This window comes from Streptomyces sp. NPDC005898, from assembly GCF_040629635.1.
Taxonomy (GTDB): Bacteria; Actinomycetota; Actinomycetes; order Streptomycetales; family Streptomycetaceae; genus Streptomyces.
In genome coordinates this window covers 57,069-112,722 of sequence record NZ_JBEXWC010000025.1, presented here as the reverse complement: position 1 = coordinate 112,722, position 55,654 = coordinate 57,069, and the positions used below count along the sequence as shown (strand labels likewise).

General features: G+C 73.2%; 51 protein-coding genes and 2 pseudogenes (2 of these 53 only partly in view). 32 read left to right on the top strand and 21 right to left on the bottom strand.

All coding sequences use genetic code 11. The features are described from left to right. Window positions 1-762: the 5' portion of a hypothetical protein gene (locus ABZ385_RS27475; RefSeq protein ID WP_358589114.1), read on the bottom strand. Its footprint begins 99 nt before the window's first position; only the first 762 of its 861 coding nucleotides appear in the window; it begins with the start codon at window positions 760-762; its stop codon lies beyond the left edge, outside the window. Between the two features lie 364 nt (window positions 763-1,126). Here ABZ385_RS27475 and ABZ385_RS27470 point away from each other — a divergent pair, with 364 nt between their 5' ends. Both ABZ385_RS27470 and ABZ385_RS27465 read left to right on the top strand, forming a co-directional pair. Continuing rightward, on the top strand, window positions 1,127-1,456 hold the full coding sequence (locus ABZ385_RS27470) for a hypothetical protein (RefSeq protein ID WP_358589116.1): 330 nt from the start codon (window positions 1,127-1,129) through the stop codon (window positions 1,454-1,456). Between the two features lie 27 nt (window positions 1,457-1,483). Continuing rightward, window positions 1,484-2,668: a glutathionylspermidine synthase family protein gene (locus ABZ385_RS27465; protein WP_358913635.1), complete on the top strand. Its 1,185-nt coding sequence runs from the start codon at window positions 1,484-1,486 to the stop codon at window positions 2,666-2,668. An 85-nt stretch (window positions 2,669-2,753) separates the two neighbouring features. On the opposite strand, the gene rocD is transcribed toward ABZ385_RS27465, so the two are convergent. After that, window positions 2,754-3,992, bottom strand: a complete 1,239-nt coding sequence (rocD, locus tag ABZ385_RS27460; protein WP_358913634.1) for an ornithine--oxo-acid transaminase — start codon at window positions 3,990-3,992, stop codon at window positions 2,754-2,756. A gap of 311 nt (window positions 3,993-4,303) precedes the next feature. Here rocD and trpS point away from each other — a divergent pair, with 311 nt between their 5' ends. Together trpS and ABZ385_RS27450 are read left to right on the top strand one after the other, a co-directional pair. Further along, on the top strand, window positions 4,304-5,317 hold the full coding sequence (gene trpS / locus ABZ385_RS27455) for a tryptophan--tRNA ligase (protein WP_358589105.1): 1,014 nt from the start codon (window positions 4,304-4,306) through the stop codon (window positions 5,315-5,317). 70 nt (window positions 5,318-5,387) lie between these two features. Beyond that, complete coding sequence (locus ABZ385_RS27450) at window positions 5,388-5,969, top strand: 2'-5' RNA ligase family protein (protein WP_358589108.1); 582 nt, start codon at window positions 5,388-5,390, stop codon at window positions 5,967-5,969. An 89-nt stretch (window positions 5,970-6,058) separates the two neighbouring features. Here the strand turns inward: ABZ385_RS27450 and ABZ385_RS27445 are convergent, their stop codons facing one another. After that, a complete protein-coding gene (locus tag ABZ385_RS27445) occupies window positions 6,059-6,814 on the bottom strand; it encodes a decaprenylphospho-beta-D-erythro-pentofuranosid-2-ulose 2-reductase (protein ID WP_358589110.1) in 756 nt (251 codons plus the stop codon). Window positions 6,815-6,827: 13 nt separating this feature from the next. Continuing rightward, a complete protein-coding gene (locus ABZ385_RS27440) occupies window positions 6,828-8,207 on the bottom strand; it encodes an FAD-binding oxidoreductase (protein ID WP_358589112.1) in 1,380 nt (459 codons plus the stop codon). Between the two features lie 207 nt (window positions 8,208-8,414). Here ABZ385_RS27440 and ABZ385_RS27435 point away from each other — a divergent pair, with 207 nt between their 5' ends. The 4 genes from ABZ385_RS27435 to ABZ385_RS27420 are packed head-to-tail and all read left to right on the top strand — an operon-like array spanning window position 8,415 to window position 11,308. After that, a complete protein-coding gene (locus tag ABZ385_RS27435; RefSeq protein WP_358913633.1) occupies window positions 8,415-8,936 on the top strand; it encodes a phosphatase PAP2 family protein in 522 nt (173 codons plus the stop codon). Then, window positions 8,929-9,888, top strand: coding sequence for a decaprenyl-phosphate phosphoribosyltransferase (locus ABZ385_RS27430; RefSeq protein ID WP_358588625.1), 960 nt, complete (start codon window positions 8,929-8,931; stop codon window positions 9,886-9,888). Before ABZ385_RS27435 ends, ABZ385_RS27430 begins: the two co-directional genes overlap by 8 nt. Beyond that, complete coding sequence (locus ABZ385_RS27425) at window positions 9,885-10,379, top strand: GtrA family protein (protein ID WP_358588623.1); 495 nt, start codon at window positions 9,885-9,887, stop codon at window positions 10,377-10,379. The genes ABZ385_RS27430 and ABZ385_RS27425 overlap by 4 nt, the downstream gene beginning before the upstream one ends. Beyond that, a complete protein-coding gene (locus ABZ385_RS27420; RefSeq protein ID WP_358698882.1) occupies window positions 10,367-11,308 on the top strand; it encodes a YihY/virulence factor BrkB family protein in 942 nt (313 codons plus the stop codon). The genes ABZ385_RS27425 and ABZ385_RS27420 overlap by 13 nt, the downstream gene beginning before the upstream one ends. Here ABZ385_RS27420 and ABZ385_RS27415 read toward each other — a convergent pair. Beyond that, the gene (locus tag ABZ385_RS27415; protein WP_358698890.1) at window positions 11,253-12,461 is read right to left on the bottom strand and encodes a D-alanyl-D-alanine carboxypeptidase; all 1,209 of its coding nucleotides are present in this window, start codon (window positions 12,459-12,461) and stop codon (window positions 11,253-11,255) included. The genes ABZ385_RS27420 and ABZ385_RS27415 overlap by 56 nt on opposite strands. A 222-nt stretch (window positions 12,462-12,683) precedes the next feature. Here ABZ385_RS27415 and ABZ385_RS27410 point away from each other — a divergent pair, with 222 nt between their 5' ends. Further along, entirely contained in the window at window positions 12,684-14,402 is a 1,719-nt protein-coding gene (locus ABZ385_RS27410; RefSeq protein WP_358913632.1) for a recombinase family protein, read from the top strand. On the opposite strand, the gene ABZ385_RS27405 is transcribed toward ABZ385_RS27410, so the two are convergent. Further along, entirely contained in the window at window positions 14,369-14,623 is a 255-nt protein-coding gene (locus ABZ385_RS27405) for a hypothetical protein (RefSeq protein ID WP_358698887.1), read from the bottom strand. The genes ABZ385_RS27410 and ABZ385_RS27405 overlap by 34 nt on opposite strands. Before the next feature lie 138 nt (window positions 14,624-14,761). Here ABZ385_RS27405 and ABZ385_RS27400 point away from each other — a divergent pair. Beyond that, window positions 14,762-16,010 (top strand): annotated as a pseudogene (locus ABZ385_RS27400) (metallophosphoesterase). On the opposite strand, the gene ABZ385_RS27395 reads toward ABZ385_RS27400, so the two are convergent. After that, window positions 15,976-17,244: an MFS transporter gene (locus ABZ385_RS27395; protein WP_358913631.1), complete on the bottom strand. Its 1,269-nt coding sequence runs from the start codon at window positions 17,242-17,244 to the stop codon at window positions 15,976-15,978. The pseudogene ABZ385_RS27400 and the gene ABZ385_RS27395 overlap by 35 nt on opposite strands. A gap of 80 nt (window positions 17,245-17,324) precedes the next feature. Here ABZ385_RS27395 and ABZ385_RS27390 point away from each other — a divergent pair, with 80 nt between their 5' ends. Continuing rightward, a complete protein-coding gene (locus ABZ385_RS27390) occupies window positions 17,325-17,873 on the top strand; it encodes a MarR family transcriptional regulator (RefSeq protein ID WP_358588614.1) in 549 nt (182 codons plus the stop codon). Between the two features lie 57 nt (window positions 17,874-17,930). Here ABZ385_RS27390 and ABZ385_RS27385 read toward each other — a convergent pair whose 3' ends face one another. The 6 genes from ABZ385_RS27385 to ABZ385_RS27360 form a co-directional block, all read right to left on the bottom strand. Further along, window positions 17,931-18,377: a VOC family protein gene (locus tag ABZ385_RS27385; protein WP_358588612.1), complete on the bottom strand. Its 447-nt coding sequence runs from the start codon at window positions 18,375-18,377 to the stop codon at window positions 17,931-17,933. 169 nt (window positions 18,378-18,546) lie between these two features. Then, the gene (locus ABZ385_RS27380; protein ID WP_358588610.1) at window positions 18,547-19,317 is read right to left on the bottom strand and encodes a succinate dehydrogenase iron-sulfur subunit; all 771 of its coding nucleotides are present in this window, start codon (window positions 19,315-19,317) and stop codon (window positions 18,547-18,549) included. After that, window positions 19,317-21,077, bottom strand: coding sequence for a succinate dehydrogenase flavoprotein subunit (gene sdhA / locus ABZ385_RS27375; protein ID WP_358588608.1), 1,761 nt, complete (start codon window positions 21,075-21,077; stop codon window positions 19,317-19,319). Before sdhA ends, ABZ385_RS27380 begins: the two co-directional genes overlap by 1 nt. Window positions 21,078-21,093: 16 nt before the next feature. Continuing rightward, complete coding sequence (locus tag ABZ385_RS27370; RefSeq protein ID WP_358913630.1) at window positions 21,094-21,588, bottom strand: succinate dehydrogenase hydrophobic membrane anchor subunit; 495 nt, start codon at window positions 21,586-21,588, stop codon at window positions 21,094-21,096. Window positions 21,589-21,596: 8 nt separating this feature from the next. Further along, window positions 21,597-21,977 (bottom strand): succinate dehydrogenase, cytochrome b556 subunit, encoded by a 381-nt coding sequence (sdhC, locus tag ABZ385_RS27365; protein WP_358588605.1) that lies wholly within the window; start codon window positions 21,975-21,977, stop codon window positions 21,597-21,599. A 146-nt stretch (window positions 21,978-22,123) separates the two neighbouring features. Further along, window positions 22,124-22,642, bottom strand: a complete 519-nt coding sequence (locus ABZ385_RS27360; RefSeq protein WP_358913641.1) for a 2-oxo-4-hydroxy-4-carboxy-5-ureidoimidazoline decarboxylase — start codon at window positions 22,640-22,642, stop codon at window positions 22,124-22,126. Window positions 22,643-23,118: 476 nt separating this feature from the next. Here ABZ385_RS27360 and ABZ385_RS27355 point away from each other — a divergent pair, with 476 nt between their 5' ends. The 6 genes from ABZ385_RS27355 (at window position 23,119) to ABZ385_RS27330 (ending at window position 31,013) form a co-directional block, all read left to right on the top strand. After that, complete coding sequence (locus ABZ385_RS27355) at window positions 23,119-24,777, top strand: glycoside hydrolase family 20 protein (RefSeq protein ID WP_358913629.1); 1,659 nt, start codon at window positions 23,119-23,121, stop codon at window positions 24,775-24,777. 74 nt (window positions 24,778-24,851) lie between these two features. Next, a complete protein-coding gene (locus tag ABZ385_RS27350; RefSeq protein ID WP_358913628.1) occupies window positions 24,852-25,709 on the top strand; it encodes a DUF4328 domain-containing protein in 858 nt (285 codons plus the stop codon). 67 nt (window positions 25,710-25,776) lie between these two features. Continuing rightward, complete coding sequence (locus ABZ385_RS27345; RefSeq protein ID WP_358590766.1) at window positions 25,777-26,289, top strand: hypothetical protein; 513 nt, start codon at window positions 25,777-25,779, stop codon at window positions 26,287-26,289. Window positions 26,290-26,362: 73 nt separating this feature from the next. Beyond that, window positions 26,363-26,929, top strand: coding sequence for a hypothetical protein (locus tag ABZ385_RS27340; protein ID WP_358913640.1), 567 nt, complete (start codon window positions 26,363-26,365; stop codon window positions 26,927-26,929). 244 nt (window positions 26,930-27,173) lie between these two features. Continuing rightward, a complete protein-coding gene (locus tag ABZ385_RS27335; protein ID WP_358913627.1) occupies window positions 27,174-29,384 on the top strand; it encodes a hypothetical protein in 2,211 nt (736 codons plus the stop codon). A 33-nt stretch (window positions 29,385-29,417) separates the two neighbouring features. Continuing rightward, window positions 29,418-31,013 carry an amino acid ABC transporter substrate-binding protein gene (locus ABZ385_RS27330; protein WP_358913626.1) on the top strand — a complete coding sequence of 532 codons (1,596 nt, stop codon included), beginning with the start codon at window positions 29,418-29,420 and terminating at the stop codon, window positions 31,011-31,013. Window positions 31,014-31,059: 46 nt separating this feature from the next. Here ABZ385_RS27330 and ABZ385_RS27325 read toward each other — a convergent pair whose 3' ends face one another. Then, the gene (locus ABZ385_RS27325; protein WP_358913625.1) at window positions 31,060-33,780 is read right to left on the bottom strand and encodes an FG-GAP-like repeat-containing protein; all 2,721 of its coding nucleotides are present in this window, start codon (window positions 33,778-33,780) and stop codon (window positions 31,060-31,062) included. Window positions 33,781-34,153: 373 nt separating this feature from the next. Here ABZ385_RS27325 and ABZ385_RS27320 point away from each other — a divergent pair, with 373 nt between their 5' ends. The 3 genes from ABZ385_RS27320 to ABZ385_RS27310 all read left to right on the top strand — a co-directional run bounded on the left by ABZ385_RS27320 (window position 34,154) and on the right by ABZ385_RS27310 (window position 36,715). Next, window positions 34,154-35,080, top strand: a complete 927-nt coding sequence (locus tag ABZ385_RS27320) for a hypothetical protein (RefSeq protein WP_358913624.1) — start codon at window positions 34,154-34,156, stop codon at window positions 35,078-35,080. Window positions 35,081-35,225: 145 nt separating this feature from the next. After that, window positions 35,226-35,852: an RNA polymerase sigma factor gene (locus ABZ385_RS27315; RefSeq protein ID WP_358586973.1), complete on the top strand. Its 627-nt coding sequence runs from the start codon at window positions 35,226-35,228 to the stop codon at window positions 35,850-35,852. Then, entirely contained in the window at window positions 35,849-36,715 is an 867-nt protein-coding gene (locus tag ABZ385_RS27310) for a hypothetical protein (RefSeq protein WP_358913623.1), read from the top strand. The genes ABZ385_RS27315 and ABZ385_RS27310 overlap by 4 nt, the downstream gene beginning before the upstream one ends. Window positions 36,716-36,879: 164 nt before the next feature. Here ABZ385_RS27310 and ABZ385_RS27305 read toward each other — a convergent pair whose 3' ends face one another. The 3 genes from ABZ385_RS27305 to ABZ385_RS27295 are packed head-to-tail and all read right to left on the bottom strand — an operon-like array spanning window position 36,880 to window position 39,640. Continuing rightward, window positions 36,880-37,644, bottom strand: coding sequence for a DUF4097 family beta strand repeat-containing protein (locus tag ABZ385_RS27305; protein WP_358913622.1), 765 nt, complete (start codon window positions 37,642-37,644; stop codon window positions 36,880-36,882). Beyond that, window positions 37,641-38,360: a response regulator transcription factor gene (locus tag ABZ385_RS27300; protein ID WP_358913621.1), complete on the bottom strand. Its 720-nt coding sequence runs from the start codon at window positions 38,358-38,360 to the stop codon at window positions 37,641-37,643. The genes ABZ385_RS27305 and ABZ385_RS27300 overlap by 4 nt, the downstream gene beginning before the upstream one ends. Continuing rightward, window positions 38,348-39,640, bottom strand: a complete 1,293-nt coding sequence (locus ABZ385_RS27295; RefSeq protein WP_358913620.1) for a sensor histidine kinase — start codon at window positions 39,638-39,640, stop codon at window positions 38,348-38,350. The genes ABZ385_RS27300 and ABZ385_RS27295 overlap by 13 nt, the downstream gene beginning before the upstream one ends. A gap of 193 nt (window positions 39,641-39,833) precedes the next feature. On the opposite strand from ABZ385_RS27295, the gene ABZ385_RS27290 reads away from it, so the two are divergent. From ABZ385_RS27290 to ABZ385_RS27270, 5 genes and pseudogenes are all read left to right on the top strand, one after another. Then, entirely contained in the window at window positions 39,834-40,283 is a 450-nt protein-coding gene (locus ABZ385_RS27290) for a hypothetical protein (RefSeq protein WP_358913619.1), read from the top strand. Between the two features lie 238 nt (window positions 40,284-40,521). Further along, window positions 40,522-41,187 carry an RNA polymerase sigma factor gene (locus ABZ385_RS27285; protein ID WP_358586960.1) on the top strand — a complete coding sequence of 222 codons (666 nt, stop codon included), beginning with the start codon at window positions 40,522-40,524 and terminating at the stop codon, window positions 41,185-41,187. Further along, window positions 41,187-42,326: a hypothetical protein gene (locus ABZ385_RS27280; protein ID WP_358913618.1), complete on the top strand. Its 1,140-nt coding sequence runs from the start codon at window positions 41,187-41,189 to the stop codon at window positions 42,324-42,326. Before ABZ385_RS27285 ends, ABZ385_RS27280 begins: the two co-directional genes overlap by 1 nt. A gap of 26 nt (window positions 42,327-42,352) precedes the next feature. Next, window positions 42,353-42,556, top strand: a pseudogene (locus ABZ385_RS27275) (MurR/RpiR family transcriptional regulator); the annotation flags it as partial. 105 nt (window positions 42,557-42,661) lie between these two features. Then, window positions 42,662-43,252: a hypothetical protein gene (locus ABZ385_RS27270; RefSeq protein WP_358913617.1), complete on the top strand. Its 591-nt coding sequence runs from the start codon at window positions 42,662-42,664 to the stop codon at window positions 43,250-43,252. Between the two features lie 3 nt (window positions 43,253-43,255). Here ABZ385_RS27270 and ABZ385_RS27265 read toward each other — a convergent pair whose 3' ends face one another. Both ABZ385_RS27265 and ABZ385_RS27260 read right to left on the bottom strand, forming a co-directional pair. Further along, entirely contained in the window at window positions 43,256-44,623 is a 1,368-nt protein-coding gene (locus ABZ385_RS27265) for an APC family permease (RefSeq protein WP_358701160.1), read from the bottom strand. A 287-nt stretch (window positions 44,624-44,910) separates the two neighbouring features. Beyond that, entirely contained in the window at window positions 44,911-46,419 is a 1,509-nt protein-coding gene (locus ABZ385_RS27260) for a diaminopimelate decarboxylase (RefSeq protein ID WP_358913616.1), read from the bottom strand. Between the two features lie 127 nt (window positions 46,420-46,546). Between ABZ385_RS27260 and hutU the strand changes: the two genes are divergently transcribed. The 4 genes from hutU (at window position 46,547) to hutI (ending at window position 52,131) form a co-directional block, all read left to right on the top strand. After that, entirely contained in the window at window positions 46,547-48,220 is a 1,674-nt protein-coding gene (hutU, locus tag ABZ385_RS27255) for a urocanate hydratase (protein WP_358588423.1), read from the top strand. Between the two features lie 20 nt (window positions 48,221-48,240). Next, window positions 48,241-49,488: an allantoate amidohydrolase gene (locus ABZ385_RS27250; RefSeq protein WP_358697243.1), complete on the top strand. Its 1,248-nt coding sequence runs from the start codon at window positions 48,241-48,243 to the stop codon at window positions 49,486-49,488. Next, entirely contained in the window at window positions 49,485-50,846 is a 1,362-nt protein-coding gene (locus ABZ385_RS27245) for a formimidoylglutamate deiminase (protein ID WP_358913615.1), read from the top strand. Before ABZ385_RS27250 ends, ABZ385_RS27245 begins: the two co-directional genes overlap by 4 nt. Before the next feature lie 94 nt (window positions 50,847-50,940). Further along, entirely contained in the window at window positions 50,941-52,131 is a 1,191-nt protein-coding gene (gene hutI, locus ABZ385_RS27240) for an imidazolonepropionase (RefSeq protein ID WP_358913614.1), read from the top strand. Here the strand turns inward: hutI and ABZ385_RS27235 are convergent. Then, window positions 52,128-52,799: a methyltransferase domain-containing protein gene (locus ABZ385_RS27235; protein ID WP_358913613.1), complete on the bottom strand. Its 672-nt coding sequence runs from the start codon at window positions 52,797-52,799 to the stop codon at window positions 52,128-52,130. The genes hutI and ABZ385_RS27235 overlap by 4 nt on opposite strands. Window positions 52,800-52,908: 109 nt before the next feature. Continuing rightward, window positions 52,909-53,850: an RNA polymerase sigma factor SigF gene (locus ABZ385_RS27230; protein ID WP_358588439.1), complete on the bottom strand. Its 942-nt coding sequence runs from the start codon at window positions 53,848-53,850 to the stop codon at window positions 52,909-52,911. A 239-nt stretch (window positions 53,851-54,089) separates the two neighbouring features. Between ABZ385_RS27230 and ABZ385_RS27225 the strand changes: the two genes are divergently transcribed. The 3 genes from ABZ385_RS27225 to ABZ385_RS27215 all read left to right on the top strand — a co-directional run. Further along, the gene (locus ABZ385_RS27225) at window positions 54,090-54,458 is read left to right on the top strand and encodes an STAS domain-containing protein (RefSeq protein WP_358588430.1); all 369 of its coding nucleotides are present in this window, start codon (window positions 54,090-54,092) and stop codon (window positions 54,456-54,458) included. Between the two features lie 249 nt (window positions 54,459-54,707). Beyond that, window positions 54,708-55,217: an ATP-binding protein gene (locus ABZ385_RS27220; RefSeq protein ID WP_358588432.1), complete on the top strand. Its 510-nt coding sequence runs from the start codon at window positions 54,708-54,710 to the stop codon at window positions 55,215-55,217. Between the two features lie 207 nt (window positions 55,218-55,424). Then, a protein-coding gene (locus ABZ385_RS27215; protein WP_358913612.1) for an LPXTG cell wall anchor domain-containing protein crosses the window boundary here: on the top strand, window positions 55,425-55,654 show its start. 505 nt of this gene lie beyond the right edge of the window; 230 of the gene's 735 nt are visible here — the first part of the coding sequence; the start codon lies at window positions 55,425-55,427; its stop codon lies off the right edge, out of view.

Sequence of the window (55,654 nt, the reverse complement as noted above, 5' to 3'; positions counted from 1 at the left end):
GAACCCCAGGACCGCCAGCCACCCCAGCCCTTCCCTGGTGCGGTCACCCAGCCACACCACGCCCACCAGCGCGGGCCCGATCGTCTCCCCGATCACCAGCCCGGCGGTGGCGGCCGTCACCGACCCCCGCTGCAACGCCGACGTCAGCAGCAGGAAGGCCGCCCCACCCCCCACCAGCAGGGCGTACGTCGCGGGGTTGGCCAGCAGCGCCCCGGGCCGGACGGAGTCCACGAGCCGTACGGTCACCTCGACCACCCCGAAACCGCACCCCGCGCCGAGCCCCAGCGCCAGGGCCCGCCCCCGGTCGGGCAGCCGCCCGGCCACCGCTCCGAGCGCGGGCACGGCCACCGCGACGCCGAGCATCACGTACCGCAGGGTGGTGGAACCGCCGTGCTCCCCCTCGTCCCCGGAGGCGAGCCCGAGCATCGCGAGCCCCGCGCAGACCACGGCGACGGCACCCCACTCGGCGCCGCTGAGCCGCACCCGCAGCAGCCGGGCGGCGACCACCGCGGTGACGGCGAGACTCGCGGCGAGCGCCGCGCCCACCGCGTAGATGGGGACGGACCGCAGGGCCACGATCTGCAGCAGAAAGCCGAGCCCGTCGAGCGCGAGGCCCACGAGGTAGCGCCACTGGCGCAGGGCGCGCATCAGCAGCGCCGGGTCGACGCCGGAGCCGGTGCCGGGCGCGGTGGCACGGGTGGCGACCGCCTGGAGAACCGAGGCCGTACCGAAGCAGACCGCTGAGCCGAGTGCGCAAAACATCCCAAGAGACACGAAGTGACTGTAGACGACGGCAAGTCGGGGAAGACCCGAGGGGCGACGGCCGGGCGGGCCACTAGGCTGACCGCCTATCACACGCACCGACGGGGGAGGCGCTGCACGGATGGCACGAATACAGCAGCCGACAAAAACGTCACCCGAAACAGAGACGCAGCCCCAAGCCCAGGCACCCACCAGAGCCCAGGCACCTACCGGAGCCCAAGCCCAGGCCCAGGCCCAACCCGGGACCGAGGCCCAACCCGGGACCGAGGCCCAACCCGGGACCGGGGCCCAAACCGGGACCGAGGCCCAGGCGGCCCGCAAAAAGCCCCGGCGCCTCCGCTCCAGCACCGTCGTGCTCGGCGGCATGGGCGTCCTCGCGGCGACCCTCACCTCCTGCGGCTCGGACCCGGACCGGCGCTGCGTGGACCGGGACAGCTACGACGGCTTCCGCGGTTACCGGATCGTCGCCGACAAGAACTGCAAGACCGGCTCCCAGGGCTCCTCCGCGGGCAAGGGCCGCAAGACGGGCACCGGCTCGCACGGCGGCAGGACGTCGGGCCGCACGGACGCCGCCTGGTACTACGACGCCGACGTCGACGGCCGTTACGCCGACGACGGCACGTTCAGCCGCAGCGAGGCCGTGGACCGGGACGGCTTCGGCTGCTCGGGCGACGGCGGCAGCGGCGGCGGCTGACCGCGGCCGGAACGAGACGCGTACGCCATGGAACGCCGCACGATCACCCCCCGCCCCGACTGGCAGCGGACCGTCGAGGACCAGGGACTGATCTACCCCCTGACCCGCTACCCCGACGACACCCTGCGCCCCTACTGGGACGAGAGCGCGTACTACGTCTTCTCGCTGCCCGAGGTCGAGGCGCTGGAGGAGGTGGTCGAGGAACTGCACGCGATGTGCCTGGCCGCCGCCGCGCACATCGTGGCGCACGACCGCCTCGCCGACCTCGGCATCACGGACCCGCGGGTGGCCGCCGCCGTCACCGAGGCCTGGCACCGCCGGGCCGAACTCCCGTCCCTCTACGGCCGTTTCGACCTGCGGTACGACGGCACGGGCCCGGCGAAGATGCTGGAGTACAACGCCGACACCCCCACTTCTCTGGTGGAGGCCGCGAGCCCGCAGTGGTTCTGGATGGAGGAGCGCTTCCCCGGCGCCGACCAGTGGAACTCCCTCCACGAGCGCCTCGTGGATGCCTGGCGGGGGCAGGCCGCGCTGCTGCCGCCCGGCGGCCCGCTCTACTTCGCGCACTCCGCCGCCGACGAGCTGGGCGAGGACCTGATGACGGTCGCCTATCTGCGGGAGACGGCCGAACAGGCGGGCCTCGCCACGGACTCCATCGCCATGGAGGACATCGGCTGGGACCGCCTCTCGCGCCGCTTCGTGGACAAGAGGCTCCGTTTCCTGCGGTCCTGCTTCAAGCTCTACCCCTGGGAGTGGCTGACCACGGACCGCTTCGCGCCGCACGTCCTGGAGACCCTGGACAACGGCGGCGGCACCGGCTCGACCCTGTGGATCGAACCGGCCTGGAAGATGCTCCTGTCCAACAAGGCGCTCCTGGCCGTCCTGTGGGAGCTGTACCCGGGCCACCCGAACCTGCTCCCCGCCTACCTGGACGGCCCGCGCGAACTGGCCCAGGGCCGCGGCTACGTCGCCAAGCCGCTGCTGGGCCGGGAGGGCGCCGGCGTCACGGTGCACGAGCCGGGCACGACCGCCGCCCCGCGCGAGGAGCCGTGCTGCTACCAGGAGTTGGCGCCACTGCCGGACTTCGACGGCAACCGCGTCGTGCTCGGCGCATGGGTCGTGGAGGACGAGGCGGCGGGACTCGGCATCAGGGAGTCCTCCGGCCTGATCACGGACGAGTACGCCCGATTCCTCCCCCACGTCATCCTCTGACCGCCTGCCTTCGCCCCCGGACCACCGCCCCGGCGACCACCACGCCCAGGCCACCCGCCCCCGGCCCGCCCCGCCCAGGAAACCGCTAGCTCAGCACGGCCCGCAGCTGGTCCAGCCCCCAGTCCAGGTCCTCCTTGCTGATCACCAGCGGGGGAGCGATGCGGATCGTCGCGCCGTGGGTGTCCTTCACCAGTACCCCGCGGTCCATCAGCTTCTCGGAGACCGCGCGGCCCGTGCCGTACGCCGGGGCGATGTCGACGCCCGCCCACAGCCCGCGCCCGCGCACCTCGCTCACCTTGCCGGTGCCGGTCAACAGGCCCAGCTCGGCGTGCAGATGCTCGCCCAGCTCCGTGGCCCGCGCCTGGTGCTCGCCCGTCTCCAGCATGGCGACCACCTCCAGGCCCACGGCGCAGGCGAGCGGGTTGCCGCCGAACGTCGACCCGTGTTCGCCGGGCCGGAACACCCCGAGCACGTCGGCGTCGGCGACCACCGCGGAGACCGGCACCACACCGCCCCCGAGCGCCTTGCCCAGCACGTACACGTCCGGGACCACGCCCTCGTGGTCGCACGCGAACGTACGTCCCGTCCGGCCGAGCCCCGACTGGATCTCGTCGGCCATGAAGAGCACCCCGCGCTCCCGGGTCAGCTCCCTGACCCCGGCCAGGTACCCGGCGGGCGGCACAAGCACCCCGGCCTCGCCCTGGATCGGTTCCAGCAGCACCGCCACGGTGTCCTCGGTCACTGCGGCCCGCAGCGCCGCCAGGTCCCCGTACGGCACGACGTCGAACCCCGGCGTGTACGGGCCGAAGTCCGCCCGCGCCTCGGCGTCCGTGGAGAAGCTGACGATGGTCGTGGTCCGGCCGTGGAAGTTGTCGGCGGCCACGACGATCCTCGCCCGGCCGTCCGGTACGCCCTTGACCTTGTACCCCCACTTCCGCGCGGTCTTGACGGCCGTCTCCACGGCCTCCGCGCCGGTGTTCATGGGCAGCACCATCTCCTTGCCGCACAGCGCGGCCAGGCGCGCGCAGAACTCGGCGAACCGGTCGTGGTGGAAGGCCCGCGAGGTCAGCGTCACGCGGTCCAGCTGCGCCTTGGCCGCGTCGATCAGCCGGCGGTTGCCGTGCCCGAAGTTGAGCGCGGAGTACCCGGCGAGCATGTCGAGGTAGCGGCGCCCCTCGACGTCGGTCATCCACGCGCCCTCGGCGGAGGCGACCACGATGGGCAGCGGATGGTAGTTGTGCGCGCTGTGCGCCTCGGCCGAGGCGATGAACCGCTCGCTGGTCGTGCGGGGAGAGGGCGTACTCGACACGGGGTCTCCGTTCATCCTGCGGCGTGGGCCGGTGATGGCGGCCGGATGGTACACGTTCTGCCGGATGGTTCACGTTCTGCCGGGTGGTTCCGGTTCTATCGTCGCTCGCATCGCGGAGGGGGAAACCTGCCGGATCGGCGCGCCGGCCGTGGCGGCCCGGACAGCACGGTCACTGGCGCACGGGCGAGCGACCCCGAGCTGATCTTCCGCGGGGGAGGATCAGGGGCGGCGGGCCCGCCGCCCCGCCACCCGCCGCCACCCCGGCGCGCGGACTTCCGCCCCAACCTGTTTCCGAGCAATGAGGGTCACCTGAGAGAATGGGCCGCATGGCCTCTGAACGTCCTCGTGTGCTCTCCGGGATCCAGCCCACCGCCGGCTCGTTCCACCTCGGCAACTACCTCGGCGCGGTGCGCCAGTGGGTGGCGCTCCAGGAGTCCCACGACGCCTTCTACATGGTGGTGGACCTGCACGCGATCACCGTGCCGCAGGACCCCGCCGAGCTGCGCGCCAACACCCGCCTCGCCGCCGCCCAGCTGCTCGCCGCCGGCCTCGACCCCGAGCGCTGCACGCTCTTCGTCCAGAGCCACGTCCCCGAGCACGCCCAGCTGGCGTGGGTGATGAACTGCCTCACCGGCTTCGGCGAGGCCTCCCGCATGACGCAGTTCAAGGACAAGTCCGCCAAGCAGGGCGCCGACCGCGCCTCGGTCGGCCTGTTCACCTACCCGGTCCTCCAGGTCGCGGACATCCTGCTGTACCAGGCCCACCAGGTCCCGGTCGGCGAGGACCAGCGCCAGCACATCGAGCTGACCCGGGACCTCGCCGAGCGGTTCAACGGCCGCTTCGGGCAGACGTTCACCGTGCCGTCGGCGTACATCCTCAAGGAGACGGCGAAGATCTACGACCTCCAGGACCCGTCGATCAAGATGAGCAAGTCGGCGTCCACACCCAAGGGCCTGATCAACCTCCTCGACGAGCCCAAGGCCACCGCCAAGAAGGTCAAGAGCGCCGTCACGGACACCGACACCGTCATCCGCTACGACGTGGCGCAGAAGCCGGGTGTCAGCAACCTCCTGAGCATCTACTCCACGCTCACCGGAACCGGTATCGCGGAACTGGAGCAGAAGTACGCCGGCAAGGGCTACGGTGCGCTGAAGACCGACCTCGCCGAGGTCATGGTCGAGTTCGTCACCCCGTTCCGGGACCGCACCCAGCAGTACCTGGACGATCCGGAGACGCTCGACTCGATCCTGGCCAAGGGCGCGGAGAAGGCCCGTGCCGTCGCCGCCGAGACCCTCGCGCAGGCGTACGACAAGGTGGGCTTCCTGCCCGCCAAGCACTGAGCCCCGCCCCGCCGACACGACGAACACGACGAACACGACGAACACGACGACAGGACGACAGGAGTACGACGTGGGGACCGTAACGATCGGCGTCTCGATCGCGGTCCCGGAGCCACACGGCAGCCTGCTCCAGGAGCGGCGCGCGGGCTTCGGGGACCCCGCGGCGCACGGCATCCCCACGCATGTGACCCTGCTGCCGCCGACCGAGGTGGAGGCCTCCGCGCTGCCCGCGGTCGAGGCGCACCTCATGTCGGTGGCGGCGGCGGGCCGCCCCTTCCCGATGCGCCTTGGCGGCACGGGCACCTTCCGTCCGCTGTCCCCTGTCGTCTACGTCCAGGTGGTGGAGGGTGGCGCGGCCTGCTCCTGGCTCCAGGAGCGGGTCCGGGACGCGTCGGGCCCGATGGCGCGCGAACTGCAGTTCCCCTATCACCCGCATGTCACAGTGGCGCACGGCATCTCCGAAGAGGCCATGGACCGGGCGTACGCCGAGCTCTCGGAGTACGAGGCCGCGTGGCCGTGCACCGGGTTCGCGCTGTACGAGCAGGGCTCCGACGGCATCTGGCGCAAGCTGCGCGAGTTCGCCTTCGGCGGCCCCGTGGTGCCGCCCCAGTCGCCCTACCCGGCCGCCCGCGGCTCACTGCCCGCGCGCTGAGCGGACGCGCGCCGGGCGTACGCCCGGCGAGCAGTCGTGTTCCGGGCGGCCACGCACCGCGAAAAAACGGCCGCGCCGGGCCCGTCCGCTCAGAGCGGCAGCCGCCGGAAGACGGGCCTCGGCAGGTGCCGCAGCGCCGACATGACCACCCGCAGGGCGCCGGGCACCCACACCGTCTCCGAGCGCCGCCGCAGACCGGTCTCGATGGCCAGCGCCACCGCCTCCGGAGTGGTCGCCATCGGCGCCTCCTCCAAGCCCCGCGTCATCTTCGAGCGCACGAAGCCGGGCCGGACGACCATCACATGCACCCCGGTGCCGTGCAGCGCGTCGCCGAGGCCCTGGGTGAAGGCGTCCAGGCCCGCCTTGCTGGAGCCGTAGATGAAGTTCGAGCGGCGGGCCCGTTCGCCCGCGACCGAGGAGAGCACCACCAGGGAGCCGTGCCCCTGGGACTGCAGGGCCCGCGCGCACACCAGGCCCGCGGAGACCGCCCCGGTGTAGTTGGTCCGCGCGACCCGCACCGCGGAGAGCGGGTCGTCCTCGTCGCGGGCCTGGTCGCCGAGGACACCGAAGGCGAGCAGCACCATGTCGATGTCGCCCTCGGTGAAGACCTTGCCGAGGTGCTCCTCGTGGGACTCGGGGTCGAGCGCGTCGAAGGCGACGGTCCGCACGTCCGCGCCCAGGTCGCGCAGCCCGGCGGCGGCCTGCTCCAGGGCCGGTGAGGGCCGGCCGGCCAGCCACACCGTGCGGGTGCGGCGCGCGATCAGACGCCGGGCGGTGGCCAGGCCGATCTCGGAGGTGCCGCCGAGGACGAGCAGGGACTGGGGGGTGCCGAAGGCGTCTTTCATGAGTACCGATCTCCTAGAGGTCGAGGCGGCGCGAGAGGTCCGAGCGGAACACGCCGCGCGGGTCGAGACCGGCCCGCAGGGCGCGGAAGTCGTCGAGCCGTGGGTACATCGCGGCGAGCATCTCGGGCCGCAGCCGCGCGTCCTTGGCGAGGTAGACGCGTCCGTCGGCGGCGGCCACCTCCTCGTCCAGCTCGTCGAGGAAGGCGCCGAGGCCGGGCAGGCCCGCGGGGATGTCGAGCGCCAGCGTCCAGCCGGGCATCGGGAAGGACAGCCAGCCCGGATCGCCCTGGCCGAAGCGCTTCAGCACGGCGAGGAAGGAGGGGCAGCCGCGCTCCGAGATGCGCCGCACGACGCGGCACAGGGCCTCCTCCTTGCCGTACCCGACGACGAACTGGTACTGCACGAAGCCGCTGCGGCCGTAGACGCGGTTCCAGTGCGGGACGCCGTCCAGCGGGTGGAAGAAGGTGGAGATCTTCTGCAGCTCGCCGGTGCGGGAGCGGGGCGCCCTGCGGTACCAGAGTTCGTTGAACAGGCCCACCGAGGCCTTGCCCAGCAGCCCCTCCGGCAGGAAGGAGGGCGCGGCGGGCAGCTGCCCCGGGCGGAAGGCCAGCGGGGCCCTGCGCGCGCGGCCCCGGGCGGGCAGGGCGGCCAGCGGGGCGTGGTCGCCGCGGGTCAGCACCGAGCGGCCCATGGCGCTGCCGCGCGCGAGGAGGTCGATCCACGCCACCGAGTAGCGGTAGCGGTGGTCGCCGGCGGTGAGGCGGGCCATCAGGTCGTCGAGGTCGGTGGCGCGCTCGGTGTCCACGCTCATCAGGGACGTCTCGACCGGCTGGAGCCGGACCGTCGCCGACAGGATCACGCCGGTCAGGCCCATGCCGCCCGCGGTGGCGTCGAACAGGGGGGTGCCGGGCGCGAGGGTGTGGACCGTGCCGTCCGCGGTGAGCAGGTCCATCGACAGGACGTGGCGCGCGAACGAGCCCGAGACGTGGTGGTTCTTGCCGTGGATGTCGGCGCCGATGGCCCCGCCGACCGTCACATAGCGGGTCCCGGGGGTCACCGGCACGAACCAGCCGAGGGGCAGCAGGACCTCCATCAGGCGGTGCAGCGAGACCCCCGCGTCGCACACGACCGTGCCCGCGTCGGCGTCGATGGCGCGCACCCGGTCCAGGCCCGTCATGTCGAAGACGTCGCCGCCCGCGTTCTGCGCCGCGTCGCCGTACGCCCGGCCCAGGCCCCTGGCGATGCCCCCGCGCTCGCCGCAGTCGCGCACGGCGGCCGCGGCCTCCTCGGGGGTGCGGGGCCTGACCAGCCGGGCGGTGGTCGGGGCCGTACGGCCCCAGCCGGAGACGGACACGGCCTCGAAGGGCGTCAGGGCGGGGGAGTCGGCAGGCATGGCACCGACCGTAGCGTCCGATTGAGGATAGTTCGGCATAAATCATCCGCTCTCTCACCGAAATGGGTGATTGAGGGAGTGTCATCACAACATTGCCGGAATTATTTGAAGGTTGGCTACAAGAGTCGAGACGCCCGGCCCCGAACCCCCCGGCCCCCGAACCCGCCCCGCCCCCGCATCTCTTCGGATGTCTTCGAAAGAGGCCACATGCACGACATGGACCACAGGCTGCTGTCGGCCCTGCGCGACTGCGGCACCGACCCGCGCGTGGCCACCGCCGCGCGCGCCCTCTCCTGGAGCGGCGAGCACGGCGCGCTCTGGATCGCCGCCGGGCTCGCGGGCGCCGCCGTGGACCGTGAGCGGCGCACCGCCTGGCTGCGCGGCGCGGCCCTGACCGCCGCCGCCCACCTGGCCAGCATGGGCCTCAAGCGGATCGTGCGCCGCCCGCGCCCCGCGGGCCCGCCCGGCACCGAACCCCTGGTGCGCACCGCGGGCCGGCACTCCTTCCCCAGCTCGCACGCCACCTCGGCGGCCGCCGCCACCGTCGCCTACGGCGCGCTGCGCCCCGCCGGCGCCCGCCTCGTGCCCCCGCTGGCCGCCGCGATGTGCGTCTCCCGCATGGTCGTCGGCGTCCACTACCCCTCGGACGTGGCCGCGGGCGCCGCGCTCGGCGCGCTCACCGCCCGCGCCGGGAGCGGCTGGATGAACGGGGGCCGCCGCGATGCCTGAACGTATCTCCACCGCCCTGGAGCACCCTCGCCCGCACCGGACCGCACGCCCGGGCCCCCTCGCGCTGCCCCTCGGCCTCCTGAAGACCGCGCGGCCCCGCCAGTGGGTCAAGAACATCCTGGTCGTCGCGGCCCCCGCCGCGGCGGGCGAACTCTTCTCGCGCCAGTCCCTGACCCGGCTCTCCCTCGTCTTCGTGCTGTTCACGGCCGCCGCGTCCGCCGTCTACCTCATCAACGACGCACGGGACGCCGACGCCGACCGCGCCCACCCCACCAAGTGCCGCAGGCCGGTCGCCGCCGGGCAGGTGCCGGTGCCCGTCGCCTACGCCGTCGGCGGGTGCCTCGCGGTCCTCGCACCCGTGACCGCCGCCTTCCTGTGCACCCCGCTGACCGCCGCGCTCCTCGCCGCCTACGTCGGCATGCAACTCGCCTACTGCGTCAGCCTCAAGCACGTCCTCGTCGTCGACCTCACCATCGTCACGACCGGCTTCCTGATGCGGGCCATGATCGGCGGCCTCGCCCTCGACATCCCGCTCTCGCGCTGGTTCCTGATCACCACCGGCTTCGGGGCCCTCTTCATGGTCTCCGCCAAGCGCTACTCCGAGGCCGTCCAGATGGCCGCCACCACCGGGAAACCGGGCGCCACGCGCGCGCTGCTCACCGAATACACCACCGGCTACCTGCGCTTCGTATGGCAGCTCGCCGCCGGGGTCGCCGTCCTCGCGTACTGCCTGTGGGCCATGGAGGAGGGCGGCAGCACCACCGGCGGCAGCCTGCTGCCCTGGCGGCAGCTGTCCATGACCGCCTTCATCCTCGCGATCCTGCGCTACGCCGTCTTCGCCGACCGGGGCACCGCCGGCGAGCCCGAGGACGTCGTCCTGCGCGACAGGGCACTCGCCGTCATCGGCCTGGTGTGGCTGGCGATGTACGGGCTCGCGGTCGCGGACTGGTGAACGCGCACTCCCCGCGCGGCCGGCTGCGGGCGCTCGGACCCGAACTGCTGGGCTTCGCCGCCGCAGGGATCTGCGCCTACGCGGCCGACCTCGCCCTGTTCGTCTGGCTGCGCGGGCCCGCCGGCCTCGACCCGCTGACCGCCAAGGCGCTCTCCTTCGTGGCGGGCTGCTCGGTGGCGTACGCGGGCAACGCGCTGGGCACCTACCGGCGCAGGGCCGCCGGAGTGCCGCGGCTGCGCCAGTACGCCGTGTTCTTCGCCGTCAACATCGCCGGCGCCCTCGTCCAACTGCTGTGCATCGCCGTCTCCCACTACGGGTTCGGCCTCACCTCGCAGCGGGCCGACACCGTCTCCGGCGCCGGAATCGGCATGGCCCTCGCCACCGCGCTGCGGTTCTGGGGAACCCGGACCCTCGTGTTCCGCGTGGCGGGCGGGACTTCGGGCACGACTTCGGACAGGACCGCAGGCACGGAGGCGACATGGACTGGCTGAAGAAACTGCCCGGCATCGGGCCGATCGCCGAGAAGGGCATGCGCACGCACGCGTGGCGCTCGTACGAACGGCTCGACACGGTCCACTGGAGCCGCCTCGCGGCCGCCATGACGTTCATCAGCTTTCTGGCGCTCTTCCCGCTGCTCACCGTGGCCGCCGCGATCGCCGCGGCCACCCTCACCACCAAGCAGCAGCACACCCTGGAGAACAAGCTCACCGAGCAGGTCCCCGGCATCTCCGACCAACTCGACCTCGACGGCCTGGTCGCCAACGCCGGCACCGTCGGCCTCGTCGCCGGCGCCCTGCTGCTCTTCACCGGCATCGGCTGGGTCGGCTCGATGAGGGAGTGCCTGCGGGCCGTCTGGGAACTGGAGGACGAGGAGGAGAACCCCGTCCTGCGCAAGGTCAAGGACGCCGGGGTGCTCATCGGGCTCGGCGGCGCGGGCCTCGCCTCCTTCGCCGCCTCCGCGCTCGCCTCGACCGCCGTCGGCTGGACCGCCGACCTCCTCGGCGTCGACGAGACCGGCTGGGGCGCGGCCCTGCTCCAGGCCGTCGCCTTCGCGATCGCCGTCCTCGCCGACTTCCTGCTGCTGCTCTACGTCCTGACGCTGCTGCCCGGCGTCCAGCCGCACCGGCGCGACCTCGTCATCGCGGGACTGATCGGCGCCGCCGGCTTCGAGCTGCTCAAACTGCTCCTCGGCGGCTACATGAAGGGCGTCGCCGCCAAGAGCATGTACGGCGCCTTCGGCGTGCCCGTCGCGCTGCTCCTGTGGATCAACTTCACCGCGAAGCTGCTGCTGTTCTGCGCCGCCTGGACGGCGACGCGGAAAGCGGCGCGGACCGGTGCCGCGACGGACGAGGAGGACTCCGCCGTCAGCTCCGGCGCGGGGGACGCCCGGACTGGCCCGGAAGCGGCATCCGGCGCCTGACGAGGAAGGCGCCCGCGCCCAGCACCACGACCAGACCGCCCGCCACCCCCAGGGCGACGCCCATGCCGCTCGACCCTCCACCGGAGCCGTGCGCCATGTTCGCGGCGGCGCCGTTCTTGCCGTCGCCGCCGCTGCCCGGAGCGCTGTTGCCGGACCCCGCGGCACCCTTGGGAGCGACCAGCCGGCCCACGGGGTCGACCTTGCCCGCGGCGGCGAAGCCCCAGTCGAAGAGCCGCGCGGTCTCCTTGTAGACGGCGTGGGGCTCTCCGGAGGAGGGATTCATGACGGTGACGAGCAGCACCTTGCCGTCGCGCTCGGCGACACCGGTGAAGGTGTTGCCCGCGTTGGTGGTGCTGCCGTTCTTCACGCCGGCGATGCCCTTGTAGGGGCTGACGCCGATGGCCCCGGTGAGCAGCCGGTTGGTGTTCTGGATGCCGAAGGACTCCCGCTTCGTCTTCCCCTTGTCCTTGCCCTTGGTGATCTTCTTGGTCTCACCGGGGAACTGGGCGGTGGCCGTCGAGCAGTACTCCCGGAAGTCCTTCTTCTGCAGCCCGGAGCGGGCGAACAGCGTCAGGTCGTACGCCGAGGAGACCTGCCCCTTGGCGTCGTACCCGTCGGGCGAGACCACGTGGGTGTCCAGGGCCTGGAGGTCCTCGGCGTGCTTCTGCATGTCCTCGACGGTCTTGGCGACGCCGTCGTTCATCGCCGAGAGGACGTGCACCGCGTCGTTGCCCGACCGCAGGAAGACGCCGAGCCACAGGTCGTGGACGGAGTACGTCTCGTTCTCCTTGATGCCCACCATGCTGCTGCCCGCGCCGATGCCCTCCAGGTCGGCGAGGGCCACCTTGTGCTGCTGCGACTTGGGGAACTTCGGCAGCACCGTGTCCGCGAACAGCATCTTGAGGGTGCTCGCGGGGGGCAGCCGCCAGTGCGCGTTGTGCGCGGCGAGGACCTCGCCCGACTCCGCGTCGGAGACGATCCAGGAACGCGCCGACAACTCCTTGGGCAGCACCGGGGCACCCGCCTTGAGCTTCACCTGGGTGCCCGGCTTGCCGAGCAAGGCGCCGCCGACACTCGACATCGCCGCGGGCGGCTTCGGCTGCCCCTTGTCGCCCGGCTCCTCGTCCGCGACGGCGGGGGCGGTCGCGGACATCGTCAACAGGGTCGCGGAGGCGAGCAACAGAGCGGCTTTTTTCGACACGGGCACGGACGAGAACGTACAGGGCGGGTTCACGGGCCCCACCGCCGACTCCTGGTTCCTGCTCGCTTGGTTCCTGCTCGCCTTCGCGGCATGGAGCTGGTTCATCTGGACTACCTTTCACAAGCAACTAACCATCAGGACACCGGAACCCGGAGAAGGCACAGGTCACAGCGCATGACGCCATTCGTCGCCCTCCCTTCAGAAGAGCGTTTGGACACCGTGAGGGTTGCGGTCTACGCCCGACAGTCCAAAGCCCGTCCCGACTCGTCCGAGGCATCCCCCGAAGCGCAGCTCGCCGCCGGAGCGGCACTGGCGGACGGTCGCGGTTGGCAGGTCGTCCATCGGTTCAAGGACGTCGGCCGCTCCGGATGGGACCCCAACGCCGTACGCCCGGGGTTCGAAGAACTCATGGTCGCTGTGCGCGCGGGGGAGGTCGACGCGGTGGTCGTCAACGAGTTGAGTCGGCTGACCCGCAAGGGCGCGCATGACGCGTTGGAGATCGACAGTGAGTTCAAGAAACACGGGGTGCGCTTCGTGTCCGTGCTTGAGCCGTTCCTCGACACGTCCAACGCGATCGGTGTCGCGATCTTCACCCTGATCGCGGCACTCGCCAAACAGGACAGCGACATCAAGGCCGAGCGGCTCAAGGGTGCGAAGGACGAGATCAAGGCCGTTGGCGGGCGGCACTCGAGCTCTCCTCCCTATGGCATGCGCGCCGTCCGCGAGAAGATCGGCAACCTCGTCGTCTCCGTGCTTGAGCCCGACGAGGGCAACCCGGAACATGTCGCCATCGTCGAGCGCATGCTTGAGATGAGCTGGAACGGGATCGCGGACAACAAGATTGCGACCACGTTTGAGGACGAAGGGATTCCCGCACCCGGGAACGCTGAGCGGCGCGCCACTGAGAAGCGGATCGCGTCCATCAAGAAGCGCCGCGTGTCGGATGAGGACAGCCCTGTCCGTTGGCGTGCCCAGACTGTGCGATGGATTATCAATCACCCGGCCGTTGGTGGCTTCGCAAGTGAGCGGGTGAAGCGGGGGAAGGCGTACGAAAACGTCGTCGCTCAGGATGCTGCCGGCAAGCCCATGGCGCCGCACAGGGGGATCGTTACAGGCGCGAAGTGGCTTGAGCTGCGAGAGCGCCGCAAGAAACGCAACGCCAACCGGAAGCCAGGGAACGGGGAAACCACGCCACGACTGCTTTCCGGGTGGCGTTTCTCGACATGCGGTATCTGTGCCGGGTCCATTGGGCAAGCCAAAAACAACGGTGGGCAGGACTATTACATGTGCGCGAATCCCAAGGGGCACGGCGGACTGTCCATCAAGCGCGAAGAGGCGGACCATTACGTTGCCGGCAAGGTCTGGGCGCGGTTGATCGCTGCCGACATGGAAGATGAGACTGACCGCGGTTGGGTCGCTGCGGCCGCGCTGCGCCACGCGGGACAGAAGGACTTGGCCGGAGTACGGGAGGAACGCCGCGAAGTGGTGGCTCGTTTGCACCATGTGCAGCGGTCCATTGCGGAGTTGCAGGCGGACCGCAAAGGCGGGTTCTACCGAGGTCGGGACGAATTGGCCATGTGGCGGGCCACCATGGAGCAATACCGGGCCTACGAGGGCGAGTGCACGAGCAAGATCGCTGAACTTGACGGCAAGATCCAAGATGCGATCGAGGTACCCGCTGCATGGTTCGAACCCGGGGAAGACCCGGTGGGGCCCAAATCGCCATGGGGCTCATGGGACGTATTCGAGCGACGAGAGTTTCTCGGCTGCTTCCTGTCAGGCGTCCGGATCGGGCGGGGGCGCGACCCGGAGACGAGGAAGCTCATCCCGATCGAGGAACGGATCACGGTGCACTGGCGTCAGCTCGAACCGGAGCGGGATGCCCTCGCGTGAGCGCGAAGACCCCGAAAGCCGATCACACCAACGCCCGTGCCTAGGATGAACGACGTGATGGCCAAGGCGAGGTGGACCCAGAAGTAGCCCGTGGGACTGCCGTTGTCGAAGGCGAGCCCGCTCGCATCCTTGGCCAAGTTCTTCACGAAGGTCGTCCAGACCACCCAAGACCACACGCCGAAGGCGAGCAGGAACCAAGAGACGGGACGGCTGAGCTTCATGGAGTGGTGTCCTCTGGTGCGGGGGAGCCGTGCCCCGCAAGTGTCCTACTCACGGCTCAGTGCCCTGGCATCGGGGGTGCCGGTGGTGGGGACCATCGGGTTGCGTGGCGTTCGCGCTCTGCGCCGCGCCTCATAGCCGTGGCCGTGGTGGGGGTGCTCATCGGCCTCGCCGTCCTCGGGGCCGTCGCCGGCTTCCACCGGTACGCGTGGTGCCGTCTGGTGCGGGACACGACCGCCGGGCCCGGGCCCGCCCGCCGCGCGGGCACGGTCGTCTTCGTCGCCGGCCCGCTGCTGATGTGCGCCGCGCTCGTCAGCGGGCGGGCCGGGGCGCCCTTCCCGCTCCAGCGGGTGCTGGCCTGGCCCGGCTACCTGTGGCTGGCGCTCTCCCTCTACCTGCTGCTCGCCCTGCTCGCCGCCGAGTCCCCTGGCACGGCGGTGGGCGGAACGCCCGCGCCCGGAAGGCGTACGGGACCTCGGCGAGGAAGACGTACGGGGCCCCGTCGGAGGGGCAGACGGGCCGGACCTCGCCGAGAGGGACGTACCGGGCCGGTCCGAGCAGGTGGCCTCCCGTCGTCTGTTCGTCTCGCGGGTCGTCGGGGGTGCCGTCGCGGCCGCCGCCGTGGGGACCGTCGGGCACGGGATGTACGGCGTGCTGCGCGGGCCCGGGGTGAAGCGGGTCACCGTGCCGCTGGCCAAACTGCCGCGCGCGGCGCACGGGTTCCGGATCGCGGTGGTCAGCGACATCCACCTCGGGCCGATCCTCGGGCGCGACTTCGCCCGCCGGGTGGTGGACACCGTCAACGCCACCCAGCCCGACCTCATCGCCGTGGTCGGCGACCTGGTGGACGGCAGCGTCGAGGACCTCGGCCCGGCCGCCGCGCCGCTCGCCGGGCTGCGGGCACGGCACGGCACGTACTTCGTCACCGGCAACCACGAGTACTTCTCCGGCGCCGACCAGTGGGTCGACCACGTCCGCGAGCTGGGCCTGCGCCCGCTGCGCAACGCCCGTACGGAACTGCCGTGGTTCGACCTCGCCGGCGTCGACGACGTGGCCGGGGAGAGCGAGGGCGAGGGGCCCGACTTCGCCCGGGCGCTCGGTGACCGGGACCGTGCACGGGCCTCGGTGCTCCTGGCCCACCAGCCGGTCGTCATTCACGACGCCGTCGAGTACGGCGTGGACCTCCAGCTCTCCGGCCACACCCACGGCGGCCAGCTCTGGCCCGGCAACTACGTGGCGGACCTGGCCAATCCGACGCTGGCGGGCCTGGAGCGCTACGGCGACACCCAGCTGTACGTGTCGCGGGGCGCCGGCGCGTGGGGGCCGCCGGTGCGGGTCGGGGCGCCGTCCGACATCACGGTGGTGGAACTGGCGTCGCGCCACGCGTGAGGGGACGGGGCGTCGCGCCGGGCAGGGCGAACCGGCGTACGCCCGGCACCGCCGCCGTCCCCGCGCAGGCCGCTGCCACGACCGCCGCCGCGATCCACAGCGGGGGCCCGGTGCCCCAGGCGCCCGCCATGAGTGGCGCGAGGACGTAGCCCAGCGGCATCGCGGCCATCGAGAGCAGCCAGTCGTACGAGGTGACGCGGGCCAGCACCGCGGCCGGTATCGCCGCCTGCACGGAGGTCTCCCACACGGGGCTGAGGAAACCGAGGCCGGCCAGCGCGAGGCCGTAGGCGGCGATGACGGCGGGCGCGGGCGCCTCGGCGGCGAGCAGGGCGAGCGGCAGGGCGTAGGTCGCGAGGCCGAGGTTGGCCGTCAGGATCGGTCGGCGGGGCCGGGCCCGCCCGGCGAGCAGCGAGCCGAGCAGCAGCCCGACCGCGCCCGCCTGGAGGATGCCGATCCAGACCTCCTCGCCGCCCGGTTCGGTGACGGCGAGGGCCGGGCCGAGGGTCATCAGCACGGCGGCGGCGCCGTTCCAGGCGGCGTGGGCGACCAGGCTCGTCCAGTACCAGTCGCGGCGCCGCACTTCTTGCCAGCCCTCGACCAAATCCTTGGCGAGGGAGTGGCGCGGGCCCGCCGGGGTCGCGTACGTGACGCGGACGGCCGCGAGGAGGCAGGCGCTGACGGTGAAGGAGGCGGCGTCGACGACGAAGGCCCAGCCGGGGCCCGCCGTGGCGATGAGCAGGCCGGCGAGGGCGGGTCCCGCGAGGGCGGTGCCGCTCCTGACCACGCCGATCAGGGAGTTGGCGCCGTGCCGGTCCTTCTCGGCGACGGTCGCGGTGAGCAGCCGGGGCAGGGTCGGCATGGCGAAGGCGGAGGCGGCGCCGCCGATGGCCTCGGCCGCCGCGATGTGCCACAGGCGGGGTTCGCCGCCGAGCAGTTCGACGCCGACGAAGAGCTGGGTGGCGGCGCGCACCAGGTCGGTGAGCAGGGCGACGGTACGGGCGTCGAAGCGGTCGGCGACGACCCCGCCGAGCGGCAGCAGGAGCAGCCGGGGCCCCATCGCGCAGCCGAGCACCAGGGCGAGCGCGGAGGTGGATCCGGTGGCGCGGAGCACGGCGAGGGCCAGGGCGGCGGGGATGACGGCGTCACCGGCGAGGGACAGGGTCCGGCCGAGGAAGAGCAGCCGGAAGGAGCGGTTGCGCAGCAGCGGATGCGTACGGGGACGAGGCAGCGGCATGACGCCGACGGTATTTCGGTACCGAACTATTCGTCAACGAAATATCTGGCACCGAAGCGACGGAGGCTAAGGTCGGGGGCATGACGGAGGAGAACGACCGGACGGCCGGCCAGGCGGGCGACCGGGCACGGGACTGGACCGACGGGCACCTGGAGCGGTGGCTTCCCGTGCTGCCCCGGCTCGACCCGGACATCGAGGGCGCGGTCACCCGCATGAGCAAGCTGACCGTTCATCTGCGCCGCGTCCGCGAGCAGTCCCTGGTCGACGCCGACTTGGACCGCCCGGAGTTCGACACCCTGCACAAGCTGGCGGGCCGGGGCGGTTCGGCGAGCCCGTCCCGGCTCGCGGCGGACCTCGATCTCGCCCCGGCGTCGGTCACCGGCCGCCTGGACGGCCTGGAGCGCCGCGGCCTGGTCCGGCGCACGCCGTCCCGGCAGGACCGCCGCCGGGTCGACGTGGAGCTGACGGAGGCCGGCCGGGCGCGCTGGCACGAGGCGATGGCCGTCATCGGCCACGAGGAGGAGCGGCTCCTCGGCGTGCTCTCGGCGGCGGAGCGGGCGCTGTTGTCCGACATGCTGCGCCGCGTCATGGCCGTGGCGGAGGCGGACGGCGACGCCGACTGGTGCTGACCACGCGCCCCGGGAGGGGCGCGTCCAGGAACTGTGGCGTGCCCCGCGCCGGGTCCCTCACGAGCTGCGGGCCAGCTCCGGGCGTTTGAGGTAGTCCGTGAAGCCGATGATGTTGCCCCACGGGTCGGCGATCTCCACGGTCCACCCGGTGGCGACGGAGAACGGCTCGGCGAGCAGCACCACCCCCGCCTCCGCGAGGGCCCGCCCCTTGGCGCGCGCGTCCGGCACCTCCAGCCACACGCGGGGCGAGGGCCACGCGGGTGTGCGCGGCACGATGCCGTCCTCCACCCGCAGCAGCACGCCCGGCGTCTCCTTGCCCACCTTCAGGATGGCGAGCCCGATCTCGTCGAGCCGGAAGGAGACCGGGAACCCGGCGCGCTCGTAGAACCCGACGGCCTCCCCGAGGTCGCCGACGGGCAGCAGGACGTTGTCGAAGCCGAGCAGCTCCGCGGCGGGGTCGGTGAACTGGTCAACGGACAGGCCGACCGACTGGTTGTCTGACATTCCGTCAGCGTAGGACGGTGCCCGCGGTCGGGACGCAGACGCGCGAGAACGACGCCGCGACCGCCCCCATCTGGCCCGCACCGGGGACGCGCCGGGCCCCGGGGACGCACTGTGGGCCCCGCTCCTCGAAAAGAGCGGGGCCCACAGTGACGTACAGACGCGGGACAGGTCAGAAGCGACGCGTGATCAGCGCGCGCTTGACCTCCTGGATCGCCTTGGTGACCTCGATGCCACGCGGGCACGCGTCCGTGCAGTTGAACGTCGTGCGGCAACGCCACACGCCGTCCTTGTCGTTGAGGATCTCCAGGCGCTGCTCGCCCGCCTCGTCGCGCGAGTCGAAGATGAAGCGGTGCGCGTTGACGATCGCGGCCGGGCCGAAGTACTGGCCGTCGTTCCAGAACACCGGGCACGAGGACGTGCACGCGGCGCACAGGATGCACTTGGTCGTGTCGTCGAAGCGCTCGCGGTCCTCGGCGGACTGCAGCCGCTCACGGGTCGGCTCGTTGCCCTTCGTGACGAGGAAGGGCATCACGTCGCGGTACGCCTGGAAGAACGGGTCCATGTCGACGACCAGGTCCTTCAGGACCGTCAGACCCTTGATGGGCTCGACCGTGATCGGCTTGCCCGGGTTGATGTCCTTGATCAGCGTCTTGCAGGCGAGGCGGTTCTTGCCGTTGATCCGCATGGCGTCCGAGCCGCAGATGCCGTGCGCGCAGGAGCGGCGGAACGTCAGCGTGCCGTCCATGTCCCACTTGACCTTGTGGAGGGCGTCGAGGACACGCTCCTTGGGGTCGATCTCCAGCTCGAAGTCCTGCCACGTGGCGTCCGCCGAGACCTCGGGGTTGAAGCGGCGCACGCGCAGGGTGATCGTGATGTACGGGGAGTCGGCGAAGCCCGCCTCGGGCTTGGCGTCTTCCTTGGCGAGGGTCGGGGTTGCCATCAGTACTTACGCTCCATCGGCTGGTAGCGGGTCTGGACGACCGGCTTGTAGTCGAGACGGATCGTCTCCGTGCCGTCGTCGCCGACCTCGCGGTACGCCATGGTGTGGCGCATGAAGTTGACGTCGTCGCGGTTCGGGTAGTCCTCGCGGTAGTGACCGCCGCGCGACTCCTTGCGGGCGAGCGCGGACTGCGCCATGACCTCGGCCAGGTCGAGCAGGTTGCCCAGCTCGATGGCCTCCAGGAGGTCGGTGTTGAACCGCTTGCCCTTGTCCTGGATCGAGACGTTGAGGTAGCGCTCGCGCAGCTCCGCGATCTTCTCGACCGCCGTCTTGATCGTCTGCTCGGTGCGGAAGACCATGACGTTGGCGTCCATGGTCTCCTGCAGCTCCTTGCGCAGCTCGGCGACCCGCTCGGTGCCGGTGGCGTCGCGCAGGCGCTCGACCTGGGAGACGACCAGCTCCTCGGGGTTCTCCGGCAGCTCGACGAAGTCGTTCTTCGCCGCGTACTCGGCGGCGGCGATGCCCGCGCGCTTGCCGAAGACGTTGATGTCCAGGAGCGAGTTGGTGCCCAGGCGGTTGGCGCCGTGCACGGACACGCAGGCCACCTCGCCGGCCGCGTACAGGCCCGGGACGACGGTGGTGTTGTCCGCGAGGACCTCGCCCTCGACGTTCGTCGGGATGCCGCCCATGGCGTAGTGCGCGGTGGGCTGGATCGGGATCGGGTCCGTGTAGGGCTCGATGCCGAGGTAGGTGCGCGCGAACTCCGTGATGTCCGGGAGCTTGGCGTCCAGCTGCTCCGGCGGCAGGTGCGTGAGGTCGAGGTAGACGTGGTCGCCCTCGGGGCCGCAGCCGCGGCCCTCACGGATCTCCGTGTAGATGGAGCGCGAGACGACGTCACGGGACGCGAGGTCCTTCATGACCGGCGCGTACTTCTCCATGAAGCGCTCGCCGTCCTTGTTGCGCAGGATGCCGCCCTCACCGCGGGCGCCCTCGGTGAGCAGGATGCCCATGCGCCAGATGCCGGTCGGGTGGAACTGGAAGAACTCCATGTCCTCCAGCGGGATCCCGCGCCGGTAGCAGGCCGCCTGGCCGTCACCGGTGAGCGTGTGCGCGTTCGAGGTCACCTTGAAGAACTTGCCGGTGCCGCCGGACGCGTAGATCACGGACTTGGCCTGGAAGACGTGGATCTCGCCGGTCGCCAGCTCGTAGGCGACGACGCCCGCGCTCTTCTTCACCCCGGTCGCGGGGTCCTCGACGATGAGCTGGTCGAGGACGTAGAACTCGTTGAAGAACTCCACACCCTCCTTGACGCAGTTCTGGTAGAGGGTCTGCAGGATCATGTGGCCGGTGCGGTCCGCGGCGTAGCAGGAGCGGCGCACGGCGGCCTCGCCGTGGTTGCGGGTGTGACCGCCGAAGCGACGCTGGTCGATGGTGCCGTCCGGGGTGCGGTTGAACGGCAGGCCCATCTTCTCCAGGTCGAGGACCGCGTCGATGGCCTCCTTCGCGAGGATCTCGGCGGCGTCCTGGTCGACCAGGTAGTCGCCGCCCTTGATCGTGTCGAAGGTGTGCCACTCCCAGTTGTCCTCTTCCACGTTGGCGAGCGCGGCGGCCATGCCGCCCTGCGCGGCGCCCGTGTGGGAGCGGGTGGGGTAGAGCTTGGTGAGCACGGCGGTGCGGCTGCGCTTCGTCGCCTCGATGGCGGCGCGCATGCCGGCGCCGCCCGCGCCGACGATGACGGTGTCGTACTTGTGAATCTTCACTGGGGTCGCCTCGGCTTTAGCGGATGTTCGGGTCGAAGGTGAAGATCACCAGCGTGCCCAGAAGGATGGTGAACACCGTGGCGGTGTACAGCAGGCCCTTGAGCCACAGACGCGTGTTCGGGCGCTCGGCGTAGTCGTTGATGACCGTCCGCAGACCGTTGGCGCCGTGCAGCATCGCGAGCCACAGCATCAGCAGGTCCCAGACCTGCCAGAACGGCGAGGCCCAGCGGCCGGCGACGAACGCGAAGCCGATCTTCGAGACACCGCCGTCGAGCACCAGCTGGATCAGCAGGTGGCCGAGGACGAGGACGACCAGGACGACACCGGACAGGCGCATGAAGAGCCATGCGGCCATCTCGAAGTTGCCACGGGTCGAGCGCGGGGTCTTGGAGGTGCGCTTGCGGGGGGCCTCGATGAACGGGGCCGGGTTGTCCACGTCGTAGAGCGAGGCGCCTTCGACGGGGCCCACCCCGGACGTCGCGGACGTGTCGAGCGTGGTGTCAGCAGACATGTCTGGCGTCAGCTCCCGAAGAGTTCGCGGACGGCGTGGCCGAGGACCGGGTAGAGCGCACCGACCATCAGGACGAGCCAGATGCCGACGACGGTCCAGAGCATCTGCTTCTGGTAGCGGGGGCCCTTCGACCAGAAGTCGACGGCGATGACGCGCAGGCCGTTGAGTGCGTGGAAGAGGATGGCGGCGACCAGGCCGTACTCGAGGAGTGCGACGAGGGGCGTCTTGTAGGTGCTGACGACATCGTCGTACGCCTCCGGGGAGACGCGGACGAGAGCGGTGTCCAGCACATGCACGAACAGGAAGAAGAAGATGAGGACGCCGGTGACTCGATGAGCCACCCAGGACCACATTCCTTCCCGGCCGCGGTACAGCGTTCCAGCCGGCACGGAAGACCCTCCGGGAGCGGGGATTGGGGCCGGCCGGCTTCTTGTCGGACGAGCCCGGCCGGGTACGGTCCACCGGCCGCTCGTCATCGTATCGACGTGTTGTCGGTGTCTTCGCCCCGGGTCCGCAGGTGTGATCAAACAGGCAGTCAAACAGGCACGTACGGGCTATCGGGGCGCGCCCCCGGACGCGTGGGGCCGGCGGCGGCGTGACGTGCGGCGAGGCGGGCGAGGCGGCCCCGGGCCAGGCGGCGCAGCTCCTCGGCGGCGAGGGCGCGCTCCTCCTCGGGATCGTTGCCAAGGCGTGACCGCAGGGCGCACAGCAGGTGGTCGAGGGCCTCGTCGGCGGGGACGTGGTCGAGGCAGACCACGAAGCTGTGCCCGAAGCGGCTCTCGTACGCGGCGTGGGCGGCGCGCAGGGCGGTGTGGGCGGCGGTGTACGTGGCGCCGGGTGTCCCCTGGTGGGGGAGGGCCGGGTCCAGCGGCTCGCGGGCCAGGGCCTCGGCGAGGTCGCCGGGGGAGAGGTCGTAGGCCGCTTCGTCCGAGGCGGCGAGCAGCGCGTCCAGGTCGGGGTAGGGCCGGTGGGCGGCCACGCGGCGGGCCCAGCGGAGGCTGCCGCAGCAGGTGAGCAGGGCGGCCTCGGCCTCGCGGGGCGGGGCGGCGTTCAGCTGTTCCGGCGTGGCGGCGGGGGCGGCGGTGGGCGCGGCGCCACCGGGGGGTCCGGGGGAACGGTGCGGGGACAGCGGACGCTCCTGGGCAGGGCCCCTGGGGACAGGGGGGACAGGGGGACATGCGGGTTGCGGACGTTGCGCACCGTACGGATGGGCGCTCGCGGACGGGGCGTGCAGATGGTGCAGGTGACGCGGGTGTGGGGACTCCTCACGCTAGCGAGAAGCGGGAAGAAGTGTCCGATGCATGAGCGAATATCACCCGAACGGGAGAGTTTCGCTCCGGAATCTGGACAGGTGGCTCTCGGAGAGGCGTCGTAGCGTGGCGCCATGGCTGGTACTGCTGCCGTGCGCCGACGAGGCCCCGCGCAGGTCCGTCGCCCCCCTCCCCGACGGCCCCGCGCCACCGGCCCGCGGGCTGCCCTGGAGATACCGCCGCGCGGCGGTAGGGGCGGCCGCGGAACCGGGGAGCCCCGATGACGCGCGGGCGGTTCGTCGCGGCGGGCGGAGCGGTCGCGGCCGGGGCGTTCGCCCTGACCGTGGCGCTGTGGCCCGGCGGCGACGGGCCCGCCCCCGCCCAGCCGTCCGAGGCCGCCAGGAAGCCCCCCGCGTCCTCGCGGGCGCCGCGGCCCAGTGAGAGCCACCCCCTGTCGAAGGCCCCCGCCACCATCCCCGCCGTGCGGGAGCACACCGCCGCGGCCGGCCCCGGCTGGCGGCCGGACACGCGGACGGGCCGGGTGGTCGTCCGCGACGACGGCCTCGCCGACGAGGGGCGCCTGCTCGCGGGAGAGCTGCGACTGAAGTACGCCGGTCAGGACCGCCCCCGCGAGGGCGACGTGGAACTGGCGCTCACCCCGGACGGGGACGGGGACGGGGACGGGGACAAGAGCAAGGACAAGGACAAGGACAAGGAAGCGGAGGCGGACAAGGCCGCGGGCCCGGAGTCGTACACCCTCTCCGTGCGGGAGCGCCGGGTCCGCATCACCGCCCCCGCCGAGGCCGGCGTCTTCTACGGCACCCGCACCCTCAAGCAGGAGGTGAAGGGGGACAGGACCGCCCCCGAAGGCGTCATACGGGACCGGCCCGCCAAACCGCGCCGCGGCTTCATGCTGGACATCGCCCGCAAGCACTTCGACGCCGCGTGGATAGAGGACAGGATCCGCGAGCTGGGCGACCTGAAGTACAACGAGCTGGGCCTGCACTTCTCCGACGACCAGGCCTTCCGCGTCGAGTCGGACTCACACCCCGAGATCGTCTCGCCCGACCACCTCACCAAGGCGCAGGTGCGCCGCATCCTGAAGCTGGCCGCGAGCCGCCACATCACCGTCGTGCCGGAGATCGACTCCCCGGGCCACCTCGGCGCGGTCATCGACAAGCACCCCTCGCTCCAGCTCCGCGACGCCCGGGGCAAGGCCACGCGCGGCGCCGTCGACATCTCCGAACCGGGGGCGGCGAGGATCGTCGACGACCTCCTGAAGGAGTTCGCGCAGCTCTTCCCCGGCGACCACTGGCACCTCGGCGCGGACGAGTACCTCGCCCTCACGGCCAAGGACCCGGAGGCCTCCTACCCCCGCCTCGCCGCCGCCGCCCGCGAGCGGTACGGGCCGGGCGGCCGGGTGCGGGACCTGGCGACGGACTGGCTCAACGACCGCGCCGAGACCGTACGCGCGTACGAGAAGAAGCTCAGGGCGTGGAACGACGGGTTCTTCCCCGGCGGGCGGGCACGGGCCCCCGACGACCTGGAGGTCGCCTACTGGACGGGCAAGGAGATCGGCGCCCGCGAGCCCGTGGAGTACCTGAAGGCCGGCCGCAGACTCGTCAACTACAACGACGAGTACCTCTACTACGTCCTCGGCGAGCCCAACGACTTCCGCTACCCCACCGGGCAGCGGATCTACGAGAGCTGGACCCCGCTCGTGCTCCGCGGCACCCGGCCGGTGGACGCGCGGTACGACGACCGGATCCTCGGCGCCTCGTTCGCGGTCTGGTGCGACCTCGCCCGGTCGCAGACCCAGGAGCAGGTCGCCGAGGGCATCCGCCTGCCCCTGCGGGCGACCGTCCAGAAGCTGTGGGACCCGCGGAAGCCGTCGCTCCCGTGGCCGGATTTCGTCAGGCTCGCTGATACCGTCCGGTAGCCGCCCCTCGCGCCCTGGGGAGGGACGCGGGCGGCTCCTCGTACGACCAGGAACCCGTGGGGGGTCGCCCAGCGATGCTGTGCACGTCATGCCAACTCCGTACCGCGCAGAACGCGCGGGGCCTGTGCGAGATCTGCGTCCAGGCGGCCGCCGCGGGCGCGCCGCCGCCGCCCGCCGCCCCGGTCAGGCACTCCGCCCGGCTGCGCTCGCCGGTCGCGCTCGGCCGGGCGGTCGCCGTGCTGCTCGGCCTGATCGCCGCCGCCGACCTGTACGCGCTGTGGACGGGCACGGTCATGCTCGACGTGCTGGACGACCTGATCACCGGGGACTGGGGCGCCGACATCCAGCGGGAGGCGGACCACGCCGACACGCTGTACGGCGACGCGGGCCTGGCGCAGGTCGCCCTGATGGTCGTGACCTGCGTGGTCTTCCTCGTCTGGTTCCACCGGGTCCGGGTCAACGCCGAGGTGTTCGCGCCGCACATCCACCGCAAGACGCGCGGCTGGACGGTGTGGGGCTGGTTCGTGCCGGTCGTCAGCCTCTGGTTCCCGCGCCGGATCGCCCTGGACATCTGGGACGCGAGCGGCCCCCGCTCCGTGGCGCCCGACCGCACGCTCCCCCTCGACCCGTCCGCCGACCGCGGCCCGCACCCGGTCGTCAACGCCTGGTGGACGCTGTGGATCGCGAGCCTGCTCGTCGGACGGTGGGCGTCCCGGTCGTACGAGCTCGCCGAGGAGAACGCGGAGCTCAAGTCGGCCGTCGGCAAGATGATGGTCGCCGACGGCCTGGACCTCGCGGCCGCCGTGCTCGCCATCGTCTTCGTCCTGCGCCTCACGGGCATGCAGGACCGCAAGGCCACGCTGGGCCCGCCCCCGGCCGAGCCGGGTCCGACCCTGCCCGGGCCGGCGCCGGAGCCCCCCGGCACACCGTGATTTCCCCGCCTTTCGGGCGGGCAGAACGCCAGGCACACGGGTACGGAGCACAGCGGGGGGACGTGGCATGGGCTACTGGGGGTACTACGTCGTGGGCAGGAGCGAGCAGCCGCTCGCGCGGTGCGCGGCGCTCGCGGGCGTACGGGACGACCTCGCCCTCCTCGACCGGCGGGCCGACGGCTGGCAGGTGTGGGAGGTGCCGGACAAGGGCGGCGACGATGCGCGCGACATCGGGAACATGAACACGCTGGCCCTGGAGACGGGCGCGCCCGCCCTCTTCGGATACGTGCTGGACAGCGACTGCGTGATCGTCGAGGCGGCGGCGCCCGAGAGCGGGGCGTGGACGACCTGCCTGGCGCGGCGCGCGATGGCCGCCTACCTCGGCGACAGCGGGCTGACCGTCGAGGACTACTTCCTGGAGCCGCGCGACGCCGCCGGGCGCGCGGTCGCCTGGGCGGCGGAGTCGGGCCGGACGGCGCGGGAGGCACCGCTGCTCGACGTGCTGAACGCCGACGCCGACCCCTCGGCCGAGCAGCTCTTCTTCCGTCTCCTCGACCGGCTCGGTGTCGTGCCGCAGTGACGGCAGTGACGTTCCCGGGGCAGCGCACGCAGTAAGGGTGAAGCGCAGGGTCCTGGAACGGGAGACGTACAGCATGAGCCTGGTGGAGCTGATCGCGCAGGCCGACGAGCGGGGCCTCGCGGCGAGCGGGCTCGCCTGCCTCGACCGCTGCGTGCCGGTGCTCGGCGGCGGGGACGACCTGCTGCGGCCCCTGTGGGCGCGGCTCGCGGAGGGCGAGGACTGGCACACGCCACTGGCCGGGGCACGCGCGGCGCTCGCCACCGCCAAGGACACCCCGGGGGCGTCCGGTGAGGCCGCCGCGCTCGCCCGGCGCATGCTCGACGCCGCCCCCGCGGCGCCCACCGGAGCGGCGGTGCGGGAGTGGGCCGACGGCTGTTCCGTCGCGGCCCTCCAGGTGCACCGCCTCCTGGACGCCGCGCCGTGGGGCGGCGCGCGCCCGGTGTCCGCGCGCCGCGAGGGCCGCACAGACGGCATGTCCCCCCTGGTCGCCGCCGAACTCCGCCGCCAGATCCGCATCCTGGAGCTGCTCTCCACCAAGGACCCGGGCCCCGGCGGGCTGCGCCAGGCCCTGGACGTGTCGCAGGAGGGGCGCAGGGTGCTGCGGGCGGTCGTCTCCCGCAAGGCGCGCGGCACGGGCTGACGGCCCGCCGCCCACCCGCCCGCGGCACGGTCACGGCCACACGCTCCCGCGTCCGCCGGCACGTCCGGTCGAGCGTCCCCGCCCTGGGCTCGCACGCCTTGGGAGCGGCGTCCCGGGGGGTCGCGACGGCGTGATCCGGCCGAATTGCACCGGCATTCGAAAACCCTCCCGGAGTCCGGGTGCTCTTGGCTAACCTGACGAGCCGCCGAACGACGGCCTGATCTTCCCGGTCATGGAGAGGCCCGTGCCTGACGAACTCGGATTCGACGAGCTGCTGGCCGACGGCGGTCCGGTCGCCCGGCTGCTCGGGAAGAGTGCGACCGGGCGCAGAAAAGAAGCGCTTTTCGGCCCCGATCTGCCGGTGGTCCTGCTCGTCGGAGGCCCCGGCATGGGCAAGGGCCGGTTCCTGCGGTGCGTACGGCGGCACTTCGGGCCGCGCGTGCCCACCGCGTACGTCGACTGCGCCCGCACCGAATGCCGCGAACTGGCCGAACAACGGCCCGGCAGCCGCTCCGAGGTGACCGAGGTGCTGCGCGCCATCGCCCTCCAGTACGGCGACTGGGACGGCGACGGCGGCGCGATACCCGTGCCGCGGCTGTACGCCGGGCTCACCGCGGCCGCCGGCAGCGACGGCCTGGCCGGCGCCGCCACGCTGGTGGACGAGGTGCGCCGCTTCGACGAACTCCTGCCGCCGCGCTCCTTCTGGCGCGGCGTGCTCAGAGGGGCGGCACAGAACTACCTGGGCCACCTCGCCGGGCTGATCAGCGATCCGCTCGTCGGGCCCTTCGTCAACGCCCTGATCGAGGCGCTGTTCGCGCGGACCTCGGCCGAGGGGCGCGCGGCCCTCTCCGAGACCTACGGCGACTACCCCGGGGCCGGCGGCCAGCCCCGTGCCGGGCTGCGGGGGCTCGCCGCCGACTTCCAGCAGGGCGCCGAGGCACGCCGCGTCGCCGAAAGCTTTCTGCTGAGGGCCCTGCGGCAGGACGTCGACGCCGCCTACCGCTCGGTGCACGGCAGGCTCTCCCGCGTCGGGCGGCCCGCCCTGCTGCTCGACCACGCGGACAACCCGCTCGGCAGGAAGCTGGTGAAGCCGACCCTGGAGGACCGCGAACTCGGGCGCCACGACCGGCTGATGATCTTCGCCACCGCGCGCCGCGAGGACGGCGGCCGCTTCCTGCGGCACGCGGGCACCACCCCGGCCGCCCCGGCCGTGTGGGACCCGGCCCTCGGCGGGCTGCCCGTCTGGGACCGCCCGGTGGCGGGCGTGCCGGACCACGCGCCGCTGTGGCGCGGTGTGCTGCTCATCCGCATGCCCCGGCTCACCCGCGAGCAGCAGAAGGCCGAGACCGGCCGGCTGCGCACCCGCCAGGAGGGCGTGGCCAACACCGCCCGGCTGCGGATCGACAGCGGCGTCCACCGGCTGAGCGCGGGCCGCCCGCTGTTCGTCACCCGGCTCGGACAGGCCACCGCGTCGCTGACGTTCGACGACCCGGTCACGTACACCGACTGGGCGCTGCTGGACGCCCGGGTGCCCGCCGCCGAGGACGACGAAGGCCGCCCGGTCGCCGACCGGCCGGTGGCCGACGTACTCCTCGAAGAACTCGTCGTCCGGCAGTACCCCGAGGAACTGCCCCCCGAGTACCGGGGCCACTGGCTCGATCTGCTCAGCCACCTCTCGATCGCGCACGACGCGGAGTGCGCCCAGACCCTGATGCGGGCGGTGCAGGACGACCGCGACGAGCGACTGTCCGCCTACCGCATCGCCGAACTCCTGGAGGACAGCGGCTGGCCGCACTGCCCCCGCCACTTCATCGGCGACCTCGGGCTGCGCCGCCTGCTGATGCGCAGGCTCCACCGGATGCGCGCCGCGGGCGCCGCCTGGCACACCGACCACGCGCTGTTGCAGGGGCACTACCGCGACCTCGGCGACCACCACCCCGACGACCTGTTCGTGACCGCCGCCGCGCACCGCATGCACCACCTCCTCGCCTCCGACGGCGCGCACCTCGTCACGCGCTACCTCACCGACACCTTCCCGGCGCGCCCCACCCGCGAGTGGTGCGAGGAATTGCTCGCCATCGCCGACGCGCCGCTCATCGGGGCGCCCGACGACCGGCTCGCCCACGCGCTCGGCGAGACGCAGGTGCGCGGCGACAGCCGGCGCCGCAAGGTGGACCGGCTGCTGCACGCGGCCTGGCTCAGCGAGGAGCGGACCCGGCCGCTCGACGAGACGGTGCCCGGCGCCCTGCGCGGCCCCCTGCGGGAGCTGAGCGAGGAACTGGCGCGGGTCGCCGACGAGGCGGTGCGCGACCAGGGCCCCGAGGGGCCCGACGCGGCCAGGGCGGCCGACGGCGCCGCCCTCCTCGTCCACATGGCCCGGGACTGGGGCGACCGCGCGGATGACCGGCAGCCGCTGAAGCGGTGCAGATGCACGGAACACATCGGGTTCGGCTGAGCCCGTGACCGGCGACACGGAGAGGCGGCGGCGTTGAGAGGGTTCGTGGACTGGCTGTACAACACGTTCTGGGCGACGCTGCGGCGTGCGCTGCTCACCGTGACCGGCGTCGTGGTCGTCCTCGCGCTCGTCGTCCTCTTCGCGCCGCGCCCCTGGGAGTCCGAGCCGAAGGACTGCGCCGCCGGCGTGGTCGAGAGCGAGGGCGAGTGCATAGGCGTCAACGGCAGCGGCTACGACTTCGGCACCCCGCAGCTCGCCGGGGTCGCCCGCGCCATCGCCCGCGAGAACGAGAAGTTCGTCGGCGACAAGCCGCACGTCACCGTCGCGCTGATGCTGCCCCTCCAGCCCGACCTGCCCGCCGAGCGCGAGCAACTGCTCAGCGAGGTCCAGGGCGCCTACCTCGCCCAGTACCGCGCGAACCGCGAGGAGAACACACCGCTGCTGCGCCTGGTCCTCGCCAACCCCGGCGACGCCTACCGGCAACAAGCCGCCGTCGTCGACCAGTTGGCGCTCATGTCCCGCGACAAGCGCCACAATCTCCGCGCCGTCACGGGCTTCAACCTCAGCCTGGATGCCACGCGGAAGGCCATCGCGCGCCTCACCAAGGACCTGCACATCCCCGTCCTCGCCTCCCGCGTCAGCGCCGACGAACTCGCCAACCCCGAGGGCGGCGACGCCACGCCCCCTTATCCCGGCCTCGCCCGCATCATCCCGACCAACCGCCAGCAGGCGGACGCGCTGGCCGGCTTCCACGGCGAGCTGACGGACGAGCAGACCGTCCTGGTCAGGGACAAGCGGCCGCACGACATCTACAACGACTCGCTCGCCAAGGCCTTCAGCCGCGACGAGAAGGGGCCGCCCGGCCCCAAGGAGCAGCCCTTCGAGTCCCCCTCGATCACCGAGCCGGGGGACACGGGCAACGACTTCACGCTCATCGCCCAGAACATCTGCCAGTCCACCGCGCGCTACGTCTACTTCGCGGGCCGCCCCGTCCATCTGCGGCTCTTCGCCCTGAAGCTGGCCGACACGCAGTGCAGCGGGAAGAAGTACACGGTCATCAGCGGTTCGGGCGCGGCCACCCTCAACCGCTACATGCGGCCCGACGACTGGGAGAGCCTGCGCGGCGGCGGGAAGGAGCCCCTCGTCACGGTGCAGTACGCGGCTCCGGGCCACCCCGACGCCTGGGACCGCGAGCTCGGCAAGAAGGGCGCCAAGGGGCGGCCGGCCCACCTCACCGAGCCGCAACAGGAACTGAACGAGCTGAAAGCACTGATCAGGAAGGGCACCGCGGGGGACATCGGGGAGGTCCGCCTGAAGGACTCCCGCGCGATGCTGGTGTACGACGGCGTGCGCACCGTCGCCCAGGCCGTGCTGCTCGCCAACGCCCAGGCCGAGGGGCCGATACCGCCCCTGAAGCGGGTCTCCGCGATGTGGCAGCGCCTTGAGGCGGTCAACCGGGTCCGGGGCACCAGTGGCTGGATCTGTCTGACCAACGCGGGCAACGCCTACGACAAGCCGGTGGCCGTGGTCGAACTGGACCCGCGCATCAAGGACCTGCGGTTCGTCGGCATCGGCTGGCCGAAGAACAAGCCGCAGCCCGCGGGCTGCCGGGTGCCCAGCGACACCTGACGTGCCGCCCCCCCCCGGCGTACGGGGAGGCGGCACGTCAGAGCCGTTACGGCGTCAGCGTCTGGCCGAGGCGGGCGCCCGCCGGGGTCCCCAGCGTCGTACGCCCGTAGTAGACGCCGCTGGAGCCCGGCACGCCCGAAGGGCCGCTGTCCAGCTGGAGGATCGTGCCGTCGCCCGCGTCCTCGCCGTCGACGCCGATCGCCAGGTCCGCGCGGCCGGAGCCGGACAGGTCCGCGAGCGTCACCGAGGAGCCGAGGCGGTCGCCGCTTTCCGTGGAGCCGGGCACGTCGGGCTCGTCCTGCGAGAAGGCCTTCGCGCCCGCGCCGGTGAGGCCGGACGAGGAGCCGTTCAGGAGCAGGGACGTGCCCGCGTCCTTGCGGCTGGTGCCCTCGCGGGTGATGTCCTCGCCGGGGGCGCCGGTCAGGACGTCCGCGTAGCCGTCGGCGTCGTAGTCGCCCGCCGCGACCGACCAGCCCATCGCGTCACCCGCCTCGGCGGCGCCGATCACGCCGTCCGTCGCCTGGTGGACCGTCCGCAGGCCCGTCGTGGTGAAGCCCGTCGAGGTGCCGGGCACCACCGTCACCTGACCGCCCGCGTGCGCGCCCGACTCGGCGGTGTAGGGCTGGCCGACGACGAGGTCGTCGTAGCCGTTGCCGTCGACGTCGCCCACGGCGACCGAGTGGCCGCCCGGCACGGACAGGACACCGACCCGGCTCAGCCCGGAGCGGCCGCCCCGGAACCAGGCGACCTTGGCCTTGCCGGCCTGGTCGCGGTAGGTGAGCGCGACGTCCGCGTAGCCGTCGCGGTTGAAGTCGCCGGACGCGGCGTCCGGCTCCGCTATCGCGGTGTCGCCCGAGGTGAGGCTGCCGCCCGACGCGCGCTCCGCGTCGATCCGCGCGGCCCAGGAGCCGCCCGTGCCCGTCGCCGCCGCGAAGACGTCCGCCTTGCCGTCGGCGTTGAAGTCGCCGGACGCGACCGCCGAGCCGAACCTGGCCTTGGTGTAGTCGAAGTCGTCCGACAGCTGCATGTCCGTGCCGGAGGTGAAGGACGGGCCGTACAGCATGGTGACCGCGCCGCGGTCGGTGTGGCCCGAACCGTCGTCCTCGCCGGGCGCGCCGATGACGAGGTCCGCGTACCCGTCGGCGTTCAGGTCGCCCCACGCGGTGGCGGCCGCCCACTCGTCGCCGGCCTCGGAGACGCCGGGGACGCCGGTGCTCGTCTGCGTCAGGGAGATCTTCGACCCGGCCACCGGCCCGCCGAGGCCACCGGGCACGACGGTGAGGCGCCCCCGGTTGCCCGACGCCTTCGGGGTGCCCGCGACCAGGTCGGCGATGCCGTCGCGGTTGTAGTCCCCGGTCGGGACGGCGGAGTTCACGCCCGGGCTGCCCGCGTAGCGGCGGATCTCGCCCAGCTCGGCGTCGAGGGTCCCGCCGGGGGCCTCGGGCGCGACGGCGTCACGGGGGCCGGAGATCGCGGCGATTGAGGCCTGCTCGCCCTTCTTCCACCCGCCCGTGTCGGCGGTGGCGGTCAGCGTGGCCTTGCCGGTCGGGCCCGCGCCGTACTGGCCGAGCTTCCAGGCCGCCACGCGGGCCACCGACTCGCGGGCGGCGCGGGTCGGCCTGCCCGCGGCCCCGGTCCGGCCCCCGCCCCGGAAGTCGCCGAGGACGGCGATGCCCACCGACTCGTCGTCGAAGCCGGTGGTGTGCGCGCCGCGCACGGGTACGTCGACACCGCCGCCGCGGCCCTCGAAGACGCGGCCACACTTGTCCACGAGGAAGTTGGGGCCGAGGTCGCTCCTGCCCTCCGTCTTCACCTGGTACGTCATCAGGGCGCGGACGAGGGCGGGGGACTGGGCGCAGCTGTAGTCGTTGGTGTCGATCGCCTGGTGCACGAAGGCCGCCTTGACCTCGTCGAGGTAGCGCGGCGGTTCCTGGACCAGCTTCTCGTCGGCGCCCCAGGCGGCGCGGGCGATGACCGGGGGCCGGGTCACGGTGGACGCCGGCGGGGCCGGGCGGGCCGAGGTGACGCGGGGGGCCTGGGCGCGGGGCTGCTCGCCGGCGGCGGGCTTTTGGGCGGTACCGGGCTGCTCGCCGGCGGCGGGCTTCTGGTCGTCGCCCGGCTTCACGCCGTCAGTGGACTTCTTACCGTCAGTGGGCTTCTGGTCGTCGCCGGGCTGCCCGCCGTCGGCGGGCGTCTCCGCGTCGCCCGGCTTCTCCGCGTCGGCGGCGTGGGCGGCGTCGGCGGCGGGGGCCATCGCCGTACCGGCGGCGGCGGTGCCTGGGCGGGAGTTCGGGCGGGCGTTCGGGCCGCCGTCGAGCGAGGCGCTGCGCGCCTCCGCGCCCGGCACGCCGGGGTCCACGAGGGCGACGGCGAGCCCGTCGGGCAGCGCCGCGCCCGACGTGCCGCCGGCCGCCAGGACGCGGACCTCCACGCCGTCCGAGGGACCCACCCACAGCGGCGCGGAGGCGGCGCGCGTGCCCGCCTCCGCCGCCTTCGAGGGGCCCGGCTCCAAACGCAGGGTCCGCCAGTCGCTCCACCGGCCGGTGGCCAGGGCGCGCGTGCGGACCCGCGCGGTGCCCGTCAGCTCCTCGGCGGCCCCGCGCCACGAGACGCCGAGCAGCGAGAACTGCTCGGTCGACGTGCGCGGCAGCCCCCGTTCGGCGCCGTCGTCGCCCTTGAGCTCCAGGTCGCGCACGCTCGCCGCCCGCGCGGCACGCGGATCGGCCCCGGCACGGTCCCCGCTCGGGTCGGCCATCGCATACGTCACCGCCCCCGCGCCTCCCAGCACGACGGCCCCGATCGTCAGCCACGCCCTGCGCCGGAGACTCAGCGGCCTGTACGCATGCGTGGTACGCGCCTTTTCACGCGGTTTGCGCGGGCTCAAGTGCCCCACCCCTTAGCGAGTTTCAGATAAGCAAGCGAGTTCGTAGGACTTGTGTGGCGGGCAAAGGGTTGTGCCGACGGAAGATTTTTTACGCGTGATCTATCCCGCACGCCGTGGGTGTGACACCGCAACGCGCGGCCGCGCAGGCCCGTGTGACAGTAAGAACGGCGTGCCGGCGCGACGGCGCGGGGCGCGAAGTGGTCTGGAGCGGGCGGGAGCTCGGGTGACTCGGGTGGGGGAAAAGGTGGCACGTCGGGTGAACGGCCGGGCGGGAACACGCGGCCGGTGGATACGGGCGTCCGCGCTCACCCTGGCGATGGGCGCGGCGGTCGGCACGCTGGCGTCCTGCGGCTCGGGCGGCCCGGTGACGTACTCCGGCGGCAGGCTAGAAGAGGTGGACCGCGCCGGTGCCACGGCCGAGGACGACACCCGGCCGACGTCCCGCGACGAGGCGCGCGGCAGGGAACTGGCCCTGGAGGGCATGCGTCTGCTCAAGACGGCCGACACCGTACGCGTCGGCGTCGACATGGAGACCGCCAAGGGCCACCAGAAGGTCTCGCTGCACATGGACCGGCGGAACAATTGCACGGGTGCCTTCGACGCCGGCCCGACGCAGCGGGGCGACCTCATCGTGGTCGCGGGTGGCGCGACGTACATACGCTTCACCGACGCCGCGCTCGACGCGATCGTGGAGATGGGCGTCCGGCGCGGCCCGCGGACGGCGGAGCGGGTCCGCGAGCGGACGGCACTGGCCCGCGGCAAGTACCTGAAGATCCCGGCGGGTGCGGGTGCGGGTGCGGGTGCAGGTGCGGGCGGCTCGGCCGGGCCGATGGCCGGCTGCGACCTCGACAAGATCACCGAGAAGATCGGCACCCCCGACCTGGACGGGGTCATCACCGCGGGACCCGTGATCCGGCACTACGGCGAGGCGGTCACCCCGCTCGTCGAGACGAAGGACGGCCAACGGACGAAGGTGTACGTGGCCGCGTCCGGCAAGCCGTACATCCTCGGCGTCGAGGCCGCCCAGAGCGGCGGCGTGTTCTCCGGCGGGGCCCGGACCATGAGCATGCGGATGTCCGACTACGACGAGCCGGTGGCCGCCGTCGCCCCGGCCCCGGCGCAGACGCTCGACATCGCGCGGATCCGCCCCGGCGGCTCGGGCGGCGGGCTCTTCGAGGTCTGAGCGCACCGGAGCCCCGGCCCCCCGTGCGCCCCCGGGGCCGGTGGCCGTACGCTCTCCGTCTGTGACACAACCGCGCCCGGCGACGCTGGTGTGCGTGGGGGCATGGGCACGGTGGGCGTGCCGCGTTCGGCCGGATGGGAGAACGTTGGGCCAGGGTGGGGAGACCCGTCGCGCGCGGGCGCGCGACGAGGAGCTCGGCAGGGCCGTCGAGGCGGCCCAGGGAGGCGACGAGGCCGCCTTCGCGGTGGCGTACCGGATGGTGCAGCCGGGTCTCGTCGGTTATCTGCGCGGCCTGGTGGGCACCGACGGCGAGGCAGCCGAGGACGTCGCCGCCGAGGCCTGGCTGGAGATCGCCAGGGACCTCGGACGGTTCCGGGGGGACGGGGCGGGCTTCCGGGGCTGGACCGCGACCATCGCGCGGCACCGGGCCCTGGACCACCTGCGCCGCCAGAAGGTGCGGCCGCGCGCCGGCGGCCAGGAGCAGGACCTGCTCGACCTGCCCGGACCGCACAACACCTCGGCGGCGGCCCTGGAGGCCGTCTCGACCGAGCGGGTGCTCGCCCTGGTCGCATCGCTGCCGCGCGAGCAGGCGGAGGCGGTGCTGCTGCGGGTGGTCGTCGGCCTCGACGGCCCGGCCGCCGCGCGCGTCCTCGGCAAGCGCCCCGGGGCGGTACGGACGGCCGCGCACCGGGGCTTGCGGAAGCTGGCCGAGCGGCTCGGGCTCGACGGCACGGCGGATGACGGTCCCGGCACGCTGGGGGAGTCGACATGAACGCGAACAGGCCCCGGGGGTCCGGGGGCGGGCCCGGCCACCCCGCCGACCCCGAAACCCTCCTCGCGCGGCTCGCCGAGGCCGTGCGGGCCGACGCCGGCGCGGAGGTGGACGCGGCCGCGCAGCGCGAGGCGGTCGCGGCGTTCCGCGCGGCACGGGACGCGGGCGCGCACCGGGCGCGGACCCGGCGCCGCGACGACTGGCGCCCGCGCGAGCGGCGCCGCGGGCGGTTCTCCCTGCGGGCGGCCGGGGGCATGGTCCTCGCCGGTGGCCTCCTGGGCGGAGTCGCGCTGGCGGCCGCGGGCACGATGTCCGCCGACCCGCCCCCGAGCAACCACCCGCGCCCCGCGTCGACATCACCGTCGACCCCGGGAACGCAGTCCGCCCCGGAGGGCGCACCTGGGCACACAGCACCGACGTCCCCGCCGGCACGTAAAAACCCCCGAAAGCCGACATCGTCACCGACCGCACCCCCAACTGCGCCCCCGAACCAGGGCCCACCCCCCGGACCGCCGGAGCCGAAGCCCAAGAACGACAAGGGCGAGGGCAAGGGCGAGGGCGCGGGGCAGGGCCGAGGACAGGGCCAAGGCCAGGGGAAGGGCCAGGGCAACGGCCGGGGCGAGGGCAACGGCCATGGGCGAGGCCAGGGCCAGAGCCAGGGAAAGGGCCAAGGCAAGGGCAACGGCCACGGCAACAGCAACGGCCAAGGCAAGGGACCGAGCAAGGGCAATAAGGGTCAGGGTCAGGGCGGCAAGGGCGCGGGCCGGGGGCAGGGCCACGGCGGCGGCCAGGGCAAGGGCACAGGTCACGGGCAGGACCAAGGCGGCGGCCACGGCAAGGGCCAAGGCCGGGGGCAGGGCTGAGCGCAGGCCGAGGCAAGAGCCGAAGCCAGGGCCAGGGCGCCGCGCAGGGGTGACCGGTCACGGCGGCCGTGGCGGCAGTTGGGCCGGGACGGCGTCACCCTTGACGCAGAGGCGGACGGCGGCCGTGGAGGCGGACGGTGCCGTGTCGGCGTACGGCAGTCGCGTCAGTAGCCGATGGTCGCCGACCCGCTGCCGAGCCCGACCGTGATCTTCCGGTCGGCTCCGGGGTCCGAGAGGCCTTCCGCGGCGCGCAGCCCGCTCGTAGGCGCGCCCGGCTCGACCCGGTAGCGGCTGTTCGGCGGCACGGTGATGGACAGGGCGCCGGAGGCGGTTTCCGCGTGGACCCGGCGCGGCGCCGAGCCGAACTCCAGGCGCGTCGAGCCGGAGTCGGAGCGGGCCCGGACGGTCGGGGAGGAGAGCGCGTCGGCCCGGATCTCCCCGGACGTGGTGCGCAGCCGCAGCGCGCCGACGGTGTCCGTCACGCGCAGCGCCCCGGAGGCGCCGGCCAGGTCGAGGTCGCCCCGGATGTGGGCGACGTCGAGCGATCCGGAGCCGACCCGGGCGTCCACCGAGGCCCTGGCTGGGATCTCCAGGTCGAGGGAGACGTCCGGGGCCAGGCCGTCCAGCCGTGGGCCGGGCCGGGTGACCCGGATCGTCAGGCGGTCGCCCTGCCAGGACTTCTCCACCCGCGGCTCGTGCAGGGTCCAGGTCAGCTCCGATCTGACCCGCACCTGCCCGCCCGGCCCCGGCCGCACCCGTACCGAGGCGTCGGGGACGTCGAGGCGTATGGACGTGACCGGATGCCGCAGCCGTATGTCGTCCTCGAGCCCGGCGCGGCCCAGCCACCCCCATCCGTACACGGCGCCCGGCACCAGCAGTGCCACGGCCGTGACCGCGGCGAGGGCGGTCCAAGTGGCGCGGGGCGTCATCCGGGCACTCCGAGGAACCGCAGTACGGCGAGGACCCGCCGGTGGCCCAGGTCGGCGGGCGGCAGGTCGAGCTTGGCGAAGATGTTGTTGATGTGCTTGGCGACCGCGCTCTCGCCCACCACGAGCGCCTGGCCGATCCCCGCGTTGGAGCGGCCCTCGGCCATCAGCGCGAGCACCTCGCGCTCACGCGGGGTGAGCCGTTCCAGCGGATCGCTCTCCCGGCGCACGAGGAGCTGCGCGACCACCTCCGGATCCAGCGCGGCGCCGCCGGCCGCGACCCGCTGGACGGCCTCGATGAACTCCGTGACGTCCGCGACCCGGTCCTTGAGGAGGTAGCCCACGCCGCGGGTGTTGCCGGACAGCAGTTTCGCCGCGTGGCGTTCTTCGACGTACTGCGACAGCAGCAACACGGCGATGTGCGGCCACTTCTGACGAATCGTCAAGGCCGCGCGCATGCCCTCGTCGGTGTGCGAGGGCGGCATCCGGACGTCGGTGATGACCAGGTCCACCGACGGCCCGGGTCCGTCGGACCGCTCGCCGTGCCCGGACCGCTCGGAGTGCCCGGACCGCTCGCCGTGCCCGGACCGCTCGGCGAGGTACGCGAGCAGGCTCTCGGCGTCGCCCACCTCGGCCACCACCTCCATCCCGGCGGCCCGCAGCAGTTGCACCACCCCGGCCCGCAGCAGGACGGAATCCTCGGCGATCACAGCGCGCACGGTAACTCCACGGTGATTTCGGTGCCCCCGCCGAGGGGGCTGTGGACAGCAAGGGTTCCGTCGACCGAGGAGACGCGGTTCGCGAGCCCGGCCAGGCCGGTGCCGCCGACGGGGTCGGCGCCGCCCACCCCGTCGTCGGTCACGGTCACCCGCAGCCGCTCGGCGACGCGCTCCAGACGGATCTCCGCCCGGGTGGCACGGGCGTGCTTGGCGATGTTGGTCAGGGCCTCCGAGACCACGAAGTACGCCACCGCCTCGACGGCCGGCGCGGCGCGGCCCTCGGCGGAGACCCGCAGCCGGACCGCGAAGGGGGCGCGGGCCGCGATCCCGGAGAGCGCCGCGTCCAGGCCCTCCTCGTCGAGGACCGCCGGGTGCAGGCCGCGGACCAGGTCGCGCAGCTCCGTCAGCGTCTCCTTGGCCTCGGCGTGCACCGTGGCCAGCAACTCCTGTGCCTGCGGCGTCAGCCCGGGCAGGGTCGCCCGCGCCAGGCCGAGCTTCATCGCGAGGGAGACCAGGCGCTGCTGCACGCCGTCGTGCAGATCCCGCTCGATGCGGCGGCGCTCCGCGTCGGCCGCGTCCAGCAGGGCGGCCCGGCTCACCGCCAGGTGGTCCACCCGGCGCTGCAACTCCCGGGCCCGGCCGGGCCCGAGCAGGGCCACGGCGGCGGCGACATCGGCCCGGGCGACCCACCGGGTCAGCGGCGGCGCGCCGCACAGCAGGGCCAGGCCGAGCAGCCAGGCGGTGGCGAACGCCGCGGGGTGCGCGCCGGGACTCAGCGGGCTCGTCGGGGGAAGGGCCCAGCAGAACGCGGGCAGGAGGGTCAGGGCACCGCCCAGCGCCCACGCCGCGAACGCCGCCAGCGCACCGAGGGCGACCGCGGGACCGGCCAGCACGTGGTAGGCCACCTGCCGCCACAGCGCCTCCGACCGGATCGCCCCGTACACGGCCCGCCGGCCCTTCCCCGACAGCAACCGCACCGGCGCGATGTCCACTGCCGACAGCGCGCCGAGGCGGCTGCGCTGGAGCCCGGTCAGCAGGGGAGTGGCGACGGCCAGCAGGACGGCGCACAACACCCCGAAGACCAGGGTCATCAGCAGCATGACGGTCAGGCTCACCGAGAGCGGCGCCACGGTCAGGCCCAGTGGGAGGGGGCCCGCGGTGAGGGCCAGACCGAGGGCGTGCACCGGGATGCCGGCGACGACCGACACGGCGTCGCGCCGGACTTCGGCCGACCAGGGGAGGGCACGCGCGCGCGGCGAGGCGTGCGGCGTGCTGGGCATGACGTCGAGTCTAGACAGCCGTACGGGGCGTCTTCGTGGGGGCGGCGGGGTTCGTGGGGGGCGGCGGGGGTGGTGCGGGCACCACCCTCAAATCGGCACCGCGCGTTACTGCCCGCCGCCCGGCCGGTCGACATGCTGATCGAGTGCCCGAGGGACGGGTGGAGAAGACGGGTGGGGAAGGGGACAAGGCGTCATGACGCGCGTATCGACCGCGGCGGGGCGGCCCGCGTACCGCTGCACCGCACGGGCGGAGGCCGGGGGCCTCATCGGACTCGGGCTCGCCATGGTGCCCTGGCTGATCGTCCTGCACACCTGGCTGCCGGGCACCGCCGAGTCCGCCCGCTGGGCGTGGGCCTGGACCGGCCTGGACTGCCTGGAGGCGGCCGGGATGCTCGCGACCGGCCTGCTGCTGCGCCGCGGTGATCCACGCGGCGCCCTCACGGCGGCGGCCACCGCGACGCTGCTGCTGGTGGACGCCTGGTTCGACACCATGACGGCCGCTCCGGGCGCCGACCTCACGTCCGCGCTCCTGATGGCCGCGTGCGCCGAACTGCCGCTCGCGGTGTCCTGCGCGGTACTGGCGGTCCGGACCTGTTCCCGGGCCGGTGCGGGACCGCGCCGTCAGCGGCGGCGGGAGGGTTGAGGCGAGCGACCGACCGAGGCCGCCACCCCCCACAGGAGAGGCCTCGGCCGGCGCACGGCACGGACCGGCGTGCGGTCCGTACTCTCTTCAGCGCCGTGCGTGCGTTTTGTGTCACACCGCTTTCCGTCACCTGCTGGTTGCAGGTTGTACAAACATGGACTTAGGCCCTGACAAGGCCGTACCGTGCTGCTTCGCGCCGCGGCCGGGCGCAGATCTCCGAGTGGGCGGGATTGAGAGAGTGCTGGGGGACGACGCGGAGCTGACCGCCGCGGTGCTTGCGGCGCAGGACGGGGACGAGACCGCGTTCCGGACTGTGTACCGCGCCGTGCACCCACGGCTGCTGGGATACGTACGCACGTTGGTCGCCGACGCGGACGCCGAGGACGTCGCCTCCGAGGCCTGGTTGCAGATAGCGCGCGACCTGGACCGGTTCAGCGGCGACGCCGACCGGTTCCGGGGCTGGGCGGCCCGCATCGCGCGCAACCGCGCCTTGGACCACATACGCATGCGGGGCCGCCGCCCCGCGACAGGCGGCGACGAGTCGGAGCTGACCGGCAGGCCCGGCGAGGCCGACACCGCCGGGGAGGCGATGGAGTCCCTCGCCACCGGCGAGGCGCTGGCCCTGATAGCGAAGCTGCCGCAGGACCAGGCCGAGGCCGTGGTGCTCAGGGTCGTCGTCGGCCTCGACGCCAAGACCGCCGCCCAGACCCTCGGCAAGCGCCCCGGAGCGGTCCGCACGGCGGCCCACCGGGGTCTGAAACGGCTCGCCGAACTGATCGGCGCGGACCCCGCCGACCCCGCGAGCGCCCTTGACGCCGTACCCCCTCAGAGAGAGCCGCGCGAGCGCGCGGGGACGTTCGCCGGTGTGACGCAAACGCGTACGCGGACGCAGAAGGACATGTGATGGCCGACGAGCAGGACAAGTGGCTGGACCGCGAGGCCGCGGAGCGCTTGCTGCGCGGTGAGCGCCTCGGTGCCGTCGACCCTCACGCACGTGCCCAGGCCGACCGGCTGGCCCGGGCGCTCGGCGCGTTGGCCGCCACGGACCCGTCGGCGGCGCCCGGCGGCAGTGGCGCCGCGCCCGGTGAACTTCCGGGCGAGGCCGCCGCGCTGGCCGCGTTCCGCGCCGTCCGGAGCGGCCCCGCGAAGGGCGCCCGGGCCTCGGCCGCGTACGCGACGTCCGCCCATGAGGCCGCCGCGGCCGAGACCGTACGCCGGAGCCGGGACGCCGATCGCCCGCGGCCCAGCCGCTGGGGCAGGCCGGTGCGTTTCGGGCTCGCCGCGACGCTCGCGGCCTGCATGGCCGGCGGTGTCGCCGTGGCGGCGGGGACGGGCGTGCTGTCGTCGCCGTTCAGCGGGCACGACGCTCCGGCCCCCGCCTCGTCCGTGTCGGCGGCCGCCACTCCCGAGGCGTCCCGGACCACACCGTCGGCCGAGCCCGAAGAGCCGTCCGAGAAGCTGCTGCCGGACGGCACGGCGCCGCCCGGCGAGGAACCCACGCGTGAGCCCCACACCCGTACGCCCCCCGAGGCGGAGGCCGGCGGCGAGCACCCCGGCGCTGCCACACCGCTCCCCGACGCCGAGGGGACGCCGCCCGTCGGCGGCGACACCAAGAAGTGGCACCGCAAGGTGATCTCCGCCTGCCGCGACTACCGCAGCGGCGTCCTCCAGGGCGACAAGCGACGCCGCCTAGAAGAGGCCGCCAAGGGCTCCTCCCGGGTGGAGGACTTCTGCGGCCGAATCCTCGGCGGCACGGCCGGCGGCGTCCGCCACGGCGGCGGTGCCCAAGGTGGCGGTGGCCAAGGTGGCGGCCAGAGCGGCGGTGGCCGAAGCGGTGGAGACGGCGGCGGGGCCGACGGCGGCTCGGGCGGCGGGGCCGGCGGCAGCTCGGGTGGCGAAGCGGGCGGCGGGGCCGGCGGCAGCTCGGGCGGCGAGGCAGGTGGCAGCTCGGGCGGCGACACCATCCCGGCCCCCGGCCTCCCACACCCCACCCCCACCACCGCCTACAGCGCCCTACCGCACTTTCCCCACCCCTCGCGCTGACCCCCGCCCGGGCGGACCCCACCCCGAGCCCCGGCGCCCGGCACACCGCGCTGCCCCACCTCCTGCTCCCGGCGGCCGTCGGCACCGGCCTGGCCTTCGACACGGCGTGCGCCCTCATGCTCCTCGGCCGCGTCCTCCTGGAGGCCATGTGCGACGGCCTCCCGGACGCGCAGGCCCGCCTGGAGGAGTTCGACGCGGGGGCGGCGGCGCGGGGCCTGTTCGTGGAGTGAGCCCTCCTCCAGGGGCCGGACTCTCACCCTCTCCTCAGATTCCGCCGCTAACCTGCTGCGCCGAAGCGGTGCCGGAGCAGCGCGGCAGGAGGCGTGGGAGGCGACGTGGGACGCGGTGGACATGGGCTGGCGAGGGTGCCGGTGGTCGTGCGGGCCGGGGCGGCGCCCCTGTGGTGGCTCGGGGTGGTCGCCGCCGGGGCCGGGGCGCTGCCGGAGGGGCTCACCGGGCGGCGCGTCGGCGTGCTCGCCGGGGCCGCGCTGTTCCTCGTGACGGCCGCCGTCGTCGCGTACGTGCGGGGCAAGCGGTACGACGCTCTGGCCCGCGAGGCCGTCCGCGCCGGGAAGCACGACGTGCTCCAGAGCCGTGCCGTGACCGTGCGGAACTGGCGGCGCGGGCACCGGTGGTGGCTCCTGGCCGCCTTCGTCGCCGCGCTCGGCAGCGCGTTCCTGCTGCCCGTGGCCGGCGGCGCCGTCCTCGCGGGCGCGGGCGCCGGGCTGTGGGCGAAGGCGGCCCTCCTCGGCCGCCGCGAGCAGGACGGCGACGTCCTCCTGTGGGTGCGCGTCGACTGGCTCGGGCGAGGCGCGGGCGCCCCCGCGGGCAAGGCGGTGCGGGCCTACCGGATGACGGGCCCGGCGGCGGGCGACGCGGCGCCCGGCGGGGCCCGGCGCCGCACCGCCGCGGGTGCGCGGCGCTGAGCCTCACTCCTCGCCGCGGGCCTTCAGCACCACCTTGTTGACGGCCCACAGGGCGATGCCGATGACCAGCAGGACGCCCGCGCGGATGTAGACCTCCGCCGGGCGGTCGGCGAGCGGGCTCGCGAGGATCAGCGCCGTGAGGGCGCCGAGGACCGGCAGGGCGGTCGGGGTGCGGAAGTGGTGGTGGTCGACGCGGTCCCGGCGCAGGACCAGCACCGACACGTTGACCACCGCGAACACGCACAGCAGCAGGAACGCGGTGGTGTCGCCGAGCCCCTCGATCTCGCCCGTCGACACCAGGCCGATCGCGAGCAGCGAGACGAAGACGATGCCGACGACCGGGGTGCGGCGCTTGGACAGGACGCGGCCCATGGCGCGCGGCAGGATGCGTTCGTTGGCCATGCCGTAGCAGAGCCGCGAGGCCATCATGATGTTGATCAGTGCCGAGTTGGTGACCGCGAACAGGGCGATCAGCGCGAAGAGTTTGTGCGGGAAGTCGACGCCGCCGGCCTTCACCACTTCCAGCAGCGGGCCGCTCGACCCCTCCAGCGTCTTGTAGTCGACCAGGAGGGAGGAGACCAGCGCCACCAGGACGTAGATCGTGCCCGTGACCGCCACGCCGATGAAGATCGCGCGCGGGAAGGTGCGCTCCGGGTCCTTGGTCTCCTCGGCCATGTTCACCGAGTCCTCGAAGCCGACGAAGGCGAAGAAGCCGAGCGCGGTCGCGCCGAGCACCCCCGTCATCAGGGCGTACCCGGTGCCGCCCCCGGCCTCGAAGTCGGTCAGCCGGGAGGGCTCGCCGTCGCCGGTGAGCACGGCGTACGCGCCGATCCCGAGGATGATCACGAGGCCGGTCAGTTCGACGAGGGTCAGGACCACGTTGGTCTTCACCGACTCCGAGACGCCCCGCGTGTTCAGCGCGGCGAGCAGCACGATGAAGGTGATCGCGATCAGCGTCGGGGGCAGCGCGTCGCCGGTCAGCTCGGCGAGGTAGTCGCCACTGAAGGCACGGGCGGCGGCGCTCGCCGAGGAGAGGCCCGAGCACATCACCATGAAGGCGATGATGAAGGTGAGGAACGGCGTCTTGAACGCCTTCTGCGTGTAGAGCGCGGCGCCGGCCGCCTTCGGGTACTTGCCGACCAGTTCGACGTACGAGGCGGCCGTCAGGATCGCCACGACGAATCCGATCGCGAACGGCAGCCACAGCGCGCCGCCGACCTTCCCCGCGACCTTGCCGGTGGTGGCGTAGATGCCCGTGCCGAGGATGTCGCCGATCACGAAGAGGATCAGCAGCTTGGGGCCGATGGCGCGGTGCAGCGCGCCGTCCTCGGCGGGCGGTGGCGCGGTGGTGGGTGTGCCGGATGCCGTCATGGGAGCCTCCCCCGAGACCGGGAACACGTCTGACCGAAACACGTTCTGGAGTCAGGGTCTGCCCGTGAGCCACGTCACCATGCGCGAGTTGAGCAACCTCTGAGCCTGGCACGGGACTTCGGCGCCTACGGAGGACCCTGATGGGGCCCGAGGGGGGCCGAAGGCCCCGGGAACCCGAAGGCCCCGGGAACCCGAAGGCCCCGGGAACCCGAAGGCCCCGGGAACCCGAAGGCCCCGGGAACCCGAAGGCCCCGGGAACCCCAAGACCCCAGGAACCCGAAGGAAGTTCAGAGGTAGCGCAGCGCGTCCCGTTCCGCGCCGCCGCCCGCCTCCGCGACGATCTCGTCGAGCGTCTGCGGCTCGCGGGCGGCGGCGAACCGCACGTCGTCGCCGTGCACCGAGTAACCGTAGATGCCGGGCCTGGCAAGGCTGTTGTAGCCGTAATGCGCCGTGAAGTAGTAGGCGCCCGTGTCCAGCACGGCCACGTGGTCGCCCGCTTCGAGCAGTGGCAGCGGGCGGTTCTCCGCGAGCAGGTCGCCCGCGAAGCACGCCGGGCCCGCGATGTCCTGGCCCACGGCCGGTCCGCTCCTCGGCCGGCCCTGCGCGTCGTAGGCGGCGATCCGCAGCGGCCACGCCTGCGGCGCGTACACCGTCCGGGTCGCCACCTGCACGCCCGCGTGCGTCACCGCGATGCGCCTGCCGCCCGCCCGCTTCGTGTACTCGACGCGGGCGAGGATCGTCCCGTGCTTGGCGAGCAGCGAGCGGCCGAACTCGGTCACCAGGCCGTACCGCCCGTCGAGCAGCCCCGGCACCCTCGCCTTGAGGCGGCGCGCGTACTGCGCGTACGTGGGGCTCTCCTCGTCCGAGCCGAAGTCGACCGGCAGGCCGCCGCCGATGTCGATCGTGTCGATCTGCCGCCGCCCGGCGCGTCCGTTGATCTCCTCGGCCAGGTCGTACGTGGCTTCGACGCCGCGCGCCATCATCTCCAGGGGCAGGCTCTGCGAACCGGAGTGCGCGTGCAGCCGGGTCAGCCACGGCCGCTCCAGGAAGGCCCGGACGACCCACTCCCGGGCGTCCTGGTCGCGCAGCGGGACGCCGAACTTGGCGGTGGGCGTCGCCGTCGACAGGGCGCCGATCGAGCCCCCGCCGATCTGCGGGTTGACCCGCAGCCCGAGGGGGGAGGCGGTGGGCGCCGAGCGGACGAGGGCGTCGAGGCGGGCCAGCTCCTGCGGGTTGTCGGCGTTGACGGCGATGCCGAGGGCGAGGGCCTGGCGCAGTTCGGCGGGGGTCTTGGCGGGGGAGTCCAGGACCGTGTCGGCGGGCGCGACGCCGGCGGCCCGCGCCAGGGCCAGCTCGCCGGGGCTCGCCACCTCGGCGCCGATCCCCGCCGAGCGCAGCAGCCGCAGGACCGGCACGAGCGGGGTGGCCTTCACGGCGAAGGCGTGCAGGACGGGGGTGCCGGGCGGGGTGACGGCGGCGAAGGCGGCCCGCAGGGCGGCGGCGCTCGCACGGACCCCGGCGATGTCGAGCAGCCCCGCGAGGGGGGCGCCCGGCCCGACGACCCCGTCCACCACAGCGGCCCGCACGGCCCGCTCCCGACGCCGGGCGGCCCCGACACCGGCGTCCCCACCCACATCCACGTGAAGAACCCGGGTCGGCTCCTCATCCGCAGGGAGCTGGGCCCGTTGCTCGTGCGCAGGGAGGGCCTGGGTCTGCTGCTCGTCCGCCCGGAGCGCCCGGCTCTGCCGCTCGTCCGCCCGAAGGGCCTTGCGCTGGTCGTCCGCGTCGTGGGCCATGCGATCCAGCCAACCACCCAAGCGGCGCCCCCAGGGCGCGTACTCGCGCATTCGTTCGCTATTGACTAGTTCTATTCAGAACTCCAGGATGTGAATAACAGACTCACGGTACCGAGGAGGCCCCGCCATGTCAGGACCCCGCCCCGTACGGGCACCGCGCGGCACGGAACTGAGCGCCCTGGGATGGCAGCAGGAAGCCGCCCTGCGGATGCTCCAGAACAACCTGGACCCCGAGGTCGCCGAGCACCCGGACAAGCTCGTCGTCTACGGCGGCACCGGCAAGGCGGCCCGCGACTGGCGCTCCTTCGACGCGATGGTCCGCACCCTGAAGACCCTGAAGCAGGACGAGACGATGCTCGTCCAGTCCGGCCGTCCCGTAGGCGTCATGCAGACCCACGAGTGGGCCCCGCGCGTCCTGATCGCCAACTCCAACCTGGTCGGCGACTGGGCGAACTGGGAGGAGTTCCGCCGCCTGGAGCAGCTGGGCCTGACCATGTACGGCCAGATGACGGCCGGCTCCTGGATCTACATCGGCACGCAGGGCATCCTCCAGGGCACCTACGAGACGTTCGCGGCGGTCGCGGCGAAGAAGTTCAACGGCACCCTCGCCGGCACGATCACCCTCACCGCCGGCCTCGGCGGCATGGGCGGCGCCCAGCCCCTCGCCGTGACCATGAACGACGGCGTCGCCATCTGCGTCGACTGCGACCCGCGCGCGATCGAGCGCCGCATCGAGCACAAGTACCTCGACGTGAAGGCCGACTCCCTGGAGCACGCCCTCCAGCTCGCCGTCGAGGCCCGCGACGCCCGCCGCCCACTCTCCATCGGCCTGCTCGGCAACGCCGCCGACCTGCTGCCGCGCATGCTCGCCGAGTCCGCGCCCATCGACATCGTCACCGACCAGACGTCCGCCCACGACCCGCTCGCGTACTTGCCGACCGGCGTCGACTTCGACGAGATGCAGACGTACGCGGCGAAGGACCCGGCCGGCTTCACGGCGCGGGCCCGCGAGTCGATGGCGCGGCACGTCGAGGCCATGGTCGGCTTCATGGACGCGGGCGCCGAGGTCTTCGACTACGGCAACTCCATCCGCGGCGAGGCCCAACTGGCCGGGTACGAGCGGGCCTTCGCCTTCCCCGGCTTCGTCCCCGCCTACATCCGCCCCCTCTTCTGCGAGGGCAGGGGACCCTTCCGCTGGGCGGCCCTGTCGGGCGAGGCCTCCGACATCCACAAGACCGACAAGGCGATCCTCGACCTCTTCCCGGAGAACGAGTCCCTGCAGAACGCGTCACTGCACCGCTGGATCAAGATGGCCGGCGAGCGCGTCCACTTCCAGGGCCTGCCCGCCCGCATCTGCTGGCTCGGCTACGGCGAGCGCGACAAGGCCGGCGAGCGCTTCAACGACATGGTCGCCTCCGGCGAACTCCAGGCCCCCCTCGCCATCGGCCGCGACCACCTGGACTGCGGCTCCGTCGCCTCCCCGTACCGCGAGACGGAGGCCATGCTCGACGGCTCCGACGCGATCGCCGACTGGCCGCTCCTGAACGCCATGGTGAACGTCGCCTCGGGCGCCAGCTGGGTCTCCCTCCACCACGGCGGCGGCGTCGGCATGGGCCGCTCCATCCACGCGGGCCAGGTCTCGGTCGCCGACGGCACGAAGCTCGCCGGCGAGAAGATCCGCCGCGTCCTCACCAACGACCCCGGCATGGGCGTCATCCGGCACGTGGACGCCGGGTACGACATCGCGGAGTCCGTGGCCGACGACAAGGGCGTGCGGGTTCCCATGCGGGAGGGGGAGTGAGTAATCCAGCCTCTCCGGCGATGGAGGAGCGGGGTCCGGGACGGAGCCCCGTGTCCTTCCAGGAAATGTGGCGGGACCTGAGTTCCATCGGCCGCGACGCCGGCTCGGGCGGCTACCGCCGCTACGCGTGGAGCGCGGCGGACGCCGACTGCCGCGCCTGGTTCAAGGCCCAGACGGACACCCGCGGGCTGACGTACGAGCTGGACCGCAACGGCAACCAGTGGGCCTGGCTGGGCGACCCGCGCCAGGGGGACGCCGTCGTCACCGGCTCCCACCTGGACTCCGTCCCCGACGGCGGCGCCTTCGACGGCCCCCTCGGCGTCGTCTCCGCCTTCGCGGCCCTGGACGAACTGCGGGCCCGCGGCACGCAGTTCACCAAGCCCCTCGCCATCGTCAACTTCGGCGACGAGGAAGGCGCCCGCTTCGGCCTGGCCTGCGTGGGTTCGCGGCTCACCGCGGGAAAGCTCACCGTCGAGGCGGCGCACAAGCTCCGGGACGGCGACGGCATCACGCTGCCCCAGGCGATGGAGGCGGCGGGCTACGACCCGTACGGGATCGGCCCCGACCCCGAACGCCTAGCCCGGATCGGCGCCTTCGTGGAGCTGCACGTCGAACAGGGCCGCGCCCTGGACCTGTCCGGCGACCCCGTCGGCATCGCGTCCGCCATCTGGCCGCACGGCCGCTGGCGCTTCGACTTCCGGGGCGAGGCCAACCACGCGGGCACCACCCGCCTGGTGGACCGCAGGGACCCGATGCTCACGTACGCCGAGACGGTCCTCGCCGCCCGCCGCGAGGCCGAACTGGCGGGCGCGGTGGCCACGTTCGGCAAGATCTCCGTCGAGCCGAACGGCGTCAACGCCATCCCCTCCCTCGTACGCGGCTGGCTGGACTCGCGCGCCGCCGACCAGGCGACCCTCGACACGGTCGTCACCGCCATCGAGAAGGCCGCCCGGGAGTACGCCGACCGGCACGGCATCGACCTCGACGTCGTCCGCGAGTCCTTCACCCCGGTGGTGGAGTTCGAGCACGCCCTGCGCGACGAGCTGGGCAGGATCCTGCGCGGCGGGGCCGACCGGCCGGTCCCCGTCCTCGGCACCGGCGCGGGACACGACGCGGGAATCCTGTCCGGCGCCGTCCCGACCGCCATGCTGTTCGTACGCAACCCCACCGGCGTCTCGCACTCCCCGGCCGAGCACGCCGCCGAGGACGACTGCCTGGCCGGGGTGAGCGCACTCGCCGACGTACTGGAAGGGCTGGTCCGCACGTGACGACCGAGCGCACGGACACCTACTGGCTGGAGCACGCCTGGCTCGGCACCCATGTGGAGCCGGGCGTGGCGGTGGAGGTGACGGGCGAGCGGATCACGGCCGTCCGCCAGGGCGTGGACCGGCCCGAGCCCGGCGCGACGGTCCTGCGCGGCCTGACGCTGCCCGGCCTCGCCAACGCGCACTCCCACGCCTTCCACCGCGCGCTGCGCGGCACCGTCCAGGTCGGTTCCGGCACGTTCTGGACGTGGCGCGAGGTCATGTACGGGGTGGCGGACCGCCTGACGCCGGAGACCTACCACGCGCTTTCCCGCGCGGTGTACGCGGAGATGGCGCTGGCCGGCATCACGACGGTGGGGGAGTTCCACTACCTCCACCACGCGCCCGGCGGCACGCCGTACGCCGACCCCAACGCCATGGGCGAGGCCCTGATCCAGGCGGCGGCCGACGCGGGCGTGCGGATCACGCTCCTGGACACGGCGTACGTGGCCTCGGGACTGCTCTCCGAGACCCGCGGCAAGGACCCCGACCGCCATCAGCTCCGCTTCTCCGACGGCACGACGGAGGCCTGGGCCGAGCGGGCCTCGGCCCTGAAGGACCGCGCCCACGCCCGGATCGGCGCGGCGATCCACTCCGTACGGGCCGTCCCGGCGCGCCAGCTCGGCACGGTCGCGCGGTGGGCGGCCGAGCGGGACGCCCCGCTGCACGTCCACCTCTCCGAGCAGACGGCGGAGAACGACGCCTGCCAGGCCGTGCACGGCTGTACGCCGACGCGGCTCCTCGCCGACCACGGCGTCCTCGGCGCGCGCACCACCGGCGTCCACAACACGCACCTCACGGACGAGGACATCGGCCTGCTGGGCCGCACCACGACCGGCACGTGCATGTGCCCGACGACCGAGCGGGACCTGGCCGACGGCATCGGCCCCGCCCTGCGCCTCCAGCAGGAGGGCAGCCCGCTGTCCCTGGGCAGCGACAGCCACGCCGTCATCGACCTCCTCGAAGAGGCGCGGGCCATGGAGCTGAACGAACGGCTCCGCTCGCACACGCGGGGCCACTGGACGGCGGCGGCCCTGCTGCGGGCGGCCACCGCCGAGGGGCACGCGGCACTGGGCTGGCCGCAGGCGGGCACCATCGAGCGGGGCGCCCTCGCGGACCTCACGACCATCGCCCTGGACTCGGTCCGCACGGCGGGCCCCCTACCCCGCCTGGCCGCCGAGACGGCGGTCTTCGCGGCGACGGCGGCGGACGTCCGCCATGTCGTGGCCGGGGGCCGGGTGGTCGTACGGGACGGCGCGCACGCCTTGGTCCCCGACGTCCCGTCGGCGCTGGCCGAGGCGATCGCGGCACTACGGGACTGACGTCGTCCCCGAGCCTGCCCCCAGCCCGGGGCTCCGCCCCACGCCCGCTCCGCAAACGCCGCAGGGGCTGCATCCCCCCAACCCCGGAGACCCCATGACCACCACCCTCATCACCAACATCGCGAGCCTCGTCACCAACGACCCCGCGCAGGGCGACGGCGGCCCCCTCGGCCTGCTGACGGACGCCGCCGTCGTCCTGGACGGCGAGAAGATCGCCTGGGTGGGCCCGGCGGCCAAGGCCCCGGCGGCTGACGAGACGTACGACGCGAACGGCCGCGCCGCCCTCCCCGGCTTCGTCGACTCCCACTCCCACCTCGTCTTCGCGGGCGACCGCACCCAGGAGTTCAACGCCCGCATGTCGGGCCGCGCCTACTCCGCCGGCGGCATCCGCACCACGGTCGCCGCGACCCGCGCCGCCACCGACGAGGAGCTGGAGGCGAACGTCACCCACTACCTCGCCGAGGCCCTCCGCCAGGGCACCACCACCTTCGAGACCAAGTCGGGCTACGGCCTCACCACGCACGACGAGGCCCGCGCCCTGCGCGTCGCGGCCCGGCACACGGACGAGGTGACGTTCCTCGGCGCGCACATCGTCCCGCCCGACCACGCCGAGGACCCGGCGGCGTACGTGGAACTGGTCACCGGCGAGATGCTGGACGCCTGCGCCCCGCACGCCCGCTGGATCGACGTCTTCTGCGAGCAGGGCGCCTTCGACGGCGACCAGGCCCGCGCCATCCTGACGGCGGGCAAGGCGAAGGGCCTGCACCCCCGCGTCCACGCCAACCAGCTCTCCTACGGCCCCGGCGTCCAGCTCGCCGTGGAACTGGACGCGGCGAGCGCCGACCACTGCACGCACCTGACGGACGCGGACGTGGACGCGCTGGCCCAGGGCGACACGGTGGCGACCCTGCTCCCGGGCGCGGAGTTCTCCACGCGCGCGAAGTGGCCGGACGCCCGCCGCCTGCTGGACGCGGGCGTGACGGTGGCGCTCTCCACGGACTGCAACCCGGGCTCGTCCTTCACGTCCTCCGTGCCGTTCTGCGTGGCGCTGGCGGTACGGGACATGGGCATGACCCCGGACGAGGCGGTCTGGTCGGCCACGGCGGGCGGCGCGCGGGCCCTGCGCCGCACGGACGTCGGCACCGTCCGCGAGGGCGCCCGCGCCGACCTGGCCCTCCTGGACGCCCCGAGCCACGTCCACCTGGCCTACCGGCCGGGCGTCCCGCTGGTCGCCGAGGTGTGGCAGCGGGGCGTCCTGCGGACGCGGCCGGGAGGCCTGCTCTAGGGCGTGCCGGTTCGGGGCGTGCCGGTCTTGCGGGCGAGCAGGTGGACCTCCTGGAACTGCCGGCGGTCGGTGGGTTCGGGCTCGCGCGTGATGCGGGCCACCTCGGTGAGGCCGGCCTCGCGCAGCAGCGCGGCGAGGTGGTCGGGCGACCACCGGTGGGCCGGCGCGACGGTGTGGTCGAAGGCCTGCGTCGGGTGGGAGGGGCCCTCGCTCGCCCAGAACCCGACCAGGGCGTGACCGCCGGGGGCCAGTACGCGGTGGAACTCGGCGAGGACGACAGGAAGTTCCACCGGCGGCGTGTGGATGACGGACCACCGCGCGAGGACGCCGTCCAGCGTGCCGTCGGCGAGGTCCAGCGCGGCCATCGACCCCACCTCGAACCGCAGGTGCGGGAAGGCCTGCCGGGCCAGCCTGATCATCTCGGGGGAGGCGTCGACGCCGGTCACGCGCAGTCCGAGCCCGGCCAGATGGGCGGTGATGTCGCCCGGCCCGCACCCCAGGTCCGCGACCCGGCCCCGCCCGCCCGCGCGGACGACCTCGGCGAAGACGCCCAGGGCGGCGCGGTCCAGGGGCCGCTCCCGCAGCGCGTCGGCGAACAGCCGCGCGTACGTGGGGGCGATGGCGTCGTAGGCGTCGCGGGTGGCACTGAGCGCATCGTGTTCGACCATGCCCGCGACAGTAGTTCGCGACGCGGCGGGGCGGGTTACGCAGGTGGGGCCCGCCCCCGTCAAGGAGCGGGCCCCACCCGGCCGTTGGGGCGCGAGGCGCCGGGCCGGCTCACTCCTCGACGGTCAGTCCCTTGCGGAGCTTGACGAGCGTGCGGGAGAGCAGGCGCGACACGTGCATCTGCGAGATGCCCAGTTCCTCGCCGATCTCCGACTGCGTCATGTTGGCGACGAAGCGGAGGGAGAGGATCTTGCGGTCGCGCGGCGGCAGCTCGGCGATCAGCGGCTTCAGCGACTCGACGTACTCGATGCCTTCGAGGCCGTGGTCCTCGTAACCGATGCGGTCCGCGAGCGCGCCCTCGGAGTCGTCCTCCTCGGGCTGGGCGTCCAGGGAGCTCGCCGTGTAGGCGTTGGACGCGGCCATGCCCTCGACGACCTCGTCGTCGGAGATGCCGAGGCGCTCGGCCAGCTCGCTCACCGTGGGGGCGCGATCGAGCTGCTGGGCCAGCTCGTCGCCCGCCTTGGCGAGGTCCAGCCGCAGCTCCTGGAGACGGCGCGGGACGCGCACCGACCAGCTCGTGTCGCGGAAGAAGCGCTTGATCTCGCCGACGATCGTCGGCATGGCGAAGGTGGGGAACTCCACGCCGCGGCTGAGTTCGAAGCGGTCGATCGCCTTGATGAGGCCGATCGTGCCCACCTGGATGATGTCCTCCATCGGCTCACTGCGGGAGCGGAACCGGGAGGCGGCGAATTTCACCAGGGCGAGATTGAGTTCGACCAGGGTGTTGCGTACATACGCGTGTTCGTGGGTACCTTCCTCAAGCGCTTCCAGGCGCTCGAAGAGGGTCTTGGACAGGGCCCGCGCGTCCAGCGCCCCCACCTCGGCGAACGGCGGGATCTCGGGAAGGCCGTGGAGCCCTTCCAGGGTCTGCGGAGCCGGCTGCGGCTCACGGGCGGGACCCGGGATCACGGCGGCGGAGTGGGACGGCGGGGGTGTCGACGTCGCTTGGTCAGTATGCGATGCGTCGAGCCGGGGTGACATGGTGTCCTCCATCATTCTCGGCATATGGCTGCCGAAGCCCATACGTGCACTGCGGTGTGCGGCGCCTCCAAAGCCGTCCGTGTCGATTGCTGTCTCTTCTACCCCTACCCGGTTCCGCTTGCCGGTCGCAAGTGCCGTTGTGGGCGAAATGTCCGAATTCGGGGGGATGTTCGGCTACCGGGAACTCCAGAGAGGGCGTAATGTTCAGGGGCGTCATCAACAGCCACGACGGGTCGGAAGAGAGAGACGGCATGGACCGCGGCACGGTCGGCAGTGCGCATAGGGGCCGGCTTCTGGTCGAAGTGCGAAAGGCGGGCACGAGCGCCGTCGTCACCCCGGCGGGGGAACTCGATCACCACACCGCCGATCTCCTGCGGGAACCCTTGGAAAGTTGCCTCGACGACGGGTTCTCGCGGCTCGTCGTGGACTGCTCGCGCCTTGAGTTCTGCGACTCCACGGGGCTGAACGTGCTGCTCGGGGCCCGGCTCAAGGCCGAGGCCGCGGGGGGCGGCGTCCACCTGGCCGGAATGCTGCCGGTGGTGGCCCGCGTCTTCGAGATCACCGGTGCGGAGGCCGTCTTCACTGTCCACGACACGCTCGAAGCGGCCCTGGCCGACTGAGCCGATGGCGGTCGACGCGAAAGTTACGCGTCAGTTCTCTCCCTGTTATCAAGGCGTTACCAGCGTCACACGGACCGGCCCGAAGAAGTGGGTGTTCTCACGGTTCGACCGGGCAGGAGAGACCTGGATCCGTCATCTGTCAGAACGGCGAGCAGCCGATGTTCCCTACTCCTCCAGAGTCCCCCACTTGTCCAGAGTCCTCTGCGTGTCCAGAGTGCTCAGCCATCTTGTCGGTGAGGTGAAGCGCTGATGAGCACCACCCGGCCTTATTCGCCGGGCGACCGTGGCCCGGAGTCCGAGGCCGCCGTCGCGGACGCCTCCGCGGACCGGGCTTCCGGGGCGCCCTCGGCTCGCCAGGTCCGGGAACTGAGTCTCGACGGCGCCAGCGGCGTCGTCCCCCTCGCCCGCGACTACACCCGCGAGGCGCTCCACGCGTGGGGCTGGCTGCCCGCGGAGGGCGCCGACCGGCGGGCCGCCGCGGAGGACGTCCTGCTCGTCGTCTCCGAGCTGGTCACGAACGCCTGCCTGCACGCGGAGGGCCCGGACGCGCTCCGGCTCCTCTGTGACGGCAAGGTGCTGCGCATCGAGGTCTCCGACCGGGGCGCGGGCCAGCCCGCCCCGCGCACCCCGCACCGGGCCGGGCGGCCCGGCGGCCACGGCATGTTCATCGTCCAGCGGCTCTGCCTCGACTGGGGTGTCGTGCGCGGCCCGGGCGGCACCGGCAAGACGGTCTGGGCGGAGCTGGGCGCTCCCGCCTAGCCGGCGAGGCCTGGGCGGACAGGGCCTGGGCCAAGGGTGTTACCCACGGTACGCATGCGCGCCGGATCACCGCGATCCGGCGCGTCTTCTGTCTTCCCTCGGCACGGTCCCGGGCGTACCTTGACGCCCAATCTGATGTGCCGTCAGCAATGCGGCGTCACTCCGCACCGCGGCACGCCACGAGGACCGGCATGAGGGGATCACGAGGTGTCGTACAAGAAAGCGGCCGCGCTCGCGTGTGCCACCGCCCTGGCCGGCGGCTCCGCGGTGCTGATGGCCGCCCCTGCCGCGCAGGCCGCGGTCCAGGACGTCAACTACCAGTGCAAGACGCCCATCGGCGACAAGAGCGCCGTCTCGCCGATCGACATCAAGAGCGTCAGGAGCGGCGGCGGCTACCGGCTCACGATGTCCTTCCAGAAGGGCGTGTCCTCCAGCCC

What these genes read in the sequence shown, in the direction of transcription:
- ABZ385_RS27470 (WP_358589116.1), top strand. Translation starts at nt 1,127, where the DNA reads ATGGGCGTCCTCGCGGCGACCCTCACCTCCTGCGGCTCGGACCCGGAC.
- ABZ385_RS27465 (WP_358913635.1), top strand. Translation starts at nt 1,484, where the DNA reads ATGGAACGCCGCACGATCACCCCCCGCCCCGACTGGCAGCGGACCGTC.
- rocD (WP_358913634.1), bottom strand. Translation starts at nt 3,992, where the DNA reads ATGAACGGAGACCCCGTGTCGAGTACGCCCTCTCCCCGCACGACCAGC.
- trpS (WP_358589105.1), top strand. Translation starts at nt 4,304, where the DNA reads ATGGCCTCTGAACGTCCTCGTGTGCTCTCCGGGATCCAGCCCACCGCC.
- ABZ385_RS27445 (WP_358589110.1), bottom strand. Translation starts at nt 6,814, where the DNA reads ATGAAAGACGCCTTCGGCACCCCCCAGTCCCTGCTCGTCCTCGGCGGC.
- ABZ385_RS27440 (WP_358589112.1), bottom strand. Translation starts at nt 8,207, where the DNA reads ATGCCTGCCGACTCCCCCGCCCTGACGCCCTTCGAGGCCGTGTCCGTC.
- ABZ385_RS27435 (WP_358913633.1), top strand. Translation starts at nt 8,415, where the DNA reads ATGCACGACATGGACCACAGGCTGCTGTCGGCCCTGCGCGACTGCGGC.
- ABZ385_RS27430 (WP_358588625.1), top strand. Translation starts at nt 8,929, where the DNA reads ATGCCTGAACGTATCTCCACCGCCCTGGAGCACCCTCGCCCGCACCGG.
- ABZ385_RS27420 (WP_358698882.1), top strand. Translation starts at nt 10,367, where the DNA reads ATGGACTGGCTGAAGAAACTGCCCGGCATCGGGCCGATCGCCGAGAAG.
- ABZ385_RS27415 (WP_358698890.1), bottom strand. Translation starts at nt 12,461, where the DNA reads ATGTCCGCGACCGCCCCCGCCGTCGCGGACGAGGAGCCGGGCGACAAG.
- ABZ385_RS27410 (WP_358913632.1), top strand. Translation starts at nt 12,684, where the DNA reads ATGACGCCATTCGTCGCCCTCCCTTCAGAAGAGCGTTTGGACACCGTG.
- ABZ385_RS27405 (WP_358698887.1), bottom strand. Translation starts at nt 14,623, where the DNA reads ATGAAGCTCAGCCGTCCCGTCTCTTGGTTCCTGCTCGCCTTCGGCGTG.
- ABZ385_RS27395 (WP_358913631.1), bottom strand. Translation starts at nt 17,244, where the DNA reads ATGCCGCTGCCTCGTCCCCGTACGCATCCGCTGCTGCGCAACCGCTCC.
- ABZ385_RS27390 (WP_358588614.1), top strand. Translation starts at nt 17,325, where the DNA reads ATGACGGAGGAGAACGACCGGACGGCCGGCCAGGCGGGCGACCGGGCA.
- ABZ385_RS27385 (WP_358588612.1), bottom strand. Translation starts at nt 18,377, where the DNA reads ATGTCAGACAACCAGTCGGTCGGCCTGTCCGTTGACCAGTTCACCGAC.
- ABZ385_RS27380 (WP_358588610.1), bottom strand. Translation starts at nt 19,317, where the DNA reads ATGGCAACCCCGACCCTCGCCAAGGAAGACGCCAAGCCCGAGGCGGGC.
- ABZ385_RS27370 (WP_358913630.1), bottom strand. Translation starts at nt 21,588, where the DNA reads ATGTCTGCTGACACCACGCTCGACACGTCCGCGACGTCCGGGGTGGGC.
- ABZ385_RS27355 (WP_358913629.1), top strand. Translation starts at nt 23,119, where the DNA reads ATGACGCGCGGGCGGTTCGTCGCGGCGGGCGGAGCGGTCGCGGCCGGG.
- ABZ385_RS27350 (WP_358913628.1), top strand. Translation starts at nt 24,852, where the DNA reads ATGCTGTGCACGTCATGCCAACTCCGTACCGCGCAGAACGCGCGGGGC.
- ABZ385_RS27345 (WP_358590766.1), top strand. Translation starts at nt 25,777, where the DNA reads ATGGGCTACTGGGGGTACTACGTCGTGGGCAGGAGCGAGCAGCCGCTC.
- ABZ385_RS27340 (WP_358913640.1), top strand. Translation starts at nt 26,363, where the DNA reads ATGAGCCTGGTGGAGCTGATCGCGCAGGCCGACGAGCGGGGCCTCGCG.
- ABZ385_RS27310 (WP_358913623.1), top strand. Translation starts at nt 35,849, where the DNA reads ATGAACGCGAACAGGCCCCGGGGGTCCGGGGGCGGGCCCGGCCACCCC.
- ABZ385_RS27305 (WP_358913622.1), bottom strand. Translation starts at nt 37,644, where the DNA reads ATGACGCCCCGCGCCACTTGGACCGCCCTCGCCGCGGTCACGGCCGTG.
- ABZ385_RS27295 (WP_358913620.1), bottom strand. Translation starts at nt 39,640, where the DNA reads ATGCCCAGCACGCCGCACGCCTCGCCGCGCGCGCGTGCCCTCCCCTGG.
- ABZ385_RS27290 (WP_358913619.1), top strand. Translation starts at nt 39,834, where the DNA reads ATGACGCGCGTATCGACCGCGGCGGGGCGGCCCGCGTACCGCTGCACC.
- ABZ385_RS27280 (WP_358913618.1), top strand. Translation starts at nt 41,187, where the DNA reads ATGGCCGACGAGCAGGACAAGTGGCTGGACCGCGAGGCCGCGGAGCGC.
- ABZ385_RS27265 (WP_358701160.1), bottom strand. Translation starts at nt 44,623, where the DNA reads ATGACGGCATCCGGCACACCCACCACCGCGCCACCGCCCGCCGAGGAC.
- ABZ385_RS27260 (WP_358913616.1), bottom strand. Translation starts at nt 46,419, where the DNA reads ATGGCCCACGACGCGGACGACCAGCGCAAGGCCCTTCGGGCGGACGAG.
- hutU (WP_358588423.1), top strand. Translation starts at nt 46,547, where the DNA reads ATGTCAGGACCCCGCCCCGTACGGGCACCGCGCGGCACGGAACTGAGC.
- ABZ385_RS27250 (WP_358697243.1), top strand. Translation starts at nt 48,241, where the DNA reads ATGGAGGAGCGGGGTCCGGGACGGAGCCCCGTGTCCTTCCAGGAAATG.
- hutI (WP_358913614.1), top strand. Translation starts at nt 50,941, where the DNA reads ATGACCACCACCCTCATCACCAACATCGCGAGCCTCGTCACCAACGAC.
- ABZ385_RS27235 (WP_358913613.1), bottom strand. Translation starts at nt 52,799, where the DNA reads ATGGTCGAACACGATGCGCTCAGTGCCACCCGCGACGCCTACGACGCC.
- ABZ385_RS27230 (WP_358588439.1), bottom strand. Translation starts at nt 53,850, where the DNA reads ATGGAGGACACCATGTCACCCCGGCTCGACGCATCGCATACTGACCAA.
- ABZ385_RS27225 (WP_358588430.1), top strand. Translation starts at nt 54,090, where the DNA reads ATGGACCGCGGCACGGTCGGCAGTGCGCATAGGGGCCGGCTTCTGGTC.
- ABZ385_RS27220 (WP_358588432.1), top strand. Translation starts at nt 54,708, where the DNA reads ATGAGCACCACCCGGCCTTATTCGCCGGGCGACCGTGGCCCGGAGTCC.